Below are 57,671 nucleotides of genomic sequence, written 5' to 3' on the forward strand. Positions count from 1 at the left end.
GCGCCTCGTGCGCCTCCCACCCCACTCCGCCGTCCCACACCCCCTATATGTCCTACAACCCCCCGGCCGCCGCCGCTTCTCCTAACCTCCCGCCCCCCCGACTCGATACATGCCGGGGCCGGCGCCCATAACGGCAGCCGGCGCCTACATCACAGCGGCAACAAGTGATGCTTGCGTGGATACCGGATGACCTGCTTGTCACGCAGCAGATTCAGCGCGCGCCGAAGCTCCAGGCGGGTGGCCGACGGTTCGATCACGGTGTCGATGTAGCCGCGCTCGGCCGCGATCCATGGAGTCGCGATGGTCGCGTTGTAGAAGTCGATCATCTGCTGGCGGATCGTGGCGCGCTGGTCCTCGGGGGTGGCGTCGAGGACCTTGCGCTGGGTCAGGCCGACGGCGCTTTCGGCGCCCATGACGGCGATGCGGGCGGTGGGCCAGGCCAGGTAGATGTCGCAGCCGAGGGCCTTGGCGCCCATCACTGCCCACCCGCCGCCGTATGCCTTGCGGACCACGACCGTCACCTTGGGGACGGTCGCCTCCACGTAGGCGAACAGGAATCGGCCGCCGCGCTTGATGACGCCCGCTTTCTCCTGTTCAACGCCGGGCAGGAAGCCGGGGGTGTCGACGACGAGCACCAGCGGGATCTCGAAGGCGTTGCAGATGTGGATGAAGTGCGAGGCCTTGTCGCTGGCCTTAGCGTCGAGGGCACCTGCAAGGACGGTCGGCTGGTTGGCGACCACACCCACCGGCTTGCCGTCGACGCGGGCGAAACCAGTGATCAGATTCTTGGTGGCCGCGGCGCCGATCTCGTGGAACTCGCCGTCGTCGAAGATCCGCAACAGCACGTCGTGCATGTCGTAGACCGCGTTGTCCGAGTCGGGGACGAGCGTGTTCAGCATCAAGTCGGACTCGGTGAGCTCCGGCTCCAGGCCCGGATTCACGATCGGCGGTTGCTCGACGGCACTCGACGGCAGGTAGCTGAGGTAGTTGCGGACCCACTCGAAGGCGGCGGGCTCGTCCTTGGCGACGTGGTGGATATTGCCGTAGGCGGCCTGGTTGTAGGCGCCGCCCAGCTCCTCCATGTCCACTTTCTCGCCGATGGCGTCCTCGATGATCTTGGGGCCGGTGACGAACATGTGCGCGCTCTCGGTGGCGACCACGACATCGGTGCAAATCGGCTGGTACACCGCACCGGCCGCGCAGTTGCCCAGAATGAGCGACACCATCGGCACCGAACCCGACAGCGGTTCCATCTTGGTCGCCAACTCGCCGTACCAGCGCAGCGAGGTGACGGCCTCCTGGACGCGCGCGCCACCGGAGTCGTTGATACCGACCAGCGGGCAGCCCATCTTCCCCGCCAGCTCCATGATCGCGGCGACCTTGCGGCCGAACATCTCGCCGATGGTGCCGCCGTACACCGTCTGATCATGGGAGAACACGGCAACGGGCCTGCCGTCGACCAAACCGCGCCCGGTGACCACACCGTCGCCGTAGAGTGCGTCCTTGTCATTGGGGTTGCGCACCAGCGCGCCGACCTCGATGAAGGTGCCCGGGTCCAGCAGCATGTCGATGCGGTCGCGGGCGGACGGGATGCCCTTACGTGCGCGTTTGGCGGCCCCCGCCTCTCCGGCCGGCTCCTGCGCGATCTCGAGCTTCTTGCGCAGATCGGCGAGCTTGTCGGCGGTAGTACTCATCGATTACATCCAGATTTTGTCCGCAGGAACACCGCACCGTGATCGGGGGCGGTAGATACCGTACCTGGACGGCACCACCGGTAGCTGTGTCCGGTCCTGGGAGGTCCCTGCGAATAAATTCTGCGCGTCGGTATGCGGCGGGCGGTGCACCGACCACCCGCCGCCGATTGGCCGAACAGGTCAGGATCCGGTCAGGGCGACGAAATCCGCAGGTAGCTCGTGATCCTCGAGGACGCGCATCTCGAGGGGGCCGCCGGAGTAGGAGTCCTCGCCGATGATCATCAGGTCCTCGTCGAAGGACCAGAAGATCACGTTGCGCATTCTGATCAGGTAGTTCTTGTCGGCTTCGGCCATGCCGCCTGCCAGTGGGTGCTGCACCATGAGTGCGCCCGGCTGGATCATGGTGAGCCTGCCTTCGATCACGATGCACTGGTCGTCGACCACCATGCGTTCGCAGAAGAACTCCAGGACGTGACCGTTGTTCTCGACCAGATTGCGGTAGTACTCGCTGACGCCCTCGCGGGTCTTGGGGCCGACATCGCCGCCGATCTCCCAGAAGTGGTAGTTGGCGGCATCTCCGAGCGTGCCGACCAGCGTTTCGAGGTCGCCGTCACGCTCGGCGGCCGCGTGCACCCGCATCCGCTCCAGCATCGTGCGCTGCCGCGGTTGTTCGGTGGTGGCCAGACGTTCGGTGATGAAGTCGACGAGGTGACTGCGGTTGAGCTCGATCATGGGGGTTCCTTTCGATTGGTGTGTTCTGCTCAGGGCAACAGGGATCGGCGGCCGTGCTCGGTGAAGGACGCCTCGCGGGCCGTGCGTTCCTCGTCGGTCAGCGGGTGGTAGGTGTCCTGGTTCCGGAGGAAGACGGGATCAGTGCAGCGCCAGGCCTCGCGGCGTAGGACCTGCTTGTCGACCTTCCCGGTTCCGGTCTGGGGCAGATCGCCGACGATGCGCACCAGGTCCGGACGCCACTTCGTGCCGAGGTCGGGCCGGCTGTCGAGGAACGTCGCGAATGCGGCGGTGTCGAAGGATCGGCCGGGGATCAAGAGCAGAGCGGCCATGACCTGGTCGCCGGTGCGGGGGTCGGGGACGCCGTACACGACCGCGGTGGCTACATCGGGGTGGCGGGCGAGGATTCGTTCGATCGGCGCCGTCGCGAAGTTTTCGCTGTCGACCCGGATCCAGTCCGAGGTGCGGCCGGCGAACCAGAAGTTGCCGTCGGTATCGCGGTAGGCGAGATCGCCGGTCCAATAGTCTCCGTCGTGCAGCTTGCTCGCCGTGGCCTCGGGATTGTTGTAGTAGCCCTCGAATCTCGCCGCGCCCCCGCGCACGACTATCTCGCCGATGGCTTCGGCGGCGTTGAGGAGGCGGCCATCCGCGGCGAATTCGGCGTCCGGGCAGTGATTCCCGCCGGTATCCACGATCTCGAGGCCCATATGTTCCGCAGGCCGCCCGAGTGCGCCCTCGGGGGTGTCGTCGCCGCGGACGATGGCGCAGACGCCTTCCGAGGATCCGTACGACTCCACGATGCGGCAGCCGAACCGACGCTGGAACTCCCGCCGGTCGCGGGTGGACGCCTCGGTGCCGAACCCGAGTCGCAGCCGCGTGGTCGCCTCCTCCGGAACTTCCGGCTGGGCGAGTACGTAGGACAGCGCTCGGCCGACGTAGTTGAAGAACGTGGCGTCGAAGCGCCGGACATCGGGCAGGAAACCGGAGGCGGAGAAGCGCGCTCGCATGGCGTAGGTCCCGCCGACAGCGAGGATCGGTGCCCATGCCGACATCAGCGCGTTGCCATGGAACAGCGGCATCGCGTTGTAAGCGACGTCGTCACGGCCGAGGCCATGGGTGTTGAGCTGAGCGATAACGGCAAGCCGGAAGGACGAGCAGACGACGGCCTTGGGGGCTCCGGTCGAGCCGGAGGTGAACAACAGCAGCAGGGTGTGCTCCGGGCCGGGCGGCGGCGCAGGAAGCTCGCGGGCCTCTCGTGCGGCGCGCTCCAGCGCGGAGCGGTACGTGGGCTCCTCGACATCGAGAATGTCGATTCCCGGCAGCTCGAGATTCTCCAGCAACGGGCGATGACCTGCGGCGACGATGAGCGTTTGGATATCGGTGCCGGTGATGTCTCCCGCCAGCTCGGCGCCACGCCGGGTCGGGTTGACGCCGACGATCGTGGCTCCGGCGAGCGCGGCGCCCGCGACCAGTAGGAGATATTCGGGGTCGTTGTCCATCAGCACGCCGACATGCCAAGGCCCGGGGCGTCGTAACGCCGTGAGCGCCGCGGCCCGCTCTCGAGCCTCGTGGACGAAGTCGCGCCAGGACATCTGCTGGTCGCCGAAGAGCAGCGCGGGGTGGTCGTCCTCGGCTCGGGCATCGAGGAGTTCGGCGATCGAGGTACAGGCGAAGTCGGGCATCACGGCGTCTCCAGGTGATCCGCATTACGTTTCGTTGTGCAACAGAATGTAATGTGTCGACTGTGTTGGCGTAGGCCTTTCGCCGGATTCGTCGGGCTCCAGCGATAATGGGCCGGTTGTGGTGGCGAGGGGACGTGTTCTCGTGGAGGAGGTGACCCGCGGTGTCCGTTGACGAGATGCCTGTGGCCGGTCGTCCGCGTGACACGCGGATCGACGACGCGGTGCTGGCCGCGACCCGGGAACTGGTGGCCGAAGTCGGCTATGCCGACCTCACCTTCCGGGCCATCGCCGACCGGGCGGGAACGTCGGTCCCCGCGATCCGCCGGCGCTGGGAATCCAAGGCGCACCTCGTCCACGAGGCGGTCTTCCCCGCCGATATCGCCGCCGAGCCGACCGAGGACGCCAGCTTGCGCGGCGTGCTTCGCGCGGTGGTCCAGCGATGTGTCGAGGTGGTCGGTTCACCGGCCGGGCGGCGCGCGACACCCGGCCTGATCAGTGAAATGGTGGCCGATCCGGCGCTGGAGGAAGAACTTTCCGCACGTCTGCGCGCCACCGTCTGGGATCACCTCGCCGCATTGTTCGCCGGTGCGGTCGAGCGCGGCGAGGTGCGGGCCGACCTCGACATCTCCCTGTGCGTGGAAACCGTCTTCGGCACCACCCTCGTCGCGGTGGTGCTACGCGGCGCGGCTGCCATCGATGACGCATGGATCGACCAGTTCGTGAGCACGCTCGTCGATGGATTGGCACGCCACGCCTGACAATTTCGCGGTTCGCCGCGGCCACAGACTGTGCGCAACGCTCGCATCTTCCGGATCGACATCCCCGACGAGGTCGAACGCCTCGACGTGGTCGGCCACCTCACGACCTGCGCGACCGATTCGAGCGATCTACCCTGTCGAGCACTGATCTGTCGGTGCCGACGAGAGGGAGTCGAGAATGTTCGATCGCGACCGCACCGTTGTCCTGGCCCTGCATTGGCAGGTGAACGTGATCCGGCCCGAGGGTTTCTTCGGGCAGATGCTGGCCGAGCCGGTGGCGGCCAGTGGGGTCGTCGGCCGGGCTGTCGAGTTTCACGGTGCTGCTCGGGCGGCCGGGATACCGGTGGTGTTCACGAGGTTCACCATTCCGGTGGGCGAAGGCCTACTGGTTCGCAATACCGGGTTCATGCGGGCGGTGGGGGAGTCGCAGGAGGCGTTTCGGCCGGAATCGGTGGGAGCTCAGCTGATACCGGAGATGGTCGGGCAGGCAAGTGAGGTGTTCGACAACCAGAAGTTGTCGGGGCTGGCGGGATCCGGTCTCGCCGAGTGGTTGCGGGCGCAGGGGATCGACACGGTGTTGCTGACGGGGGTTGCCACCAACCTGACGGTCGAGCAGACGGCGCGGCATGGCACCGATCTCGGGTTCACCGTTCATCCGATCGCCGACTGTGCCGCGACGGCCGACCCGGCGGCGCACGCCGCCTCGATCGACAACCTGGAGCTGGTTACCGGTGGTTGTCTTTCCGCACAGCAGGCGCTCGACCTCTTCGGCTAGGTGCCGAACGACGGTCGGATCCACCTCGCCGAAGGGTTAACTGCTCGTATGCTCGCTGTGCCGGAGTCGGCAGTGGGGCGGAGAGGACGGATGCGGTGGCCGATCGCGAGGAACTGACCTGGGAGCTGTTCGGATCGGCGAGCCGGGAGCTGGCCACTGCGATCGCAGGGGATGGCTACGAACCCGATCTGATCTTGTCGATCGCGCGCGGTGGGCTGTTCGTGGCAGGTGCGCTCGGGTACGCGCTGGATGTGAAGAACCTGCATGTCATGAACGTCGAGTTCTATACCGGCGTCGATCAGCGACTCGATCTGCCGGTCATGTTGCCGCCGGTTCCGCAGGCCGTCGACCTCACCGGCGCGACCGTGCTGGTCGCCGACGACGTGGCCGATACGGGCGCAACCCTCAAACTGGTCCGCGATTTCTGCGCTGACCATGTGGCAGAGGTTCGATGTGCGGTCGTCTATCAGAAACCGCATTCGGAGGTGGACTGCGAATATGTGTGGCGGCGCACCGATAGGTGGATCAACTTTCCTTGGTCGAGCCGGCCGCCGGTAGTTGATCGAAAAGTGACGGTCGCCGAAGCCTGACCAACCGGTGGGCGGTTCGACTACCATTGCTTTCATTGCTACGAAGGGTCCGGAAACAACCGGATGGACCCTATATGGCTTTTCCGGACCCGATGACTTTTTCGGGCTCGTTGATCTCATCTCATCTGTTCGCGTGAGGCTTTTCCACCCTAACGGTGCTGTGCTGAATATTGTGGCAACCCGGTGACGGGCTGACCATGGCCAAGATTGCTGACAGTAAGGGAAAAGTCATGACTAGCACCAAGGTTCGCTCTGCAATAGCAGCAGCGGCGTGCGCGCCGTTGATCGCGATGGGCGCCGGCGTAGCCACAGCGGCACCGGCCGCAGAGCCTGCTCCCGCACCAGTTGCACCGGTTCCGGCCGATGTCCAGCCGGCCGTGCTGTCACCGTTCCTCACGATTCCTGGCGCGTTCCTCGCCTGCGGGATTGTGCTGATCACGGTGCCGATCCTCTTCCCGGTGTGTGTCGTCTGATCCGACCGATGCCAGGACCGAGGGGAAACGAGGGCACTCTCGTACTCCGGTTCGAGAGTGCCCCCTGATCCCCGGCCGACCACTTTGGAGAGTCATGTTGGGCAGAATCCTTCTCGTGCTCGCGGCCACTGTTCTCGGCCTGGCAGGCACGACCATCGGGAGTGCGCAGGCAGCGCCCTCGGTAGTACTCGGCGGTGGTTCGGGCATCGTCTTCGATGACGGCGCGACGTGCACGCTTGCCACCATCGGCTGGGACGAAACCGGCCAGATGGTCGGCTTCACCGCAGGTCATTGCAACCAGCCCGGCGCGGGCGTTTCGTCCGAAGCCGCTCCCGACGCGGGCACGGTCGGGACGATGGCCTACGTCAACAAAGAACTCGACTACGCCGTGATCCGCTTCGATGCGAACAAGGTGATTCCGGTGAACCGTGTCGGTTCGACCACGATCACCGGCATCGGTGTACCAGCGCAGTTCCCCGCGATCGCCTGCAAGGAAGGCCGCACGACCGGTCAGACGTGCGGATTGGTGTACGGCGACGTGTTCTCGACCGCGACGTGGACGCTCACCCAGATCTGCGTGCTCGTCGGTGACTCCGGCGGACCCGTAGTCGTCGGTACGACCCTGGTGGCCCTGGTCAACGGATATATCTCGGTTCCGTGCATCGGCCCGCACGTGGGCGTCAACTTCAGCAGGATTCTCGACGACGTCGCCATACGCGGCGGCGCGGGAGTCGGATTCCGGCCGGTCTGATACGGCCACACAATCTCTCGCACAACCCTGAAACTACTGCGCGGCAATAGCGCTCGACAGCAACAGGCGCACCAACTCCGCCTGCCGATGTGTACCGGTCTTGACGAAGATGTGCTGCAGATGCGTTCGCGCGGTGAACAACGACACCGACAGCTGATCGGCGACCGCCGGTAGTCCGTCACCACGCATGACACCCATGGCGACCAGTGTTTCGGCGTCGGTCAGGCCATAGAGGTCGTGCAGCGTCGTCGGTTGCGGCACAGGATCGTGATCGGGATCGGTGACCAGCAGCAGGACGGCTCGATGCCGCGGCGGGCCGTCGCCGGCCAGATCGTCGAGGGGGGTCACCCGCACGACGAGAGGCCGCTTGCCCGAAGGGCGCGTGATCGCGACGCCGCCGCTGGACCGTTCTGGTCCGGCGGCCTCACGAATGAGTCGGCTGAACCGGGCCTGGATCGTCGATGGGGTGGCGCGCAACCGGCCGGAGCTGTCGGCGGCCAGCCCGTCGCCGTGGACGGTGATGTCCACGGCCATGGAATTGGCGAAGATGACCGCGGCGTCCGAGGTCACGATCATGATTCCGTATTGCGCCTTTTCCAGCGTTGCGAGTGCGAACGCCCGCTCACGGGTCAGCTCGACCAGCCTCGACTGCGTGCGCAGGGCCTGTCCGAGGTGCGGCACCAACACATGCAGCAGTGCCCTTCCCGCCGAATGACGTGAGACGTCGACCTGCTCCGGCATGGTCAAGCTGATCCACGATGACGGCACGTCGGGACTCAGCCGCGCGATGAAACTGTTGGCCAAACCGTTCGGGCTCTCGTGGTCCGCGCCGTTTCCGCCGACCGGCAGGTCGAAGAGTTCGTCGCTCGTGGCGGTGGCGCCGGCGGGAAGGTGCTGGATGCGATCGGCGGCACGCATGATCTGTCGGTAGACGTCCTCCCCGATCTCCGCCCCCGAGGCCTTGACCACGAATTGGTGGGTGACAGGCTCGGCGATGACGAGGACACCGCGGACTGCGCCGAACGCGGCCGCGATATCGGCGATCACACTGTCCCATCGCTCCGTACTCGCACCGGCGTCGTAGATTCCGGCGATCAAGTCCGAGAACCGCTGGAGTGTGATCGACATCGTGGCTCCTCCTCGACCGGAGAAAGCATTCACGGTGGCGGTCATGCGGCACTCGCCACCTAAGTGGCTTTCCAACCGTGGAATTGTAGTCGATCGTCATGTGCGGCGATATTTTTGTCAGTCATAGCCGAAACAGCCCCGAGTCACATCGATGGCACCGCGAGCGGCGGCACCGCGCCGTGCCGTCACGGCTCGAAATCTATCAACTCGCAGGGTGGTTCGGGGAGGATGGACCGGGTATTCGCATATTGTGCCGATAAAGGGTGAAATGCCGACTTGCGGTATGGAAAAGGCTTACAAGATTAACTCCCGCACCGAATCGGACATTCGACGTAAATTGCAAAGATTGCTCATAAGTCATTGAAGACGTTTTCTGTCCGTGAAATGCGAAAACATGGATTCGATGCTAATCCGGCTAACTCTGATTGGCATTCGTGCGGAAGTGCGGCGACTTCGCCCCGGCGTTCGGCCGACCGCCGGCGCTCCGATGACGACCACGACCCAGCTGGGTCTGCTGCCGGATCCTGCGGCGGCCTGACACCGGCTGCTACGGCGGTGGCCCGCAGGATATCCGCGGGTCACCGGCGCATTGTTCGATCCGCTGCACCGATCCCCGACACGCCAGCGGCGCGTTGGCGACATCTCGACCGGCAGAGACGGCGTAAATTGGTTATCTTCGGTAACTTCCAGTCGATTCGGTGGGAGGTATGCGAGTGGCCGGGGTGGCGCGATCCGGGAACGAACGATTGATCGGTGGATGGCTGCGGCGGGCTCTGTCGCTCGTCGTGGCGGTAGTACTGATGTCGGCCGTCGCGGCCGTGGCCGGTGCCGCACCCATGCGTGCGCCGGTACGGGCACCAGCGGGTGGGTTCGAAGAGCTGTTCGTGCCGTCGAGTATGGGCCCGATCAAGGTCCAGGTGCAGTGGGCGGCTCGCGGCGGAAGCGCGGCGCTGTACGTGCTGGACGGGCTGCGGGCGCCGCACGATCACAGCCAGTGGACCAGCGATACCGACGCGCTACGCCAATTCGCGGGCGATAACGTCACGTTGGTGTTCCCGGTCGGCGGCCGGTCGAGCTTCTACACCGACTGGTACCGGCCCAGCCACACCAACGGTCAGCAGATCACCTACAAGTGGGAGACCTTCCTGACTCGGGAACTGCCCGCATTCCTTGCCGGGTACGGGGTCTCTCGCACCAACAATGCCGTCGTCGGCGCCTCCATGGGCGGTAACGCCGCGCTCATCCTGGCCGCCTACCACCGCGATCAGTTCAGGTTCGCCGGATCGTTCTCCGGATTCGTGAACCCCACCTTCCCGATGTGGAGCCAAGCGATGCGCGCCGCGATGTGGGATGAGGGCCAGTTCAACCCGGACGACATGTGGGGCCCGCCCGGAGACCCGGCCTGGGCCCGCAACGACGCTACGGTGCAAGCCGAACGGCTGCGCGGACTGCCGATCTACGTCACCTCGGGCAACGGCGTGCCCGGCCCACTCGACCTGCCCAACGGGGTGGGCAACACGGTGAACGCGATGGGGTTGGAGGTGCTCACGATGATCGCCGCGAATATCTTCCGTGATCGCGTCACTGCGCTCGGCATCCCGGCGCGTGTCGATATCGGCAACGGCACCCACACCTGGCCCTACTGGCAGCAGGCCCTCGCCAATGCCCGCCCGATGATCCTCGACGCACTCGGAGCGCGCTGAGCGGACCGGGTCTGTTCAGGTTTTCACGCGGGTGAGCCATGCGATGAGGTCCGCCTCGACCTCGTCGCGGCTGATCCAGTCGGCGGTGGTACGAGTGGGCTGGAACCGCTTGTTGAAGAAGGTCAGCAGATCGTCCTCGGCGGCGATGCGGACGAACAACTCGTCGACCGCAGTGGTTCCGCACAGCACGGCCTCGTCGACGAGTTCGCCGTGGTCGAGCAGGTACTGCTGGACCGCGAACGAGCCGAGACTGTGACCGAACAGGACTACCGGTAGTCCTGGATGCCGTCGCCGCAACAACGTCGTCAGGGTGGCCATGTCCTGCACCAGCAGGTTCCATCCATCGGGCCCGAGATCGCCCGGCTCACCGGTCATGCTGTGCCCGTGCCCGCGGTGGTCGTTGGCGTACACGGCGTAGCCGAGTCCGGCGAGACGTTCGGCCAAGTGGTCGTAGCGCGCCGCGTACTCGCCCATGCCGTGGGCGATCTGGACGACGCCACGCGTCACGGTGGCAAGCGGCAGCCAGTCGCGCACGTGGATGGTCGTGCCGTCGCTGCTGAGGAAGCTGGACATGGGCAGGCTCCTGTGGATCCGAGGGTTGCCGAGATCGTCGCACCGATGGGCACGGCGAGCCCATGGGTGCGCGGACAACATCGCTCACCTCGCATTGTTCCCTGGGACAATCGCACCTCGGTAAGCTGCGCTGATGCGGCGAACCGAGCCTCCGACGGCGATCATCGAGGTGGCCGATGTGCTGCTCGACCGCATCGATGACCTCGGGCTGCGGCTCGCGCAACGCTTCATCGTCGAACTCGACACCTACCGTGATACCGATCAGGTGCCCTTCGACACCATCCGCAGTTCCTGCACCAGCAATCTGATGCTGATGGTGCGGCACTTCACCTCCACCGCACCGGTGGATCCCGCACCGCCCAAGCAGACCGGACGACTGCGAGCACGGCAGGGTGTGCCGCTGGCCGAAACCCTGCATGCCTTCCGGATCGGGTTCGAATTCCTGTGGTCGGAGCTGGTGGAGGAGGCGCGGCGCCATCCCGCGGTCACCGACGCCCTGCTGGTGGATCTGGGCGCCGAGGTGTGGGCGTTGGCCGGTGAGTACTCGGTTGCCGTGGCCACCGCCTACCGGGAGATGAGTTCAGAGTTGATGCTCCAGCGTGAGCACGAACGTTCCATGCTGGTCGAAGCGTTGTTCACCGGTGTGATCGCCGATCCGGCGACGCTCGGCGAAGCGACTCGCATCCTCGGACTGCCGCGCACGGGACGGTACGTGGTGGTGGCCGCCGCCGCGCCGACCGCGGGCCGAGAGGCGCTGCCGGGCATCGAAAGCGCGCTGCGCGCCGCCGGAATCACCTCCGCCTGGCGGCTGCTGCCGGATCAGCAGATCGGGGTGCTCTCGTTACCGGACGACCGGGAAGCGGCTGCGCTGACGACCCTTCGCCGGCACCGCGCATGTGCCGGCGTGAGCCCGCCCTACGACGCTCTCACCGAAACACCGCAGGCACTGCACTTCGCTCGCCTCGCCTTGGCGGGGCTTGGTACGCGCGCCCGCGGTGTCGCGCGGTTCGACGACAACCCGTTCGGGATGCTCGTCGCGGCGGCCCCGCTGGAGGCCGAACGCATGGTTCAGATCCGCCTGGGCCCGATATTGGCGCTGCCACACGACGAACGCGAAAGACTGCTGGAGACACTCGAAACATGGTTCAACGCAGTCGGTTCCGCCTCCGCCACCGGGGAACTTCTGTTTCTGCACGCGAACACTGTGCGATACCGGCTGCGCAGGATCGAGGACCTGCTCGGACGACTGCTGACCGACCCGTCCACGATCCGCGATGTGGGTGCGGCGCTGGAGGCCCGTTCGGTACTGGCGAATTCGTCTCAGCACAAGACCTGAGCATTGGGGTGCCCAGTGGAGTGGGCGGGGTGGAGACGCGGCTCATACAGTCGAAAAGTCGACGACGAGAATGAAGGCAGTACAGAGAGGTTCGGTGCACTGATGGGTGACTTTTTCGAGCGAATCGTCGATGTCGAGGTGTCGGCCCAGGACGCGGAAGCGACTGCCACGCGGATGCTGGACTGGATGTTCTCGCGTGAATTGCTGTCGCGGGAGATGTCCGGCGACGCCATGTACAGCCTAGGTGTCGACGAAGGCTATCTGCCCGGCCCGCAGTGGCATCAGATCGCCCAGGAGTGGGGCGGCGACTGGATATCAGGGCCCGTCGCCGTCACCATCGGCCGCGAAGATCATTTCGGCGGACAAGGCGTCGGCGAACCGGAATGGCTCAGTTGCCCGAGTTGCGACACCACGACCGTGATCATCGATTACCCGCAGCAGTGGGTGGCCGATCGCGAGGTCTGGCGCCCCTTCGAGGCGGCGGTCGGCGAGTGGAAGGAAGGCGGCGCGGGGATCGCCACCTGCCGTCACTGCGGAACCGGGAATCCCGTCACCGATTGGCTGTGGCCATTGGGATCCGCACTCGGCGCACTGGCTTTCGACTTCTGGGGCTGGCCACCACTGACCGATGAATTCATCGCTGAGTTCGCCGCGCACCTCGGCCACCGCATCGATCACCACGGGGGAAAGTTCTGACGGCGCTGGAACATCCGGTGGTGTGTGCGGTTGCTGTCCGACCGTAGGAATATTGTCTGAGCATGGGTCGATTCGGTGGGTTTCCGTTCGCCGGTCTGGATTTCTACGAGGATCTCGAGGCGGACAACTCGAAGGCATTCTGGGCTGCGCACAAGCAGGTCTACGACGAGGCGGTGCGCGCGCCGATGGTGGCGCTTATCGAGGAGTTGGAGGGCGATTTCGGGACGGCGAAACTCTTTCGCCCCTACCGTGACGTGCGGTTTTCCAAGGACAAGTCGCCGTACAAGACCCATCAGGGTGTTGTGATCGGCGCGGCCCCCGGGGTGGGGTGGTATGTGCAGATCGGTGCGGCCGGGCTGTTCGTGGCCGGTGGGTTCTACGGCGGATCACCGGACCAGCTGGCCCGGCTGCGCGCCACCATCGACGACGAGGTGCGCGGGGAGGAACTGGCCGCAATCCTCGGCGAACTCACCGGCCACGGATACGAGATCGGCGGGGACCGATTGAAGACCAAGCCGAAGGGCTACGACGCCGACCATCCCCGCATCGAATTACTACGCCACAAATCCCTGACCACCCACCGCGATTTCGGTGCACCCGATTGGCTACCGACGCCACAGGCCGCCATCGAGATCCGCGCGGCCTGGGAGGTGCAGCGACCGCTGGTCGAATGGCTTGCCGCGGTGGTGGGGTAGCGGTCGAGACACATGATCGACCGAGCGAGGAAACCCCGCCCGAGGGGACAGGCGGGGTTTCTCGGTGCGCCCGCGCGGATGCCTGGCCATGCCGGTGGCCGGGGCATCGCGACGTCAGCGGACGGTTTTTCAGCCGAGGCCGAGGTGTGATCAGCCGAGACTGAAGGGCTGGCCCCACAGGCGCAGTTCGGAACGCCCGTGCTTGGTGGTGACCTCGACGCCGACGAAGGCGCGGGCCTGGGCGTAACCGGCGCAGCCGTTGAGGCCGAGTGTCGAATCGGCCCAGGTCACCGAGGCCTGCTGCTCGCGGAAGCTGTAGCCGCGCAGGTAGCTCTTCTCGCCGTAGGCATCGGGGCCTTCGAGGTCGAGCAGCCAGAACGTCGACGCCTGGCCGGGGCCGAGGGTCAGGTTGCCGCCGGAGGTGACCCCGCCGCTGCCCTTACCCTCCCAGGTGGTGGCGGCGTTGGCGCCGCCGGTTCCGGTGCCGCCACTGATATCGACCTGGCAGCCGACCACGTAGCCGGGGTAGACCTTGGAGTACTCGTGCTTGCCGTGGATCTGCACCTCGGCGCGCCCGGACGCCCAGACATTGCGGTGCAGCGGAGTCGAACCCATCGACGGGCTGATGTTGACCGACTCGTTGGTCAGCCGGATCGTGACGGTGGTGCCGTCGGGCAGGGTCTGGGTGATCTCACCGCCGGGCAGCGGAATGAAGGTGTCGGCGTTGGCGGCGCCGGTGGAGAACAGGCCGAGTGCGATGGTTGCGGTCGCCGCGGCGCAGGCGAGGCGCGCTGCGGCCTTCTTGAAGCTGGTCATGACAGTAGTGCCTTTCAGGGCTTTAAGCTGTTGTGCGAGAATGGGTTCGACGAATACGCGGAGAGTCAGCCGATGCTGAACGGCTGCCCGTAGAGGGTGGTCTTCGAGTAGTTCGTTCCGATGATCTCGACGACGGTGTAGGCGCGCGCCTGTGCGTAACCGCCGCAGCCCTGGATCTGTAGTTCGACGTCCTTGTAGCTGACGTGGTATGTGCCCTTGTCGACGATGTCGAAGCCCTCGACGCCGACGAACTTCACCTCGCCGGGACCGATCTTCACGCCGATATTGCCGCTGGCATTCACGCCGGTAGTGGTGATGCCGCCGGAGACGCCCGCGGAGATCGCGTTATCGGCGATGCTGACCTGGCAGCCGACGATGTAGCCGGTGTTGATGCGCGAGGCGCCGTGGGTGGAGGAGTTGTTCGTGCCCTCGGCCCCGCTGCCGCCGACGAACGGCTTCGGGTTGCCCTTGGGGGTCGCGGCGACATCGGCGATCACGGTACCGCTGACCCACGCCACCCGGCCCGCGCCGTTGGCCGCCATCGAGGGCGAGATGAGTGCGCTTTCCGCGACGCGCTTGATCGTGACGTCCGGCCCGGCCTTTTCGCCGTCGGGGAGCGGTACGAAGGTGTCTGCCGTTGCCGTGCCGCCCGCGATACCGAGAGCGGCTGTGGCCAGCGCGGTGGCAGCAAGGATTTTTCGCATCGTTGGGGTTCCTCATCAGCAGGGGGTGAGTCGAACGCGCTCTTGGGGAACTTCCGGCGACCGAGAGCGTGACTCGAATTCGGACAGTGCGAAGACCTATCACGCAACGAAAAGACCCGGCATCTCGTACGGTGTACAAATGAGGGAAGGGTCACAGTTGGGTGATGAATCCTCGTGGTGTGCAGCGATGTTCGCTAAGGATGGAGAGTCGGTCCGGGATCTGAGCCCATGGCGACGCCGCGTCCGTGACGGATCTCGGCGGCGTTTCGGCTGGTGAATCAACGTCGGCTGGAACGGATTACGGTGCTGGATTCACGTTCCAGCGATCTCGCCGCTAAGTTTTTCCTGGACAGCGGGATCCGGTGATCGCCGCAGGGGCGGGTGTGCGGCCAGGGCGGTTCGTGGCCCCGGTGTGGCGGCTCGATGTGCCATCGGCTGCACACCAAGATCGGACAAAACAAGCCTTGGTAGGTTAGGCTAACCTTAGCAACTATCTAGTTACGTTACCTGAATAATGCCCGACCTGCTGGAACCCGCTGGAGACAACACTCGATGGACCCTGCCCTACCCGCACCGGATCGCCGTGCCCGTCACGGAGATGGTCGATGAGCCATCTATCGGTCAGTACCCAGAAGTCGGAGCGCTCCTGGCACCGGCCGGGTTGGCTGCTCGCGGCCGCCGCGCTGGTGGCTCTCTGTCTGATCAGCCTGCTGGTGGGCGCCAAATCGATTCCAGTACAGGATGTGTGGTCCGCGCTGTGGGGTGACGAGAGATCTCCCGATCACCTCATCGTCATCGACTATCGGCTGCCGCGCACCCTGCTGGGGCTGCTGGCGGGGATCGCGCTCGGTGTCGCCGGATGTCTGATGCAGGGGCTGACCCGCAATCCGCTGGCCGATCCAGGCCTGCTCGGCATCAATGCGGGCGCGGCCTTCGCCATCGCGATGGCGGTGGCGTTCCTCGGCGTCGGCGAGATCACCGCCTATGTCTGGTTCGGCTTCGCCGGTGCGGCCGTCGTATCGCTGGTGGTGTACCGATTGGGCACTGCGGGCAGGCAGGGCGCCGATCCGGTGCGGCTGACGCTGGCCGGAGTCGCGGTCACCGCCGTCCTGACGGGTATCACCAAGGGCCTGATGCTGTTGAACGCGAGTGCTTTCGACCAGATGCGTGACTGGGATGCGGGATCGCTGACCGGGCGCGGGTTCGACGTGATCGCAGGCGCGGCGCCGTTCATCGTGATCGGCGTGATCGCCGCGGTACTGGCCGCCAGGTCGTTGAACGCGGTCGCGCTCGGCGACGATCTGGCCCGCGCCCTCGGCGTGCGAGTCGGGCGCACCCGACTGCTCGCGGTCGTGGCATTGACCCTGCTGTGCGGTACGGCCACCGCGGCGGTCGGCCCGATCACCTTCGTCGGTTTGGCGGTGCCGCATGTGGCGCGCTGGATCGTCGGGCCGGATCAGCGCTGGATCGTCGCGTACTCGATGCTGTTGGCGCCGATGCTGCTGCTCGGCGCCGATGTGCTCGGCCGGTTGGTGCTGTGGCCGGCTGAGGTGCCTGCCGGATTGGTCGCGGCCTTCCTCGGCGCGCCCGCACTGATCTTGCTGGCGCGTCGGGCTCGGGTGGGTGCGGCATGACGGCGCGGATCGATTTCGGTCGCAAGACGGTTCAGGTCCGTTCGCGGCTCACCGGGTTCACCGGCCTACTGGGCCTGCGCACGGTGGTCGTGTGTGTGGCGCTGCTGGTGGTCGCGTTGCTCGTGGCGGTGCTGGCTCTGGGGACCGGTGACGCGCCGATCCCAACGGACCGGGTGCTGCGGGCGATCTTCATCGGCGACCAGCGCTTCGATCGGCTGGTCGTGTGGGAGTGGCGTTTCCCGCGAGTGCTGCTGGCGCTCGTGCTGGGTGCGGCGCTCGGGGTCAGCGGTGCGATTCTGCAGTCGGTGACCCGGAACCCGCTGGGTAGCCCGGATATCGTCGGTTTCGGCACTGGTGCCTACACCGGTGCGCTGATCGTCATGCTCGTGTTCGGTGGCGGGGAGTTCCAGACCGCGGCCGGCGCGCTGGTCGGCGGGCTGGCCTCGGCGGTGGCCATTCAAATGCTGGCCCTGCGTCACGATGTGAGTGGCTTCCGGCTGATTCTGGTCGGTATCGGTATCAGCGCCATGCTGGCCTCGGTCAATGCCTGGCTCATCCTGCGCGCCGATCTGCTGTCGGCGATGGGGGCCGCCGCCTGGGGGATGGGTTCGCTGAGCGGACTCACCTGGGCGCAGGTCACGCCGGCGATCGTGCTGCTGACGGCCTTGAGCCTGACCATGATTCCGCTGGCCTCGCGACTGCGCATGCTCGAACTCGGCGATGATCTGGCCAGTTCGTTCGGCATCCAGGTGCGCCGCACCCGGCTGCTGCTGATTTTTCTCAGCGTGGCGTTGACCGCGGTGGCCACGGCCGTGACCGGCCCGATCGCGTTCATCGCGCTGGCGGCGCCGCAGCTGGGGCGGCGACTGGCCCGCACACCGTCGACCGCGCTGCTCCCCGCGGCCGCGATGGGCGCGTTGCTGCTGGTGACCTCGGATTGGCTGGCGCAGCGACTGTTCGCGCCGACCACCCTGCCGGTGGGTGTGGTCACCGTCTCCATCGGCGGGTTATATCTGGCGTACGTGCTGGTCGCCGAGGCGAGAAGGAGCTAGAGGTAGCGACGATGAACGACACTCAGGACCAGGCGAACTCACCGGCGAATCCGGCACGGTTGCGGGCGGATCGGCTGCGGCTCGGCTATCGGGGCCGCACGATCAGCGATCAGCTGTCCGCCGATATCCCCGACGGATCGTTCACGGTGATCATCGGCCCGAACGCGTGCGGGAAGTCCACACTGCTGCGCGCACTCGCGCGGTTGCTGACGCCGGAGTCGGGAACGGTGCTGTTGGACGGCAAAGCGATCAGCAGCTATCCGGCCAAAGAGGTGGCCCGCCGGATCGGGCTGCTTCCGCAGACTTCGACGGCCCCCGACGGTATCCGGGTCGCCGATCTCGTGGCGCGCGGCCGCTATCCGCATCAGTCGCTGCTGCGGCAGTGGTCGCAGGCCGACGCCGATGCGGTCGCCACCGCCATGGCGGCCACCGGCGTGACCGAATTGTCGGCGCGCTCGGTGGACGAACTGTCGGGCGGACAGCGCCAGCGGGTGTGGATCGCCATGGTGCTGGCCCAGGACACGCCGGTGATCCTGCTCGACGAGCCGACCACCTATCTCGATATCGCGCATCAGATTCAGCTGCTGGATCTGTGCCGTGCTCTGAACAGGGAATCCGGGCGCACCGTTGTCGCGGTTCTGCACGACCTCAATCACGCGTTCCGGTACGCCGACCACCTGATCGCGATGCGGGACGGGCAGATCAGTGCCGCGGGCGCACCGAGCGAGATCGTCACAGCGGAGCTGGTGCGCGAGGTGTTCGACCTGGGGTGCCGCGTGATCGAGGATCCCGAAACCGGAGCGCCGCTGGTCATTCCGCTGGCGGAGAACGCTGTCACGGTGCGCTGACCCGTAGGAAATCGTAGCTTCCCAACAGAAAGTAAAGTTAGGCTAACCTATCTACCGACTGTGCCGCCTGCTTGCCGGAACTCGTGGGTGCGCTCGAAAAACATTGAGGGTGAAGGGAGTCGCCGATGGGCGGGGAGGATGGAGCGGCCATGTTGGCGCTGACCGGACCGCAGCTGGGAATCTGGAACGCCCAGCGTTTCGATCCGGAATCCGGGCGCTACCTGGTCGGCGAGGTCCTCGAAATCACGGGTGACGAGCCGATCGATGTCGAGCTGCTCGCGGAATCGATCCGGCGCACTGTCGCCGAGGCCGAGAACATGCGGTTGCGGTTTCGGGAAACCCCCGACGGTCCAAGGCAATTCGTGACCGACGAGGCCGCCGCGCTTCGCCCGACGATCGATCTGCGCGCCGTCGCCGACCCGCTGGGTCTGGCGCACGAAGCTGTCGCGCTGGAACGTCACCGCGCCGCCGAGTACTGCCGCGGCATGGTCGAGCGCCAGCTCTACACCTACACCCTGATCCGTGTCACCGACTGCCAGGTGTGGTGCGTGCAGCTCTACCACCACCTCATCGTCGACGGCTACAGTGCGGCGCTGCTCTCCCGCCGAGTGGCCGCCCACTACACCGCGCTGCGGCGTGGAAAAGACACGGCCAAGCCGGTATTCGGCACCATCGCCGCCCTGGTCGCGGAGGAACGCGCCTACCGGGACAGCGAGGAATTCGCCGTGGACCGGCAGTTCTGGCGCGATCAGCTGACGCCGTGGCCCGATCTCGATGGTCGCGGCCGCCACGTCGGCGGCGCGGTCGAACGCACTCTGCGCGCGGAGGCCGTGCTGTCCGCGCAGGCCCTCGCCACGCTGCGCGAATCCGCCGAAAGTTACGGCATCACTTGGGCCGATGCGCTGGTTGCGTGCTATGCGGCGTTTCTGAACCGGCAGCTCGGGACCTCCGATGTGGTGCTGTCGATGCTGCTGATGGGCCGCGTCGGCCGTGCCGCGTTGACGACACCGGCGATGGCGGTCAATGTGCTGCCGTTGCGGCTGCGGGTGCGTTCCGATGACCGGCTCGGCGAGCTCGGGCCGCGGGTCGCGGAGTCGTTGCGCGAGGTGCGCGCGCATCAGCGCTACAGCGGCGACGATCTGGCCAGGGACTTTCACGGTTTCGGTGCGGGCGAGCTGCTGCACGGGGTCGGTATCAACCTCAAGGTGTTCGACTTCGCGCTGGATTTCGACGGTGCGAAGGGTGTGCTGCGCAATGTGGCCGGTGGGCCGCCGGAAGATCTCGGGTTGACGGCGACGCCGCTGCCCGATGGCGCAGTCCTGCTCGGGTTCGAATCCGACGCACGAACCAATGATCCGCAGACTGTGCGCGGTCGTGTTGACGGATTGGTGCGGGTGATCGAGGCGTTCATCGGCAGCGAGAAGCCGCCGGTCGGCGCGCTGGAGCTGATCGATTGCGCCGAACGTGCGGAGCTGCTCGCGACGCGATCGGGACCAGCCTTGCCGTCACGTGTCGAAACGGTGCCGGAGTCGCTGGATCGGTTGGTCACGCAACGACCGGAATGCAAGGTGCTCTCTGTCGACGGAAATGAATGGACGGCAGCGGAATTCGCCGCGCAGGTCAACCGCCTCGCACGATACCTGCGCGGCAGGGGCGTCGGGCCCGACTCGGTCGTCGGTATCGCACTGCCGCGGACCGCGGAGTTCGTGGTGTCGATGTTCGCGGTCTGGCGGGCGGGCGGTGTGTCTGTGCCGCTCGACCCCGAACATCCGGTGACACGCCTGCGGGCGACCATCGAAGACGCGGCACCGGTGCTGGTGCTCGGTGCCGGTGACCTTGCCACCGAACTCGGCGCGCAGGTCATCGCGCTCGACGACCCGGCGATACGAGCCGACATCGACGCCTTCGATTCGGCGCCGCTCACCGTCGCCCCCCGCCTCGACCAGGGGGCATACCTGATATATACCTCCGGCTCCACCGGGCGACCCAAGGGTGTGCTGGTCGAGCACGGCGCACTCGCCCACCTGCTGGCAGGTCATCGCACCGGAATGTTCGCCGCGCCGAACCTGGTGGACCGGGCGCTGCGGATAGCGCACACCACCTCCTTCGCCTTCGATGCGTCCCTGGATCCGCTGCTGTGGCTGCTCGACGGTCACTGTGTGCACCTGTACGACAGCGCGATCCGGCGTGATCCGGCAGCGTTGGTGTCGGCTTTCACCCGCGACGGCATCGATATCGTCGACGGCACCCCGACGCTGGTCGCGGCGCTGCTGGAGCACGGGTTGGCCGAGCTGACGCCGAAGCTGCTCGCGCTCGGCGGCGATGCCTGCCCGCCCGAGCTGTGGCGAGAACTGCAACGCGCGAACATCCCCGCAATCAACCTGTACGGACCGACGGAAGCCACCGTCGACGCCATCGCAGCCCCCGTGCGTGAGCAGAACCCGCATATCGGCTCGCCGCTGCCGGGTATCCGGGCGTATCTGCTGGACAACGGTTTACAGGCGGTTCCCGACAACCAGATCGGCGAGCTCTACCTGGCCGGACCGCAGCTGGCGCGAGGCTATCGCGGGCAGTCCGGGATCACCGCACATCGTTTCCTCGCCGACCCGTACGGGCCGCCGGGTGCGCGCATGTACCGCACCGGTGACCGCGCGCGGTGGGTGCCCGGCCGCGGATACGAGTATGCGGGCCGCGTCGACGCCCAAGTGAAGATCCGTGGTCACCGGGTGGAGCTGGGTGAGGTGGAGGCCGCACTGGGCGGACTGCCGCAGGTGCGGGCCTCGGCGGCCGATATCCGGATCATCGCCGACCGGCCGACGCTCATCGGCTACGTCGTGGCCCCCGAATCATCCAGTGGTGCAGTTGATTCGATCGAGTTGCGTAATCGGCTCGCCGATCTGGTGCCAGACCACCTGGTGCCTTCGCGGATCGTCGCGCTCACCGAGTTGCCGAGCACCGTGAACGGCAAGCTGGATCGCGCGGCGCTGCCCGATCCGTCCTCCGATGTGGGTGGACGCGCGCCGTCGACCGACGCCGAACACGCGCTCTGCGAGGTTGTTTCGGTGGCGCTCGGCCACGAGGACGTCAGCGTGGACGACGACTTCTTCGGCGTCGGCGGCGACAGTATCACCGCCATCACGGTCAGCACCCGGCTGCGTGAACGCGGGCTGGTGCTCACGCCACAGGATCTGTTGACCCGCCGTGGGTTCGGTGAGCTGGCCGCGGTCGCTGAGCAGGTCACGGTGGGTGAACCCGAGCGTTCACCGACCTCACGACACGCGCTGGTTGAGCTTGGGCAGCCCGAACTCGATGAATTGACCGCGCGCTACGGTCCGATCCGAGATGTGCTGCCGCTGTCACCCCTGCAGGAAGGCCTGCTGTTCCACGCTCTGCGTGACGGCGCCGATGACGTCTACACGATGACCGCGCGGTTCGACCTGGCCGGTCCGGTCGATCCTGGTGAGCTGGCCGTCGCGGTGCGGGCGATGGTGCACAGGCATCCGAATCTGGGTGCGGCGTTCTGCTACGAGCAGTTCGATCATCCCGTTCAGGTGGTGCCACGATCGCCCCGCGTGGACTGGCGGGTCGAGGATCTGCGAAACCATCCGGACAACGATCGCGCCGCCGCGGAGCTGGAACGCACCGCCGGTTCGCAGCCGTTCGACATCAGTGATCCGCCACTGCTGCGCATTCTGCTGGTCCGGCTCACCGACACCGCCACGCGATTGATCCTCACCGCGCACCATCTGCTCGCGGATGGATGGTCGATTCCGATCATGCTCCGTGAGACGCTCGCGCTGTATCACGGTGAAAAGCCCGCGCGGCCTGGCTATTACGGGGACTATCTGGCCTGGTTGGTGGATCGGGACGCCGGTGTCGCGCTGGACCGCTGGCGCGCGTACCTGGCGGGAGTTCCTTCACCGACGCTGGTCGGACGGGCGTATACCGCTGGTCCGACGCCGGAATCGGCACAACGCCATCCGGCGACGAGCACCGCCCGGCGCGCCCCTGCGGTGGGCCTGCGCGTTCCGTTGGCGGACGACATAGCGGTGGCGCTGGAAGCACTCGGCCGTGAGCACGGCGTGACCATGAATACTCTGCTCCAGGGTGCGTGGTCGGTGGTCCTTGCTGAACATCTCGGTCACACCGACGTGGTGTTCGGCACGGTGGTCTCCGGACGTCCGGCCGAACTCGCAGGGGTGGAGAGCACGGTCGGTCTGTTCAGCAATACCGTGCCGGCCCGCATGAGCATCGATACAACGCGGCCATTGCTCGAACAGTTGCCCGAATTCCAGCGCAGCACCCTAGAGCTCCGCGAGGTCGGCTACCTCGGCCTGGCGACGGTGGAGCGGGCCGCTGGCCACGGGCGGTTGTTCGACACCTTGGTCGTCTTCGAGAACTTTCCGAAGACAGGTCTGCGGCAGCCTGATTCGCATCAGCTGCGCGTGACCGATGTCGCCGTCCACAGCCTCACCCACTATCCCGTTACGGTGACGGCCTTGCCCGGCGACCGGTTCCGGCTGATGCTGCACCACGATCCGGCGACGGTCTCTGCGGCGCGGGCCACGCACATGGCGCGGCGCTTGGGTGCGGTGCTAGCGGGACTTGTGGACGACCCGGACGCAGCGATCGTCCACGCGGCGACCCAGCTGCGTGATGCCGCTACCGCCCAAAGGGTGGCCGAGGTGTGTGACGGCGTCGATGCCCGAGCAGCACCACAAGCGGGGGAGAGCGCTGCCGGCCCGCAGATCAGCGGCGGTAATGGGGTTGTCCACCACACGACCACCGGAACAACGCTCGCAGACTGGCGGGTACCCGGCATCGATCCGGGCGGCCCGGCCATCACATTCGAGGGCGTAACCCTGACCTACGCCGACTTCGAGGCCCGCGCCAATCGCCTGGCCCGCTGGCTGATCACCTTCGGCATCGACACCGAGACGGTGGTCGCGGTCGCCATGGCGCGTGACCTGGATTCGGTGGTCGCCGCCCATGCCATCTGCCGCGCCGGTGGCGTATATCTGCCGATCGACGTCACGCAGCCCCGGCAGCGGGTGGATCGGATTCTCGAAACTGCCGCGCCAGCATTGGTTCTCAGCGCTTCGTCGGTGGGTTTCACTACCGGCCACGCGGTAGTGGTCGCCGTCGACGAGCTCGATACCTGTGCGTTCGCCGACGCTCCCGTCACCGATGACGACCGCCGCTCGCCGCTGCGACCGGACAATTCCGCCTACCTGCTGTTCACCTCTGGATCCACCGGCGTGCCGAAGGGCGTGGCGGTCACCCATGCCGCGATCGTCAACACCTTCGATTGGTTGCGGCGGCATCAGGGTGTCGGGGCGAACGACACCGTCCTGTACCGGACACCGCCCACCTTCGACGCCTCCCTGCTGGAACTGTTCCTGCCGCTGCTGGTGGGTGCGCGGATCGTGCTCACCCGCCCGGACGGGCACCGCGACCCGTATTACCAGGGGCAGCTCATGCGGGACGAGCGGGTGAGCGTCCTGCAGATGACGACCTCGATGCTCACCGTGCTCGCCGAGGAAGCCGATCTGTCCGGCTACACCGACCTGCGGTGCGTGGTGACGGGCGGCGAGGCGCTACCCCCGGCCACCGCGCAACGCATGCGCGCGCTCACCGGTACCCAGGTGCACAACCTGTACGGCCCCACCGAGGCCGCGGTTTGCATCACCTTCCACGAAACCACCGATGCCGATACGGCCTCGGTGCCCATCGGCCGACCGGCCGAGGGAGCGGATGTGCGCGTCCTCGACGACCACCTGCGGCCCGTGCCCGTTGGCACGGTCGGTGAGCTCTACCTGACGGGAATCCAGCTGGCACGCGGCTACTTTGCGCGCCCCGAACTGACTGCGGCGGCGTTCGTCGCCGACCCAGACGGCGCCGGTGCCCGCATGTACCGCACCGGTGACCTGGTGAAGTGGAATGCCGGCGGCGAACTCGACTATGTGGGCCGCGCCGACAGCCAAGTGAAACTGCGCGGCCAGCGGATCGAACTCGGCGAGATCGAATCGGCCTTGCTCGCCTGCGACGGCGTCGCCCAGGCCGCGGTCCTGCTGCGCGAAGACCGCCCCGGCGACCAACGTCTGGTCGGCTATCTGATCGCCAAGGGCGGGACAGCAATCGACACCGACGTGGTGCAGTCGCAAGTGCGAACAGCCGTGCCCACGTACATGGTTCCCGCCGCGTTCGTGGTTCTCGATGAAATCCCGCGCACCGCCAGCGAGAAGATCGACCGCAAGGCGTTGCCCGCGCCCGACGACCGGCAGAGTTCGGACCGGTCGGCCACGGATGCGGTGTCGTGGCGAGGCAGGCAGACCCACGACGATCGACGGGTCGACGGTCTGGACGGGGCCGACGCCGACACCGGGGCAGGATATTTCGCGCCGGGGGAGTCGGCCGAGCGAGCCGTATCCGATGATTTGGCCGACATCGCCGAACTGTCGTTGTCGAGCGTCCGACGCCAGAAACCCCGCATTTCACCGAGTGCCGGACACATAGGTTCGGTTGGTCGGCCTCTGCATGACGCGGCAATGAACCAGGGCGCGGCAGAGCTGCGCGGCCTACCCGAGTCCGTGCCCGAGCCGCAGCTGCTCACCACGGTTCTCGATGCCATGGCCGCAGTGCTGTCCACCCCGGACATCCGCCCCGACGACGACTTCTTCGCCGCAGGCGGGCATTCGCTCACCGCCGTGCGGCTGACCGGGCGGTTACGACGAGCAGGCCTCACGCTGGTCCTGGACGACGTATTCGCCGCACCGACCGCGCGGGCGCTCGCGACGAAGATCACTGAGGCCGCATCGTCGACCGAGGCCGTAACCGCATCGGCAGACGAGCCCGAGGGCGGACTCGCTATGCTGGGCCGCCGCCTCGATCACGTGCTCGACCTCCGCTCGACCGGATCGGCCGAACCGGTGTTCTGCGTGCATCCCGTCGGCGGCACCGCGTGGCAGTTCGGGCCGCTGGCCCGGTTGCTGCGGGCGGACCGGCCGCTGATCGGTCTCCAGGCGCCACCCCTGAGCGGCCACGACACCGGTGCACAGACCATCGATGACCTGGCCGCGCACTATCTGGACACGATCCGCCGTATCCAGCCGCACGGCCCGTACCGGCTGCTCGGCTATTCGCTGGGCGGCAATATCGTGCACGCCATCGCAGCGGCTGTGGAGGCGGCAGGGGAGAGCGTCGCCTACGTCGGCCTCATCGACTCACACCCGCTGGCCAACCTGACCGAGCAGGCCACCCGCTCACTCGCCGACCCCGCCGAGCTCGACCGGCTGCTGCCCGAATTGCCCGAGGACGCACCCGAACTCGCACACGCGATCCGCTCGGCCGCCACCGCGCTGCTCGAGCTGGTCACCGCATCGACCGCCCCGCGCTACAGCGGACCGATAGCGCTCTACGCCGCCGATCCCGGCACTGACTCGTCGCGCACCGACGCCCAGCTGGCCGGATGGCGTGCCGCCGGCGCGGCGCTCACGGTCCGGCGACTGCCTTACTCGCACTTCGACATCGTCTCGCCGCACGGCTGGACCGAGGTCGCCGCCCTGCTCGACGCCGATCCGGCAATGAGCCACTGAACTTCCACACCACGAGAAAGAAGAGAGCAACACATCCATGTTCATCACCAGATCGACGACTCGGCTACGCACCGCGGTCGCCCTGCTGATCCTTGCGCTGACCGCGCTCGTCGCCGGCTGTGGCGCCGACTCCGAGGCCATCGAGGCGGGCGGAACCCGCCAGGTGCAGACCGAGCGCGGACCCGTCGACGTCCCCGCTGATCCGCAGCGCATCGTCGTTCTCAACGGCGCCCTCACCGGATACCTCTACGACCTCGGGGCGCCCGTCGCCGCCGCCGACCCGCGGCTGCTCGGCGTCAATACCCGCACCGGCGGGTTCCCCGACGGCTGGGCCGCGGACGCCGAGGAGCAGGGCACCGTCGAACTTCCGATCGGCGACAACATCAACCTGGAGTTCATCGCCAATCAGCGCCCCGACCTGATCATCGGTGGCGGACAGGGCTTCCCGGCGCAGCAGTCCATCAACGCCTACGACCAGCTCTCGGCCATCGCGCCCACCGTGCTGGTGCCGTCGAGCGTCACCGACTGGGCGGACCAGTTGCGGGTGGTCGCCGATGCGGTCGGCCGTCCCGACAAGGTCGATGGGCTGATCACCGCGTACCAGGACAAGGTCGCCAAGGTCAAGGAGTCGGTGAAGGCACCCGCGGGCGCCGTCGCGTTCGTACAGTCGGTCAAGAGCAACGAGCCGACGCTGTTCCTGCCGTCGGCCGCGCTGCCGCAGCTGCTCGCCGAGGTGGGCTTCACCATCGACGACAAGGTGTCGGAGAAGGCGGGCAACCCGGCCAAGCCGGAGGCCGCAGACTGGTTCCACTTCAGTCCCGAGCTGCTGAGCACTGTCGTCGACGCGCCGGTCGTGTTCGTCGTCTCGCTGGCCGGTGGCCGCGATGCGACCCAGCTCGCCGAGGATCCGCTGTACGCGCAGCTGCCCGCGTTCACCTCGGGCAACGTCTTCGAGCTGCCCGCGACCAGCGCCCGTCCCGATTACCGCAGTGTCATGGCCACCCTCGACCTGATCGCGGAGCGCTTCAAGTGACAGCAGTCTCCGGCCTGCTGATCGACATCTCGCCGCTGCGGACGAGCCGGCCGTTCCGGGCCGCGTTCGCCGCACGGCTGGTGTCGGTGCTCGGTATCGGACTGCTGATGGTGGCCCTGCCCGTGCAGGTCTATCAGCTCTCCGGTTCCACCTTGCACGTCGCCGGAGTCACCACCGTCACGGCGATCGCACTGTTCACCGGCAGCCTCGCCGGTGGTGTGATCGCCGACCGGTTCGATCGCCGCACGGTGATCCAATGGTCGCGGACCGCCGCGGGAGTGGGTTTCTTGGCGCTGGGCGCCAATGCGCTGCTGCCGGATCCGCAGCTGGTGATCATCTACGCCGCCGCCGCCCTGGACGGGGCGGCGGGCGGTGTCAGCGGCACCGCCATGATGGCGCTGGTTCCGGTGCTCGTCGGCCGGGAAAAGGTGGCCGCAGCGGGTGCGCTGACCGCGCTCACCTCCGACCTCGGCACCATGATCACCCCGGCGTTCGCGGGCATTCTCATCGCGCAAACCGGTGTCGCCCCGGCGTTCTTCATCGCCGCGGGCGCCACCGCCGCGACCGTCGGGCTGATCCGCGCGATCGGCCCGGCGCCGCCGCCCACGCGTGATACCGAACATCCGCTGCGTGAGCTCGCCACCGGGATTCGTTTCGCGATGGACCACAAGGTGATCCGCGCGGCTCTGCTGACCGGTCTGATCGCGATGTTGGTCAGCGGTCCGCTGGTGTTGCTGCCCGCGTTCGCCGATGTCGAACTGGGCGCGGGGCCGACCACACTGGGTCTGCTCTACGCCGCACCCGGTGCCGGCGCGGTGATCGGGTCGCTGACCAGCGGCTGGATCGGGCGCAGCCGCAACCCCGGACGTGACCTGCTGGTCTCGCTGGCGATCATGCCGCTCGGCGTCATCGCGGCCGGACTGTCACCACATGCGGCGGGCGTGTTCCTCGGCTTGGCCGGTTTCGGTGTGGCGAGGGCGGTGAACATGGTGCTGCGCTACACCGTGCTGCAGCAGCATGCGCCCGATGAGCTGCGCGGCCGGATCTCCGGTCTGCTCATGGTGCAGGCCGTCACCGGTACCGCCATCGGTTCGATGGTCGCGGGCGTGGTCGGCCAATTGTTCGCTCCCGCCACGGCGCTGGTGATCTACGGAACCTCGGTGCTGGTACTCACCGCACTCACCGCCGCGCTGTCGGGATCGTTGTACGAGAAGAAGGAGCAGTAATGGTGGATCGCGCCGCCTATGCCGAACGCATCACCGAGGTGCTGGCGGGGACGCATGGGGACAAGGTGGGCTATCCCATCGGGCTCTGCGAGGTGGAGGTGCTGCGCTCCGAAAAAGTGGGCGCGGGACTGCTTCGCATCACCTTCGGCGGCACCGACCTCGCCGGATTCCACAGCTACGTGCCGGATGAGCATGTGCGGCTGGTGTTCCCTGGCGATGACGGCGTGCTGCGGTTGCCGCGACGCGACGGACTGTCGCTGGAATGGGGCAACCCGCGTCCGGTATCGCGGGAGTACACGGTGCGCCGCTACGACGCCGAAACACTCGAGCTGGACATCGAATTCGCCATCCATCCCGGCGGCCTCGCCTCCGACTGGGCCCTTGCCGCGACCCCCGGCACCCGCATCCACATCGCGGGCCCGCCCGGTGGTGTGGTGGTGCCGAGCACCTACGACAAGTACCTGCTCGCCGGTGACATCACGGCGCTGCCCGCGATCGCGCGCTGGCTGGAGTGGTTGCCCCGCACCGCCTCCGGCTGGGTATTCGTCGAGGTCACCGGCCCGGAGGAAGAGATCGCGCTGGACGCGCCCGCCGGTGTCGAGGTGCGCTGGGTGCATCGCGGCGACGTCGCACCCGGCCACAGCGACGCGTTCGAACAGGCCGTGCGCACCGTGACCGTGCCCTCCGGAGAACGGGTGTATGTGTGGCTGGCCGCCGAAGCCGGTGTGCTGCGCCCGCTGCGGCGCTGGGTGCGCACCGAACTGGGCGTCGAGCCGAAGGACTATCTGATCGCCGGCTACTGGAAGCGCGGCGTGGCCGATTTCGACCGAGAGGAATGAGTTCCATGAGCGACGAAAAGACCATCCCCGCCGATCGGCATTTCATCGTCGACGACATCGCCGCCGCACTCGGCGTGCCTGCCGCGGAGCTGACGATCGACACCAATCTGCTGGATGCGGGCCTGGATTCGGTCCGGATCATGTCCCTGGTGGAGAAGTGGCGCGCCGCCGGACATGAGCAGATCGACTTCGCGTCCCTCGCCTCCGATCCGGTCCTCGGTTCCTGGCTGGACGCGCTGTCGTGACCGGTGGCGCGGCGAGGACCGCGCCACCGGCCCGCTCACTTCGCTTGCGCGCCCTCGGCGAGCAGCTGACGCAGTTCGCGCCTGCTGGTCTTGCCGACACCGGTTTCCGGGAAATGCTCGACGATCACCACCGCGTCGGGCATTTTCCACGCCGCCACACCGCGCTCACGCACGAACGAGCGCACCGTGGTCAGCGTCGGCCGGTCCGCGTCCTCGACCGGCTGCACGAAGGCGCAGATCCGTTGTCCGAGTACCGGGTCCGGGGTGCCGATGATCACCGCATCGCGCACGGCGGGGTGTTCGAGCAGATGGGCCTCGAGCTCTTCGGCAGATACCTTCTCCCCGCCGCGGTTGACCCAGTCGCCCGCCCGGCCCTTGACGACGATATTGCCGTCGGGACGCACGCTGACCATGTCGCCGGTGCGGTACCAGCCGTCGGCGGTGAAGCTGCGGGCATTGGCGTCGGGATTGTCGTAGTAGCCGCGAATCGTATACGGGCCCTCGGTGATCAGGTTGCCGTCGGCGCCCGTCGGCACCGGGTTGCCGTCGTCGTCGACCACCGCGATCCGGTCGTGCGGCGACATCGGGCGGCCCTGAGTGGAGACGACGACGTCGATGGGGTCGTCCAAGCGGGTGTAGCAGACCAGGCCCTCGGCCATGCCGAATACCTGCTGGAGGGTCACGCCGAGCGCCGGACCGATCCGGCGGGCCAGCTCATCCTGGCAGCGCGCACCACCCACCTGCACGACCCGCAGACTCGACAGATCGGCGGTGGTACCGGCTTCGGCGCGCTCGACCCAGAGCCGAGCCAGCGGCGGGACCAGTCCGGTGATCGTGACACCGAATCGTTCGATCGCGGCGAAAGCCGTGGCCGGGGTGGGATCGGGAGTCATGGCGACCGTGCCGCCCGCCCACAACGCGCCGAGAATGCCGGGGGAGCTCATCGGAAAGTTGTGCGCCACCGGCAACGTCGCGAGATAGACGGTGTCGCTGTCGAGTTCGCAGATCTCGGCGCTGCGGCGAACGCTGTAGAGGTAGTCGTCGTGGGTGCGGGGGATGAGCTTCGGTATACCCGTGCTGCCGCCGGACAATTGCAGGAAGGCGACGTCCGCGGCGTCGAGCGTCGGCAGTTGGGCGGGCTCGTCCCGGAATTCGGCGAGATCGCGGGTGCGCCCGGGCAGCACATCGCCCGCGCCGCTGACGATCAGCACATGCTCGATCGTGTCGACCTGGTCGCGGATCGAATCCGCCAGGGCCGCATGGTCGAAACGCTGATGCTGTGCGCAGGTGATCATCGCCTTCGCCGCGGCCGCCGTCGCGATGGGCACCAGTTCGGCCTGACGGTGGGCGGGCAGGCAGAACACCGGCAGCGCGCCAAGCCGAAACAGCGCGAAGATCACCTCAACGAACTCGGCGCGGTTGGGCAGCTGTACGAGTACCCGGTCCCGGCAACCGATTCCGAGCCGCGACAAGCCCGTGGCCAATCCGCGGGAGCGGTGATCGAGCTCTGCGTATGTCCAACGGTGTGTGTCGTCCACGACGGCAAGCGCCTCGGGCGTCGCGGCCGCGCGCGCGGACAGCACATCGCCGAATGTCTCTCCGGTCCACAGCTTGTGCTCGCGGTACCGGTTCGCATCGGCTTCCGGCCAGGGTGTGAATCCGGCCAGATCAGTCGAAGCCATTGTGGGCCACCTCTTTTCAGCGAATCGGATCGTTCGGCGCTCCACTCGAATGTCACATCTCGAGGGGAAGCGCCCCACATTCTTATCAGGTTAGGCTAACCTCATGTTTATGAACGTTTCGGGACAGCGCGTGGTCGTCGTCACCGGGGCCGCCGCCGGAATCGGTGCGGCAGTGGCGGCCGAACTCGCGCCGGGGGCACGGGCGCTCGCGCTCTGGGACCGTGATCCGCGCGTCCACCGGGTCGCTGCCGAAATCGCCGCACAGTCACCGTGTTCGGTAGCGGCGGCAGAAGTCGATGTGACCGATGCGAAGTCCGTCGCCGCCGCATTCGACGGGCTCGTCGCCGAGCACGGCGTACCCGATGTGGTCGCGCACGCCGCCGGTGTCATGCGCGAGGGCAGCGCGCTGGAAGTGTCCGCCGATCAGTGGGACGAGAGCCTGGCGGTCAACGCGACCGGAACCATGCACGTCACCCAGTGCGCGGCCCGTGAGATGGTCGCGGCCGGACGCGGGGCGATCGTGGTGGTGTCCTCCAACGCCGCGAGCACCCCACGCGTCGGTATGGCCGCCTACTGCGCGGCCAAAGCCGCGGCCACCGCCTTCACCCGCGCGCTCGCCTTACAGGTCGCGCCACACGGTGTCCGGGTGAATCTCGTGTCCCCTGGGTCCACCGACACCGCGATGCTGCGCGGCATGTACGCCGACGACGCCGGGCCCCTCGACGACGCCGCCCGCACCGCGGTGCTCGACGGCGACGCGCACGCCTATCGCCTCGGCATCCCGTTGCGCCGCATCGCCACCGCCGCCGATATCGCAGCGGCGGTCCGCTTCCTCGCCTCCGAGGACGCCCGCCACATCACCATGCACGACCTGCGGGTGGACGGCGGCGCAACGCTCGATATGTGAAACCGGGGGCCTATTCGCCCTGCTGGCCTTATCGGCCGTCACCACCGATACGACGAACCGGAGAGATGTCATGCCCATACCCCCGATCGCGCCCTACGACCTACCCACCCTCGCGGAGGTCGCACCGAACGAGGTGGCCTGGACCGTCGATCCGGAGCGCAGCGCACTGCTGATCCACGATATGCAGCAGTATTTCCTGTCTGCCTACGACGTCGATCAGGAACCCGCCCGCACCCTGCTGTCGAATATCGTCCGGCTTCGCGACCGCTGCCACGAGCTCGACATCCCGGTCATCTACACCATGCAGCCGGGCAGCCAGCATCCCTCGCGGCGCGGCATCCTCGCCGATTTCTGGGGCACCGGCATGTCGCAGGGACCCGATACCGAGGTCGTCGCCGAATTGCGTCCCGATACCCGCGATATCCAGGTCACCAAATGGCGATATTCGGCGTTCCAGCGCACCGACCTACGCGAGCTACTCGGCTACTACAACCGCGATCAACTCATGATCACCGGCGTCTACACCCATATGGGCTGCATGCTCAGTGCCGCGGAGGCGTTCATGAGCGATGTGCGTCCGTTCCTCGCTCTCGACGCCACCGCCGATTTCAGCCGGGAGGAACACCTCATGGCGTTGAACTACACCGCGCGCCGCTGCGGTGCGGTGCTCACGACCGCCGATCTGCTCGCGCAGCTCAGCGAGGTACCCGCGCGGGCCGGCTGAGCGAGCCCGCCGCTCGTGTCCGGCCGGTAGGATCGGACCCACATGGCCCGTCTCGGCCGCCTACCCGTCGGCCGGCTCAGCCACGGGAGAGTGGGTGATGAGCACACGCGAGATCCCCAGCTGGCGGCGGTTGCCTCGCAGCATTCGGCTGCTGGTGATCACCGTGGCGATGCTCGTCGTGTTGCTGCTGGTGGTGCCCCGGCTGATCGGGGTCTACATCGGCTGGTTGTGGTTCGGTGAAGTCGGCTATCGCGATGTCTGGCGCACCGTCTTGGTCACCCGCCTGACGTTGTTCGTCGTGGTCGGCGTGTTCGTCGGCGGCGCCGTGTTCGCGGCGATGTGGTTCGCGTACCGATATCGGCCGCTGCTGCTCGTCGACAAAGGGCCCGAGGACTACCTGCTGCCCTATCGCAGCGTGGTGCTGCACCGGGCGCGGTGGTTCGGGCTCGGCATCGCCGCGGCGCTGGGGCTCATCTGCGGCTTGATCGGGCAGTCACGATGGATGACAGTGCAGCTGTTCCTGCACGGCGGAGCCTTCGGTATCGACGATCCCGAATTCGGGCACGACATCGGGTTCTTCGTCTTCGATCTGCCGTTCTATCGGCTCGTGGTGAGCTGGTTGTTCGCCACCGTCGTGCTCGGCTTCCTGGCCTGCCTCGCGGCGCACTACCTGTTCGGGGGCCTGCGGCTGACCGGAAAGGATCCGGGGCTGACCAGGGCCGCGCGGGTCCAGCTCGCCGTGCTGGTCGGTGCGTTCATCCTGTTGAAGGCCATCGCGTACTGGCTCGACCGCTACGCGTTGCTGTCGAGCCACAGCCGCGAACCCACGTTCGCCGGTGCGGGGTACACCGATATCAACGCGGTCCTACCGGCCCGGCTGATCATGTTCGCGATCGCCCTCATCTGTGCGGCCGCAGTGTTCTCCGCGGTGGTGGTGCGTGACCTGCGCATCCCGGCGATGGCCGCCGCGCTGTTGGTGCTGTCCTCGATTCTGGTCGGCGGGGTGTGGCCGCTGGCGGTCGAGCAGCTCTCGGTCCGGCCCAATGCCGCCGACAAGGAACGCACCTATATCGAACGCAATATCGCGGCGACACGCCAGGCATACGGGATCGGCGCAGACCGGGTCGAATATCAGCCGTATCCGGGGATCGGCACCAAGGCGCCCCCGGAGGTCCCGGCGGACGCGACCACGATCGCCAATATGCGCCTGCTCGACCCGAACGTGCTCTCCCGCACCTTCACCCAGCAACAGCAGCTGAAGAACTTCTACAGCTTCCCCGACACACTGGACCTGGACCGCTACCGCATCGATGGACAGCTGCGCGACTACGTGGTCGCGGCCAGGGAACTGACCCCGACCGCGCTCAGCGCCAACCAGCGGCACTGGGTCAACCGGCACACCGTCTACACCCACGGCAACGGTTTCGTCGCCGCGCCTGCCAATCGGGTCAATGCCGCGGTGCGTGATGCGGCCGGCGACGCGGAGAGCAGCAACAGCGGATACCCGATCTACACCGTGAGCGATATCGCCAGCGCGGCGTCCGGGCATCAGGTGATCCCGGTCGACCAGCCGAGGATCTATTTCGGCGAAGTGATCGCCCAGGCCGACCCGGACTATTCCATCGTCGGCGGCGGCACCGAACCCCGCGAATACGACACCGACAGCACCAAATACACCTACGACGGCGCGGGCGGCGTCCCGATCGGGAACTGGCTCACCCGCCTGGCCTTCGCCGTGAACTACGCCGAACGCAACATCATCTTCTCCGATGCCATAGACGCCGATTCGAAGATCATCTTCAACCGCGATCCACGACATCGCGTGGAACTCGTCGCGCCCTGGCTGACCACCGACAACGACCCCTACCCTGCGGTGGTCGACGGCCGGATCGTGTGGATCGTGGACGCGTACACCACGATCGACGGCTACCCGTACGCCAAGCGCAGCTCGCTCGAGGCCCTCGCTCCCGGTAACGAGATCGAAGGCGGGCCCTTCGAAGAGCTGTCCTACGTGCGCAATTCGATCAAGGCCACCGTCGACGCCTACGACGGCACGGTGACCCTCTATCAGGTCGACCAGAACGATCCGGTGCTGGACGCGTGGATGAACGTTTTCCCTGGAACGGTCGAGCCCCCGGAGGCGATCAGCGCGGAACTGCGCGCGCACTTCCGGTATCCGGAAGATCTGTTCTCCATCCAGCGCGAGATGCTGGCCAAGTATCATGTGGACGAGCCGCGAGAGTTCTTCACCACCAACGCGTTCTGGTCGGTACCAAGCGATCCGACCGTGGAGACCAACCCGCACCAGCACCCGTTCTATGTGCTGCAAGGGGATCCGGAGACCGCCGATCCGTCGTTCCGGTTGGCCAGTGCCATGGTCGGGTTCAACCGAGAGTTCCTGTCCGCATACATCTCTGTCGACTGCGATCCGGAGAACTACGGCAGATTCACCGTCTTGCAGCTGCCCACCGACACCCTCACCCAGGGGCCGCAGCAGATCCAGAACTCGATGATCTCCGATACCAGAGTGGCCTCCGAGCGCACCTTGCTCGAACGTTCCAACCGCATCCAGTACGGCAATCTGCTCACTCTGCCGATCGCCGAAGGTGGTGTGTTGTATGTCGAACCGCTGTTCACCGAACGGATTTCGACCGCAGCGAACGGATCGACCTTCCCGCAGTTGGCGCGGGTGCTTGTCAGTTACCGCGACCCGGGGACCGGCGGCGTCCGGGTCGGCTACGCCCCGACCCTCGCCGAGGCGCTCGACCAGGTATTCGGGCCCGAGACCGGAAACCTCGCCACCGCGCCGGGTGGCGGGCCCGCGGCACCGCCACCGCCGGGTCGGCCTCGACCAGCACCCCCGGCCGGACCGGGTCCGACCCAGGCCCCGCCGCCGGTGGACGAGGCGACGATCGCCGAACTCAACGCCCAGATCGACGCCATCCGCGCCGCCCTCGACCGGATTCAGCAGCAGGTGAACGGCCTCCAACGTCCCGGCGGCTGAGCCGGACGCTATCGTCGGCGGTATGCCGCCGCTCATCGCCCCACCGCATCAGTTCGACGCCGCCACCACGGTGAAGCCGGGCGAATCCGGAGTACTGCTCGGCCGGACCAGCGCCGACTACGCCAATATGGTCGGCCCGTTCGGCGGGGTCACCGCGGCGACGCTGCTGCGCTCGGCGCTGGAGCATCCGGACCGTCTCGGCGACCCGGTCTCGCTCACCGTGAACTTCGCCGGGCCGATCGCCGACGGCGAATTCGAGGTGAGTGCCGATCCGGTGCGCACCAACCGCAGCACCCAGCATTGGACGATCGCGCTCGAACAGGGCGAGGAGACGACCACCACGGCCACGGCGGTCTTCGGTGTCCGGCGGCCGGGCTGGACCGATACCGAACTGACGATGCCGGACGTGCCGCCCGTCGAATCCGTCGCCGCCCAGCAGTTCCCGGACGGTATCGCCTGGTTCCGCAACTACGACATGCGGTTCGTCGAAGGCGGCCCGGAACCGATCGTCGCCGGACAGCCCGGCGGCTCACAGACCACCCTCTGGGTGCGCGACCAGCCGCAGCGGCCGCTGGACTTCCCCGCCCTCACCGCGCTCGCCGACGTCTTCATGCCCCGCGTGATGCTGCGCCTCGGCCGGCTGGTGCCCGCGGGCACCGTCTCGCTGACGGTCTACTACCACGCCGACGCCGCCGCCCTCGCCGCACAGGGCGACCGTCCGCTGCTCGCCACGGCCAACGCACAGCACTTCGGCGGCGGGTATTTCGACCAGACCGGACAGCTGTGGAGCGCCGACGGAACGCTGCTCGTCACCACCCATCAGATGGTGTATTTCAAGGCCGACGCGATCTGAGAATTGCCCGCTCGAGGGCTTGACTGGCGCCGAATCCGGAGGACACTGGTTATATACCGGAACACCGAAGAGTGTGACGTGTTCGAAGAAGACGTTCAGAGAACAGTGGTTGCACAAATCAAGATCCGGCTAGGCCCCCGGCAAGCCAGTCGAGTAACCGGAGCCATCAGCGACGACTGAGGTTCATGGATTCGATGGAGACTACCGGGGACTGTTCTGTTCAGGGGGAAGTCTCGATCAGTGCAGGGCCGCAACCAGCGCCGCGAGCACCTCATCGGCCGCGCGGCGCCCCGAGCGGATGGCGCCGTCCATGTACCCGTTCCAGATCTGCGCGGTCTCCGCACCAGCCCAGTGGATTCGATCGACCGGTGCCGACAGCGCCGCCCCGTAGTTGGTCCAGGCACCGGCGCCGAGCCGGCCGCCGTAGCAGCCGCGCGTGAATTCCTCGGCGTTCCAGTCCTGTTCCAGGACGTCGAACGGGTCGGCCGCCTTCGGGCCGAAGTACTTCACCAGTGTGTTCACCACCAGCTCCCGGCGTTGCTCCGACGTCATCGCATCGGCCCGGCGCGCGTGGGCACCCTCGAGGAAACCGACCAGCACGCCGCACGACCCGTCGGGCGGCGAATTGTCCAGGACCGGGCTGAAACCGTCATCGAGGCTGAGGACGAAACCGCTGAGGCCCTCCTCGCGCCAGAACGGCGTGTCGTAGCCGACCTGGAACTTGATCACCGAACCCGCAGGCATCTGCTGGGTCAGTCCGTCACGCAGCGCAGGCAGCGCTGGGACATAGCGCAGCCGACCAGCCAGTGTCGGAGGCACGGCAACGATCACTCGCTGTGCCATGACGCTGCCGCCCTCGTATTCGACGGTCACTCGATCCGCGTCCTGGCGGATCGTCCGGACCACGGCACCCAGCAGGACGGCCTCGCCCAGTGCGCCGGCCATCCGCTCCGAGATCTGGTGCGTGCCACCGACCACTCGAGTTTCCTGCGCCCCGCCGGTGGTGGCGATCAGGGTTTGCAGGCTGGTCCCGGACTTGATGTAGAACAGGAAATGCAGCAGGGACAGCTCGGGCGCCTCAGCTGAGAAGAGCGCGGGCACCAGTACGGCGAACAGTTGCCGCGCGACGGTGTCGTCGGTGTTCGCGACCAGCCAGGCGTCGAGTGTCTGACGGTCCAAGTCCTCGGCATTCTCGGACTCCCACGGTGTGGCGGTGGTGACCGTCGCCGCCAGGGTTTCCAATTGCATCCACAGCCTGCCGACTTCCATCGCCGAATCCGCGGGGAGTCCGAAGGTTTCGTCGGCGTACCGCACGACCCGACCCTGCGCGACGGTCAGGTTGTCACCCTCGTCGTAGCTGGGAAACGTCTGTAGCCCGAGTTCGTCGATCAGCTCGCGAACCACGCCCTGGGTGGGGCCGATCCATTGGCCGCCCATTTCCACCGGTACGCCGTTGCTGAGGAAGCCACCGTGGTTGCGGCCGCCGACGCGGTCGCGCGCTTCGAGTACCAGCACGCTCCGTCCGGCCATGGCCAGCATGCGGGCCGCGCTCAGACCGGCGAGCCCGGCCCCCACTACGACGACGTCGACATTCTGCATCGCCACTCCTCCATGAGTAAGTCGGTCGCATGACTGATATGACGGAGATTACTGCCCCCACACCTGCGGCACAACCCTCAGTGGGGTATTAATTCATACAGGTGACTGAATTCGGGTACGAGGATCGTCAGTCCCGTGCCGGGGAAGCGGAACGGATGCCGGCGAGGGCGATCATCATCTCGATCGCGGCCTCCAGGTTTTCCCGCGATCGACTGTCATTGGGGTCGCACACATGCTGGAGAACGAGCCCGTCCACACAGGCCAGCAGGACCCGCGCGAGGCGGCCGAAGGGCGCCGCGCAGGTCTCGCCGGCGTCATGCGCGGCCCGCTGGCACCATTCGGCGACAATGGCGGCGTAGCGCTCGTACTGCCAGCGCGCAAGACTCTCCTGACCTGGCGTGCGTAAGGCGTAGGTGACGAGTTCGTACTGCATGACCTGCAAGTTCGTTCGCTCTGTCACCAGATGCGACCAGAAGCTGTGCGCACCCTGGCGGATCGCATGCTCGAGCCCCTGCCCCAGCTCCACCGAATCTTCGAGCACGGCCGCGATCTCGTCGACCACGTCCTCGATCACCGCCCGCAACAGCTGCTCTTTCGAGGGAAATACGTACTGCATCGTGCCGAGCGGAACCCCGGCCTCGGCGGCGACGGCGCGCAACGATGTCCCCGCCACGCCGCCGCGGGCGAACGCGACGCGGGCGGCCGCCACCAGTTGGCCGCGGCGCACCGACGCTTCGATGTACGGCATGACAGCCCTCCTCGGTCAGTTGACCGAAATTCTGCCATGCATGCCGCGCCGACCACGATCGACAATGCCTCGAAATCAGTCGCACGACCGACACGTTGCCGAATTCGCGATATGCCTTCGGCAGACCTGGTAAAGGTAAGTTCCGTGCGCCGCACGCTGCTCGGGGGGCTCGAGGTCGGCCTGACCGCGGTGGGTCTGGCCTGGTTGCTGGCGTCCATCGGTTCCCAGGCCGGTGTCGAACTGCTGGTGCTCTGGAACGGGCTGGCGATCGTCTACATGGTGACGGGCTGGCTGTTGCTGCGCCGCGACCTACCCGCGGCACGGTCCGACGAGCTGGTCGGCCCCCGCTGGTACACGACCGTGCTGGCACTGGTGGCCAGTGCCTCCGGCCTGACGGCGGGGTTCGTCATGGTCGCGGGCACCAACGCGGGCGACGAACTCGCGCAGGGAATATCGGCGGCCACCGTCCTGATCTCGTGGTTGCTGCTGCATACCGCGTTCGCACAGATCTACACCCACGCCTTCTTCGCCGACGGCGGTCTGCGCTTTCCGGACTGCGCCACGCCGGGGCTGTCGGAGTTCGTGTACTTCTCCTTCGTGATCGGCACGTCGTTCGCGGTGTCCGATGTGTCGGTCGTGAGTACGGCGATGCGCCGACGGGTGACCGCGCACAGTGTTCTCAGCTTCTTTTTCAACGCGGCCGTGGTTGCCATCGCGATCGACTGGCTGAAGAGCTGATCGCACTCGTCGCCGCGTGCCGCGCGAAATCACCCACTGCATGGCGGCGCATCCTGCGAAAACGCGGACAAGCAGCACGACCCGCCGACGCCCGGCAGTGCATCGGCGGGGTGATCGCTGGTCGCGGTGATTCGGCTGCCGCACAAGCGCACAACCGGGTGCGCAGATGCGTGCCGGTCCCCTCAACTACCGGCGCGTATTTCCGCATCCCGGATCCCGCATGACCTGACGGTGGGGTTCGCGTTGGACGGACGCGGACCCCCTTCGCGGTCAGTGCGCCGCCGTGAATCCTGCGTGGAGGTCGGTGAGGATGTCGTGGATGCCTTCGATGCCGACGGCGAGGCGGATGAGGCCGGGGGTGACGCCGGCGGCGAGCTGCTCGTCTGGTGTGAGTTGGGAGTGGGTGGTGGAGGCGGGGTGGATGACGAGGGAGCGGACGTCGCCGATGTTGGCGACGTGGGAGTGCAGGGTGAGGGCGTCGACGAATTTCTTGCCTGCGTCGATGCCGCCGCGTAGTTCGAAGGACACGATGGCGCCGACGCCTTTGGGGGCGAGTTGTGTGCCGCGTTGGTACCAGGGGGAGGTGGGTAGTCCGGCGTAGGCGACGGATTCGACGTCGGGGTGCCCGGTGAGGTATTCGGCGACGGTGAGGGCGTTGGTGACGTGGCGTTCGATGCGCAGGCTGAGGGTTTCGATGCCTTGGGCGATGAGGAAGGCGTTGAAGGGTGAGACTGCGGAGCCGAGGTCGCGTAGTAGTTGGACGCGGGCTTTCAGGGCGTAGGCGGGTGCGCCGAGGTCGGCGAAGACGGCGCCGTGGTAGCTGGGGTCGGGGGTGGTGAACCCGGGGAACCGTGACTGTCCGTTGGCGTCGGTGATGGTCCAGTCGAAGGTGCCGCCGTCGATGATGACGCCGGCCACGGCGGCACCGTGGCCGCCGAGGTATTTGGTGGCGGAGTGGACGACGATGTCGGCGCCGTGGGTCAGGGGCTGGATCAGGTAGGGGGTGGCGACGGTGTTGTCCACGATCAACGGCACACCCGCCGCATGCGCGACCTGTGCGATCCCCGGAATGTCGAAGATGTGGTTTTGCGGATTCGATACCGTCTCGCCGTAGAACGCCTTGGTATTCGGGCGCACCGCGGCCTTCCACTGCTCCAGATCATCCGGATCGTCCACGAACGACACCTCGATACCGAGCTTCGGCAGCGAGTAGTGGAAGAGGTTGTAGGTGCGCCGTACAACCGCGGGCTCGACACGATGTGATCACCGGCCCCGGCGATATTCAGGATCGCGAACGTCTCCGCAGCCTGCCCGGAGGCCACCAACAGCGCCGCAACGCCCCCCTCCAACGCCGCGATCCGCTGCTCCACCGAATCCTGGGTGGGGTTCATGATGCGGGTGTAGATGTTGCCGGGCTCCGCGAGCCCGAACAGTGCCGCCGCGTGGTCGGTATCGCGGAAGGCATAGGAGGTGGTCTGGTAGATCGGCAACGCGCGGGCGCCGGTGCTCTCGCAGGGCGCCTGACCGGCATGGATCTGCTTGGTCTCGAAACTCCACTCGGCAGTCGGGTCGGCCGGCGGGACGGATTCGGTCATCGGGGCGATGCTCCTCTGGTTGCGGTTGCCGATCAGGCGGAAAGCTGGTTATCCGGTGGTCACCGCGCATCACGCTAGGAATGCCTGGCCTTGTTGGCGAGGGTTGCGTTCACCCTGAGCCCAACAATGGCCAGGCGCCGCAGATCCACCCCAGGGCACGCAAGAGTGTTAAGGTCCCCGGGGAGTTCGGACCGGAGGGGTTGTCATCACCGCATTCTTGATCGTCGTGCTGATCGTTGTCATCGTCCTTGCGTGCGTCTCGTTCTACATGGTGTACAAGCTCACCAAGGAAAAGCGCGCACAGGCGCAGGCACAGCCGTCCGCGCCGGTGGATCCGTTCGCCGACAAGGACGCCGACGTCCTGCGCGGCGATCCGCGCGCGCTGAAGGCCGGTGACATCGTCGATATCTTCGGCCAGAGCTACACCGTTCGCGGCACCCTTCGCCTCAAAGAAGGCGGTTACCAGTGGGCCGAACACCTCCTCGATACCGGCAACGATGTGCAGCACTGGCTGTCGGTGGAGGAAGACCCCGACCTGGAGCTGGTGCTGTGGACCGAAACCGCGGGCCTGCCGGCACCTGGACCGGCCGAACTCGAGCACGAGGGCAAGCGATTCCGTCTGGAGGAGACCGGGAACGCGCGATTCGCCAGTGAAGCCACCACCGGCCTCGCAGCGAGCGGCATGCTGACTTATCACGACTATGTCGCCGACGACGGCACCAAACTGTCGTTCGAGGAGTTCGGCGACGCCGGACGCAAAGAGGGCACTCTCGGTCAGGTGCTCAACCGCAGCGCGGTCATGATCTACCCGCAGCAGCCGTCGTGAGCGAGCGCAGCGAGCGAACCATCAACACAGCGTCCACGGGAACGACGCAGCCGAGCGCCGGCGAGGCGGAGTCGTGAGCCGTGCTGCTTGGCTGGTCACCGGCATCATCTCGGTGATCGTGGCTTTCGCGCTTGCGGTCGCCATCATCGTCCGCGTCGGTGACAGCGACGACCCACGCGACTACATCGCCGACCACTACTCCCGCGCCGCCTCACTCGACGAGCCGAACAACGGCCTGGCCTACACCGCCGCCGCGGCGGCGCCGGTGGTCGCGAACGAGATCGCCGGTGCGGTACGGCCGCTGGACAAGCGCAGCACCGAGGACAAGATCTTCCTGCAGTACCGCGACGACATCGTCGCGGTCACCCCGTATCAGGGCGGAGCCAAGATCCTGGTCGACGACTACCGCACCGGACACCGCAGGCACGGCCACTACATCAGTACCTACGGCTGGGCCAGCAGCGGCGGCGGCGGATCCGGTGGCGGTTTCCGCGGCGGCGGCAGCGGCGACGGCAAGTAGCCCGCGCATCACGACCGAGTCTTCAACTCGCCTCAGGAGGAAAACATGCTGGAAGATCTCCCCGCGGACGCAGGCGCCGCGCTCGCGTACTGCGGGGTCGGGATCGCGCTGATGGCGCTCGGTTTCGTCATGGTCGATATCCTGACGCCCGGCAACCTGCGCAGGCAGATCTGGATCGAACGCAACCGCAACGCGGCCCTGCTGGTGTCGGCGAATCTGCTCGGCGTCGGGATGATCGTGGCCACTGCCATCTGGACCTCGCAGGGCGCGATCGGCACGGCACTGGCCTCCAGCGCGCTGTACGGCGTGATCGGGCTTGCCGCGATGGCCCTGGCGTTCCTGCTGCTGGATCTGGTCACCCCGGGTGAGTTCCGCGGCGTGGTCGCCGAGAAGGAGCTGCATCCCGGCGTGTGGGTCAGCGCGGCGCTGCACATCGCCGTCGCCGCCGTGGTGGCGGCCGGCCTGACGTAGTGCCCACAGCGGCGCAGACCGAGGACCCGACCGATACCGGCATCGCCGATACCGGTGGCGAGCTCGGCTCCGGCGACGGGCCGCGGCGCCGGTTCGCCCGGATCGCGCTGCTCGTCACCGTATTCATCTGCGCGGCGTGCGGACTGGTGTATGAGCTGTCGCTGGTCACCCTCGGTAGTTATCTGATCGGCGACACCGCCGCGCAGGCCTCGATCACCCTCAGTGTGATGGTGTGCGCGATGGGTTTGGGTGCGCTGGCGGCGAAACCGCTGCGTCATCTGGCGGCCGCCGCGTTCGTCGCGGTCGAGCTGGCGCTGGCCACCGTCGGTGGACTGTCGGTGCTCGCGCTGTATGCCGCCTACGCCTGGCTCGACCTCTACACCGCGGCGCTGGTGTTGATCTCGATCGTCATCGGCGCACTGATCGGCGCGGAAATCCCGTTGCTGATGGAGTTGCTGCAGCGGATCCGCAGGCAGGCCGCGGGCAGCGCGGTGGCCGATCTGTTCGCCGCCGACTATGTCGGCGCGCTGCTGGGTGGTCTGGCGTTTCCGTTCCTGCTGCTGCCGATGTTCGGCCAGATCCGCGGCAGCCTCATCGTCGGCGTGGTCAACGCGCTGGCCGGGCTGGCCTTGATCTTCGTGTGGTTCCGTGACGATCTGCGGCGGACCACCCGGTGGCTACTGGGTTCGCTCACGGTGCTGGTGGCGGCGGTGCTGGTGGGCAGCTACCTCTATGCCGACCGTTTCGAGGCGACGGCGCAGCAGGCGTTGTTCGCGCATCCGATCGTGTGGCGCGAGCAGACCCCGTATCAGCAGATCGTGCTCACGGAATCGCTGTCACCGTTCGGCACCACCGACACCCGGTTGTTCCTCAACGGCGATCTGCAATTCTCCTCGGTCGACGAATACCGCTATCACGAGGCGCTGGTCCATCCGGCGCTGGCCGGTGCGCGCGGCAATGTGCTGGTGCTCGGTGGCGGCGACGGTCTGGCGGTGCGCGAGATCCTGAAGTATCCCGACGTGGCCGCGGTGACGCTGGTGGAACTGGATCCGGAGATGATCCGGCTGGCCCGCACCGACCCGCGGATCACCGCGTTGAACCAGCATTCCTTCGACGATCCCAGGGTGCGGGTGATCACCGCCGACGCCTTCTCCTGGCTGCGCGAGGCGCCGGGGCAGTTCGACGCCGTGCTCATCGACCTGCCCGACCCGGACCAGACCTCCATCGCCAAGCTGTACTCCACCGAGTTCTACTCATTGGCCGCGGGTGCGATGGCCCCGGGCGCCACCATGGTGGTGCAGGCGGGCTCGCCGTTCTTCGCGCCGCGCTCGTTCTGGTGCATCGACGCCACCGTGCGCGCAGCCGGACTGCGCACCCTGCCCTATCACGTCGACGTGCCGAGCTTCGGCGACTGGGGTTTCGTGCTGGCCACCCGCGATACCGAACCGCACCTGGAACTCGACCCGCCCGCCCCGCTGCGCTCGATCGACCGCTCGAGCCTGGCCGCGGCCACGGTGTTCGCCCCCGATCGTCGCGATACCGGCGAAAAGGCGTCCACACTGATGCATCCGCGGATCCTGGACCTCGAGCGCGGGGAATGGCAGTGAGCCCGATTCCCACTCACGGCGTGTAGTTCTCGATCAACCGACGTCGGCACGGTACAACGGAAGAGTGAAGGCATCGAAGCTCTTGGCTGTCCTCGGCTGTGCTGTCGCCGCTTCTGTTGTGCTCGTTTCGCCTGCGACGGCGGCCCCATCCGGTAGCCACGTGGTGGCCGAATCCCCGATCGGACATCGTATTTCACAAATCGAGGTGTACTCACCGTCGATGGATCGGGTGGTGACCAACCGGGTGATCCGCGCGGCAGGAGCGGGTGCGCCGACGCTGTATCTATTGACCGGCGCAGGTGGTGGCCTGGACGGCATCTCCTGGTGGGACGATACCGACGTCGCCCAGTTCTTCGCTGGTAAGAACGTCAACGTGGTGATGCCGGTAGGCGGGGCCTTCAGCCTCTACACCGACTGGATGGCCGACGATCCGGCCATGGGCCGGATCAAATGGCAGACCTACCTGACGCGCGAGCTTCCCGGCATCATGGACGCTCGGCTGAGCGCCAGCGGCCGCAACGCCATCGCCGGGGTGTCGATGAGCGCCGCCTCCGCGATCGACCTCGCTATTCAGGGCGGACCCCTCTACAGCGCGGTCGCCGCCTACAGCGGCTGCCCGTGGGCGACCGATCCGGTCGGTGTATCACTCGCGTCGGCACAGGTCATGCGCGGCGGCGGGAATCCGGGCAATGTGTGGGGCATGCCGGGCGGCGAGGGATGGCGCGCGCACGACGCGTTCATCAACGCGCACCGGCTGGCGGGTAAGTCGATCTATTTATCGGCGGCCTCCGGCATTCCGGGCGTGATCGATCAGGGCGGGCCACCGATGCCGCCGGTCGAGGCCATCGCCAGCGCCTGCACCGGCGCCTTCGCAGGCAGGCTCGCCTCCCTCGGCATCCCCGCAACTCACATCAACCGCGCCGTCGGCTCGCACACCTGGGGCCAGTTCGAAGCCGACCTGCACGATTCCTGGCCGCAACTGGCTCGCGCGATCGGGGCTTGAGGACCGGCCTCGCGACGAGCGGTCGGTTCGGCCACCTACCCGTGCGCACCCCCGCGCACACGCAGTACTACCTGGTAGCAAAGACGGTCCTGGTTCGGTGCGAGGTGGGAGGTCGTGGTGCGCAGAGCTTCACTGCTGGTCGGTGCGTTGATATCGGCGCTGGTGAGTGGATGCGGTGACGGTGGGACGGCGGCCTCGGTGACGAGTGCGGCCGAAGCGGTTCGGCCGGAGCCGATTCGGATCAGCTATGGCGAGACCGACGACAACTTCGGTGACCTCTATCTGCCCGCCGGGAACGCCGTACGCCTCCCGGTCGTCGTGCTGGTGCACGGCGGGGGCTGGGAGCAGGTGCACGACCTGAGTTACGTAGCGGTACTGGCCGAGGATCTGGCCGAGCACGGGGTGGCGGTCTGGAATGTGGAGTATCGGCGGGTCGGCGGGGTGGGTGGCTGGCCGACGACGCTGGCCGATGTGGATGATGCGACCGAATCGCTGGCGACGGTGGTGCAGGAACGTGTGGGTGGGCGGCTCGACCTGCGGCGGGTGCATGTGGCAGGCCATTCGGCGGGCGGGCATCTCGCGGCCTGGCTGGCCGGGCGGCACACCATCGACGGCACCGAAGCACCCGGCGCGGACCCGCACGTGCGACTGTCGAGCGCGACGATCATGGCCGGCGTGCTGGATCTGCGGCTGGCCGCGATCAACGGTCACGACCGGTTCGTGCGCGATCTGCTCGGCGGGCTGCCGGATCAGCAGCCCGACCGCTACCAGATCGCCTCACCCATCGAGCATCTGCCGGTCGGGCTGCCCGTCACGGTGGTGCACGGCGACCACGACGGCACCGTCTCACCCGATCAGAGCCGCAACTACGCCGCGGCCGCGCAGTCGGCGGGCGATCCGGTCACGCTGCGTCTGATTCCAGGTGTCGGCCATGCCGACTTCGGCGATGTGCACTCACCGGCGTGGGTCGCCGCCAAAACCGCCATCCTGGACCGGATCCGCACTTGATCATCAGGTGCGTGATCGGTCTCGGCGCCTGCGGCCACCTCGACCAGCCGGGCCGTCTGCACCCGAGCCGACATGTTCAGGACCCATTGCTCGGCGGCCGGAGCAGCGGGCACCGCTACCATTCCCGCGTGAGCGGATACGAGCACCTCGACACCTCGACGCTGCCGCCACGGCAGCGCGACATCCTTGCCACCATCCAGCGCTGGGTCGTCGAACACGGCTATCCGCCCAGCACCCGCCAGCTCGGGGACGCGGTGGGATTGCGGTCGGCCTCCTCGGTGTCGCGGCATCTGAAGGCCCTGGAGGAGAAGGGCTTTCTCCGTCGCGGCGATGCGGTGGCGCGGCCGATCGATGTGCGGCTGTTCCTGCGTGACACCGAGCAGCGGGTATCGGCAGAAGACACCGTTGCCGTGCCGGTTGTCGGTGATATCGCGGCGGGCGCGCCGATCCTCGCCGAGGAACACACCGACGACATGCTCACCCTGTCGCGTGAACTCGTCGGGCGCGGAACGGTGTTCGGCTTGCGGGTGCGCGGTGACTCGATGATCGACGCCGCCATCTGTGACGGCGACATCGTTGTCGTGCGCCAACAGCAGGAGGCGCACTCCGGTGACATCGTCGCGGCGATGATCGACGACGAGGCCACCGTGAAGGTGTACCGGCGCCGCAACGGACACGTCTACCTGGAACCGCGCAATCCCGCCTACGACGTCATCGACGGCGACCGCGCGGTCGTGCTCGGCAAGGTGGTGTCGGTGATGCGGCGCGTCTGAACCGCTCAGCGCACGGTGATCGTGCGACTGTGCCAGCCTGTCGCGCCATCCGGGAAAGGCGGTGTGCGCTGGTCGGTCTGGCGGTAGCCGGTGCGGTCGGTCGCGCGCACGCGCAGGGTATGGTCGCCCGGTGCGGCCTGCCACGGCCAGAACCATTGCCGCCAGGTGTCGGTCGAGTATTCGGTGGCGAGAGTGGCGGGCTGCCAGGGCTGGTCGTCGACCTGCACTTCGACCAGATCGATACCGGCATGCTGGGCCCAGGCCACACCCGCCACCACGATCTGTCCGGCGGGGAGGGTGGCGCGGTGGCGCGGCACATCAATGCGTGACGCGGTCTTCACCGGCGCACGCTCGGCCCAACCGCGACGCGTCCAATAGGCCTGCGCCGCATCGAATCGGGTGACTTCGAGTTCGACCACCCATTTCGTCGCCGAGACGTAGCCGTACAACCCGGGCACGACCAGCCGTGCCGGATAGCCGTGCGCCACCGGCAGCGGTGCCCCGTTCATCCCGACCGCGAGCAGCGCGTCGCGGCCGTCGGTGAGCGCCCCCAGGGGTGTGCTTGCGGTGAAGCCGTCGGTGCTGCGGGAAAGCACCATATCCGCACCGGACGCCGGGCCTGCTTCGGCGAGTAGTTCGGCCAGCGGGTATCCGGTCCACAGCGCATTACCCGCGAGATCGCCGCCGACCTCATTGGACACGCAGGTCAGGGTGATCATCCTGGCGATTGCCGACCGGCGCCGCAGATCGGTGAAGGTGTACTCGATCGGTCTCGCAACCATGCCGTGGATGCGCAGCCGCCAATCGTCGCTGGTGAGGGCGGGCAGGCGCAATGCGGTGTCGACGCGGTAGAAGGTGGTGTTGGAGGTGACGAAGTCGGTGATGCCGCCGATCGGCAGCTGGGTGCCCTCGGGCACCGCGGGAGCGGGCGTGGCGGGGGAGGGCACCGTGAATCCCGCCCGGTCCGCGGCGACGTCACGCAGACGGTCGCCGATCCAGTGACCGAGTGCGGCCGAGCCTGCCGCGACGGCGCCCGCGGTCGCGGCCAGTCGTAGGAACCGCCTGCGTGAGAGCTCGGTGTCGTCCTGCACACCGGGCGCTCGATTCAGCAGTAGGCGTAGCGCGCAGATCCCCGCAACCACGCCGATGAGGGTGGGTAGCGCCCAGCCGATCGTGGCGTCCGGTCGACGCACCGCCGCCCACATGACCGCCAGTCCGGCGACCGCGAGTAGCACGCTGCCGTACCGGTGGCGTCGGTCCAGCAGCCCGGCGACGGCCGCGGCGACCGTCATCACCACCGTCATCGCGAGGAACAGCACCACCTTGTCGCCACTGCCGAACTCCCGGATCGCCCATTCCTGCACAGCGTGGGGTGTGGTGTCCACGACGGTCGCGCCGATCACATAGACCGGCGATGCGTCCGGGGCGAAGAAGGCGGCAACCAGATGTCCGACGCCGAGAACGATCGCGCCCGCCAGGATCCCCGCCACCGCCGCGGCGACCGGGCTCGGTGTCCGAACCGCCGAACTCGGCTCGGGTTCGAGTGCGGCCGAATGGATTCGATTGTTCATGGCGCCCTCGGTACGGCTCGGGGTGGGCGATGGATCTGGTCCCTCGGACAGTACTCCCGTGCCGAACCGCATGGCAGTGGCAGCGGAAGCCGCGCCGATACCCGCCAGCAGCGAATTTGTAGCAAACATTTCTGGTCGTTACTCGCGGGTGGCTTTAAGGCAAAGGTTAGGCTAACCTCTTGGCTTTGGTCCGCTAGATGCAAGGTAGAGCACGATGAGATCGTCCGGCGAAGTCGGTGAGTCCCTGCCGTTGACGTCGGCGCAGCGCGAAGTGTGGTTTGCCCAGCAGCTGCTGGGTGATGTGCCGCTGACCACCACCCAGTACATCGACGTCGTCGGCCCGCTGGACCGGATCGCCTATCAGGACGCGGCGCGGATCGCGGCCAGGGAGATGGGTGCCTATCTGCGGTTCGAGGTCGAGTTCGACGGCCAGGTGCGCCAGTGGATCGACTACGACCAGGACGACGAGATCGGCTACCTCGACCTGCGCTCCGAACGCGATCCGGAGTCGGCCGCCCGCGACTGGATGCGCGCGGACCAATGCACCCCGTTCGACCTGCGCAACGACCCGCCGCTGCGGTCGACGATCCTGCATATCGGGCCCGACCGCCACTTCCTCTACAGCCGCGCGCACCACATCGCCCTCGACGGCTACGGCGCCATGCGGCTGCAACAGCGCCACGCCGAGCTGTACGCGGCGATGGTGCGTGGCCAGGAACTGCCCGCAGGGACCAAGCAGTCACCGGCCACACTCGTCGATGCCGATATCGCCTATCGGCAATCGACGCGCTACGAGACCGACCGCAGCTACTGGGCGGACAAGGTCGACGGCCTGCCCGAGCCGGTGACACTCGCGACCCGCCCAGGCGCCCCGGCCGCCCAGGCCATCGTCATCGGTGACGTGCTCGAGCCCCAGCTGCACGCGGCGCTCGAACGAGCTGCCGACGGCGCGGGCACCGCGGGTGTGCTGGTCGCCGCGCTGGCCGGCTACCTCGCCCGGATGACCGGGCTGCCCGAGGTGACGTTGAGTCTCCCGGTCACCGCCCGTACCACCGCTGTGCTGCGGCGCGGCGGCGGCATGGTGACCAATGTGGTGCCGCTACGGGTGGCCACCGGACCCGCGGCCACCTCCGAAGAGCTCGTCGCCGCGGCTCGGCGCGAGCTGAGCGGGGCGCTGCGCCATCAGCGTTTCCGCGGCGAGGATGTGGCCCGGATCGCCGATCGGGGACCGGACGAGCGTGGTTTCGGCCCGGCGGTCAACATCATGAACTTCCGTGCGGGCGTCGATCTCGGCGCAGCCACCGGCACCCTGCATCTACTGTCCACCGGCCCGGTGGCCGATCTCGCGCTCAATATCTACCCGGCCGCCGATACAGGTCTGCGGATCGAATTCGAGGGCAACCCGAACCGGTACACCCGCGACGAGCTGATCGCCCACCACGGGCGCTTCGTGCGGTTCCTCGCCGACATCGTGACCATGCCCGCCGACACCGTCGTGCACTCGCTCGAGGTACTGCGGCCGGCCGAACGTGAGCAGCTCGTGCCCTGGCAGGGGACCGATGCGGTGCCCACCGTGCCGTTGGCCGAGCTGATCGCTGCCGCCGTGGCGCGCAACCCGCAAGGGACGGCGGTCGTGCATGGGGACCGGCGCTGGACGTACGCGGAGTTCGACGCCTGGACCGATCGGCTTGCGCGCGCGCTGATCGCGGCGGGCGCCGGACCGGAGACCCTGGTCGCCATGGTGCTCGAGCGCTCCGCCGAATCAGTGGCCGCGGTGTGGGCGATCAGCAAGGCGGGGGCCGCGTTCGTGCCGATCGATCCCGGCTATCCGCCCGAGCGCATCGCGCACATCCTCGGCGACAGCGGCGCGGATCTCGGTGTCAGCACCGCACCGTTCCGTGCCGAGCTTCCCGATTCCGCGACCTGGCTACTGCTCGACGATCCCGCCACCATCGCTGGTCATGCCGCCGGACCGATCACCGACGCCGACCGCCGCGCGCGGCTCGACCCGGCGCACCCGGCCTACCTCATCTACACCTCCGGCTCGACCGGCCTGCCCAAGGGCGTCCTGGTCACCCATGGCGGCCTGGCGAATCTGGCCGCCGAACGCCGGGACCGCTACGACCTGCATCCGCAGGCGCGCACCCTGCACCACGCCTCGCCCGGCTTCGATATGGCGGTCGGCGAGCAGCTGTGCGCGTTGGCCGGTGCGGCCACGCTCATCGTCGCGCCACGCTATGTGGTGGCCGGTGCGGATCTGGCCGAGCTCATGCGCCGGGAAGCGGTGACCAACGCGATCATCACGCCGGCCGTGCTTGCCACCCTGGATCCGGCGGCGCTGCCGTCGCTGCGGGTGCTCGGTGTCGGCGGGGAGGCCATCCGATCGGATCTGGTCGACGCCTGGGCGCCCGGACGGCTGATGCGCAACGGCTACGGCCCCACCGAGGCCACCGATATCGCCACCATCGGCGAACTGGTCGCGGGCAATCCGGTCACCATCGGTGCCCCGCTGCGCGGCTTCCGCGCGGTGGTGCTCGACGCGCTGCTGCGCCCGGTGCCGCCGGGGACGCCCGGGGAGCTGTACATCGGCGGTCCTGCGCTGGCGCGGGGCTACCACGGCAAACACGGGCTGACCGCGACCCGTTTCGTCGCCGACCCGTACCGGCCCGGTGATCGGCTGTACCGGACCGGCGACCTGGTGACCATCACCGACGGGCCAGAATCGGCGCTGATCTACCACGGCCGCACCGACTTTCAGATCAAGGTGCGCGGACATCGGATCGAACCGGGGGAGATCGAGACCGTCCTGACCACGCGTCCGGAGATCGCCCGTGCGGCGGTCACCGTGCACACCGATCCACGCACCGGCGCGCATCTGGTGGCGTACCTGGTCCCCACGCCTGGCGCGCACATCGATATCGAGGCGATGCGCGCCGAACTCGCCGACGCGCTGCCCGCCTACCTCCGACCAGCCGCCTACGTGGTGCTCGATGCGCTGCCGCTGACACCGAACGGCAAGCTCGACACCCGCAAGCTACCGGCACCGGTCTTCGGCCGCACCGGATTCCGTGCGCCTGCCACTCCCGCCGAACGCCAGGTGGCCGCGGTGTTCGCCGCGGTGCTCGGCGTCGAATCGGTCGGTGCCGGCGATGATTTCTTCGCCCTCGGCGGAACATCGCTGACGGCGACTCAGGTCGCCGCGCGGCTCGGCACCGGAGTGCGCACCGTCTTCGATACACCGACCGTCGCGAGCCTGGCCATTCGCATCGACACCCGCCCCGGCGAATCACTCGCCCCGACCGCTGGTCCGCGCCCGGAACGCATTCCGCCCGCACCAGCCCAGCTGCGCCTCTGGCTGCTCAACCAGCTGATGCCGGAATCGGCGGCCTACCATCTGCCGGTCGCGCTCACGCTGACCGGTCCGCTGGATTCCGTGGTGCTCGAGGCCGCAGTCACTGCGGTGCTCGACCGGCACGAGGTGCTGCGCACCGTCTACCCGGAGACGCCGACCGGGCCGTACCAGCGGATTCTGACCACTGCCAGGGCTGCCGAGCTGATCGATCTCGCGCCGATCGACATCGACCGCGTGCACCTCGACCAGCAACTGTCCGAGATCACGAGCGCGCCCTTCGACGTCACCCGCGACCTCCCGGTGCGGGTGCGGTTGCTGCGGCTCGGCGCCACCGAGCACGTACTGGTGCTCGTCGCCCATCACATCGCCGCCGACGGCTGGTCGTTCGGCCCGCTGATCGCGGACCTGACCACCGCCTATGCCGCGCATGCCGCCGCCGTCCGGCCCGCGTGGACTCCGCTGCCGGTGCAGTACGCCGATTACACGCTGTGGCAGCAGAATCGGCTCGGCAGCATCTCCGACCAGGGCTCGGTGGCCGCGCGCCAGCTTGCGCACTGGACCCGCACCCTCGCGGGGACCCCCGGGCAGCTGGCATTGCCCGCCGATCGTGCCGGCGCGAGCGAAGGCCCCGGCGCCACCGTCGATGTCGAGATCGACCAGCAGACTGCCGCCGCGCTGACCGAGCTGGCGTCCCGCAACGATGCCACCGTCTTCATGGCCGCCTACGCCGCCTACATCACGCTGCTGCACGAACTGTGCGGCAGCAGCGATATCTCCGTCGGCACCCCGGTGGCCGGTCGTGGCCATCCCGCGCTCGATCACCTGGTCGGCATGTTCGTCAACACCCTGCCGGTGCGCGTGCGGGTCGAGCCGGGCGAACCGTTCGCCGCGCTGCTCGCTCGCGTGCGGAACGCGACGCTGGACGCCTTCGACAACGCCGACGTCCCGTTCCACCAGATCGTCGAGGCAGTGAATCCGCCACGCGTCGAGGGCCGTTCACCGCTGTTCCAGACGGTGTTCTCCTTCGAGAATCTGCCCGCGCTGCCGTCGCTGGAACTGGATGGGCTCCGTGTCGCGGCACTGGACCTTCCACGCGAGAGCACCCATTTCGAGCTCGCGCTAACACTGCGGCAGCGTCCTGGAGGCGATGGTCTCGCAGCCGAATTCCGTTATGCGACCGAGCGATATAACCGAGAGACGGTTGTCGACATCGCGCGGCGCTTCCAGGAGGTCGTGGCGCGGATCGTCGGTGATCCGGTGAGTCCCGTCGGCGATCGGAAGTACAAGGGGCCTGTTGGCGAACGGCCTATGCCTGTGGCCGTACCTGCCGGTCTCCAAGCCGCAGCGGCACATGAGGTCGAGGGCGGCTCTGCTCCTGCACGCGGGTTCGCGACAGCGGAGCGTGGTACTGCTGCCGGCATCGGCTCTGCACGCGATCTTTCAGTGGAAACACCCGCCGCGCGCACCCGCGGCGTCGATGGTCTCCCCACCACCGAACGCGAAATCGCCGTAGCCGCAGTCTTCGCCGACGTGCTCGGTGCCGACACGATCGGCCTCGACGACACCTTCTTCGATCTCGGAGGCACCTCGCTGCTGGTGTTCACGCTGCGCACCCGGCTGGCCGAGGATCTCGGCATCGATGTCGATCCGCGCACCGTCTTCGAGCAGCCGACGGTACGCGCGATCGCGGCACTCGAACCGGCCGCCGAACGAGATGATCGCTGGGTCGCAGGCCTGATCTCCGATGCACGACTCGACCCCGCGATCGAGATCGCCGACCTGGCGCCACCGGTGGACACCGGCGACGTCCTGCTCACCGGCGCCACCGGCTTCCTCGGCGTGCATCTGCTGCGCGAGCTGCTCGACCGCACCGATTCCCGCATCTGGTGCCTGGTGCGCAGCCGTGACCGCGCGGACGGCCTGCGCCGCATCACCGCCGCGCTCGCGCGCTACCAACTGCCCAACCACGACCTGGCCGACCGGGTGGTGGCGGTGCCCGGCGATCTGGAGCAGCCGCGACTCGGCTTGAGTGAGGCCGACTTCGCCGATCTGGCCGCTCGGATCAGCGTCATCCATCACAACGGTGCGCGGGTCAATCACTTGGAGTCCTATGCCGATCTGCGCGCGGCCAATGTCGGCGGCACCACCGAGGTGCTGCGGCTGGCGACGACCGTCCGGATCAAACCGGTACATTTCGTCTCCACCCTCAATGCCGTGCTCGGCACCGAGACCAGCGGAGTAGTGCTGGAGGACAGTGATATTCCGGCCGCCGAGGTCACCAGGCACGGCTACGTGGCCGCCAAATGGGTGGCCGAGCAGCTGGTGCTCGAGGCGGGTGAACGCGGTGTTCCCGTCGCGGTATACCGACCCGGGCTCATCTGCGGTTCCGTCGATACCGGTGTGATGAGCGCCGACGACTCGATGTGGACCATGGTGCGCGCCGCCGCGCTGCTCGGCGTCACGCCGGAGCTCGGCGTTACCGCTGTCTCGCTCGCCCCGGTCGACTACGTGGCCCGCGCGCTGGTCGCCATCGCCAACACCGGCCTGCCCGACGCCGGCCGCTATCACCTGGTCAACACCACCCCGACCCGGGTCGCGGACATCCTGGCCGGGCTGGTGCGGATGGGTTATCGCCTCGACACCGTCGACCTGGACGAGGCGAAGCAGCGCCTGACCGAACAGGCCGTCGACCACGATGACCTGATGCGCGCGACCCTGCTGATCGGCAACTACGCCGACCTGGGCGATCCAGGTGTCGCGGACGTGATCCTCGACGACAGCAACGCCGGCCGCGCGCTCGGTCCTGCGGGGATTGTCTGCCCACCGATCACCCCCGAGGTCATCGACCGCTACCTGACAGCATTCCGCGTCGATGGTGTGCTGCCGGAGCCCCGGGACGCCGAACGCGCCACGATGTAGGAACCTATGCGCGTGTGGCTGCGCACCTTCCACCGATCGAGCCCGGCCATACCCGGGTCAGGTCGGTCTCGGTTTTCGTCTCAGGTCGTGCCACCCAGCTTCGCGCTGCCGGTGCCTCGGACGACCGGTGGTGTGCCAGCGCGCCCTTGGTGAGCCCTGCGGCGCGGGCTGGCGGAGGCGTGCATGCGTCCGCACCGCTCAGACGGTTCGATCGGCCGAGACCGATTCGGCCTCGGAGTCCGCCGCCGACGATTCCTCCGCCCGCGTCCGCGCGAACACCACGGTCGCCACGCCCGCCGGAATATTCATCAGGAATCCGTACACGGCGGCTGGGACGGCCATCGTGTCGTTGTTCAGCACCGTGGCGGCGACCGCAATCGCCAACGCCGCATTGTGGACACCGATTTCCATGCTCGAGGCAATGGCGTCCCCGTGGCGCACACCGAACAGCCGCGGCACGCCGTAACCGATGCCCAGCCCGATCGTGCACAGCAGCAGCGCGATCGCGCCGAGCTCGCCGACATGGTCGGTGAAGGCGTCGAATTCGGAGAACAGCGCGGCGCAGACCACCAGGACCAGCACCACGCCGGAACCGATCTTCACCGTGCGTTGCATTCGTAGCGCCCAGTCGGTCCACCGGCCACGCACCCACATGCCGAGCGCGACGGGTATCAGCACAATGGCGAATACCTGCAAGAATTTGGCCGGTTGCAGTCCGAGGCCCGCGCCGTCGTCGAGAAAGACCGAATACGACAGGCCGACGATGACCGGAAGCGTGAACACCGCGAGGACCGAATTGATCGCGGTGAGCGTCACATTCAACGCCACATTGCCGCCCGCGATATGACTGAACAGATTTGCCGACGAACCACCGGGTGAGGCGGCCAACAGCATCATGCCAACGGCGAGTGCGCCATCGAGCCCGAAGGCCTTCACCAGGCCGAAGCAGATGATCGGCATCACCACCAGCTGGCAGGTCAATGCGACCAGCGCCGCCTTCGGATACTTCAGCACCCTGGCGAAATCTTCGACGGTCAGCGTCAATCCGAGGCCGAACATGACGATGCCGAGTGCGACCGGTAGCGCGACCGCGAAAACAGTTGAGCCCATGCGCATCCTTCCGACCGCCGACCGTTTCGGCCGCCCGCCGATCGTGTCATATCGCGATGACCGATGCCGAACGGCGGCCACCGCCGCCACGGGTGAAAGCCGGTGACCCACCCCAAGTCACGTGAGTGTGACTGGTATCACTTTCGGTGCCGGATGCGCAGGTCGGCGCGGCGGTTCGCGCAGTGGCGTCGGGTAGCGGAATGTTTACTACCGAGCAGAAGCGGGTAACGAAGTTCTTCGTGTCGAGCCCTCGGCCACAGCTGTGGCAGACGGGCTGAACGAATCAGTGCCGATCGAGCCAGCAGGGGTGGTTCGGCGGCCGGAGAGGACGTGCTCGTGACGGACCCAACACCGGAAGCCGGGCGAATCAAGAGATCGGTCGCCGCGTCGGCGATGGGCAATGCCACCGAGTGGTTCGACTACGGCGTCTACGCCGCGACGGCCACCTACCTCACCGACGCCTTCTTCCCTGGCGAGCTCGGGACGCTGGGCACCATGCTCGGCTTCGCCGTCTCCTTCGTGCTGCGCCCACTCGGCGGCATGGTGTGGGGGCCGCTCGGCGACCGCGTCGGGCGCAAGGCCGTCCTCGCGACGACCATTCTGCTGATGGCCGCCGCGACCGGCCTGATCGGTGTGTTGCCAACGCATGGCCAGGTCGGTGTGCTCGCACCGATCCTGCTGATCCTGCTGCGCGTGATCCAGGGCTTCTCCACCGGCGGCGAATACGGGGGCGCCGCGACCTACCTGGCCGAATGCGCCAACGACAAAAAGCGCGGCTTCCTCGGCAGCTTCCTGGAGTTCGGCACTCTCGGTGGATTCGTCGGCGGGTCGGCGGTCGTGCTGGCCTGCCAGCTCGTTATCGGTTCCGACGCCATGCACGACTGGGGCTGGCGCATCCCGTTCCTGCTGGCCGTGCCGCTGGGCCTGATCGGCTGGTACCTGCGTGCCCGGCTCGACGAATCCCCGGTCTTCACCGAGGTCTCGGAGAACCCGCACCCACCGACCGGCCTGCGCGAGCTGGTCAGCTCCTACCGGCGTGAACTGCTCACTCTCGCCGGGCTGGTCGTCGCGTTGAACGTGGTCAAC

At 67.4% G+C, this 57,671-nt stretch carries 43 protein-coding genes and 1 pseudogene (1 of these 44 cut by a window edge); 31 read left to right on the forward strand and 13 right to left on the reverse strand.

All coding sequences use genetic code 11. The annotated features are described in order from the left end of the window. Positions 1-149: 149 nt before the first annotated feature. The 3 genes from ACFXNW_RS11130 to ACFXNW_RS11140 form a co-directional block, all read right to left on the reverse strand. Positions 150-1,694: an acyl-CoA carboxylase subunit beta gene (locus ACFXNW_RS11130; protein ID WP_379417514.1), complete on the reverse strand. Its 1,545-nt coding sequence runs from the start codon at positions 1,692-1,694 to the stop codon at positions 150-152. 180 nt (positions 1,695-1,874) lie between these two features. After that, a complete protein-coding gene (locus ACFXNW_RS11135; RefSeq protein ID WP_379417515.1) occupies positions 1,875-2,426 on the reverse strand; it encodes a hypothetical protein in 552 nt (183 codons plus the stop codon). Positions 2,427-2,455: 29 nt separating this feature from the next. Next, positions 2,456-4,105, reverse strand: a complete 1,650-nt coding sequence (locus tag ACFXNW_RS11140) for an AMP-binding protein (protein WP_379417516.1) — start codon at positions 4,103-4,105, stop codon at positions 2,456-2,458. A gap of 161 nt (positions 4,106-4,266) precedes the next feature. Between ACFXNW_RS11140 and ACFXNW_RS11145 the strand changes: the two genes are divergently transcribed. From ACFXNW_RS11145 to ACFXNW_RS11165, 5 genes are all read left to right on the forward strand, one after another. After that, positions 4,267-4,863 (forward strand): TetR/AcrR family transcriptional regulator, encoded by a 597-nt coding sequence (locus tag ACFXNW_RS11145; RefSeq protein ID WP_379417517.1) that lies wholly within the window; start codon positions 4,267-4,269, stop codon positions 4,861-4,863. 178 nt (positions 4,864-5,041) lie between these two features. Beyond that, a complete protein-coding gene (locus ACFXNW_RS11150; protein ID WP_379417518.1) occupies positions 5,042-5,638 on the forward strand; it encodes a cysteine hydrolase in 597 nt (198 codons plus the stop codon). Between the two features lie 95 nt (positions 5,639-5,733). Continuing rightward, positions 5,734-6,228: a phosphoribosyltransferase gene (locus tag ACFXNW_RS11155; protein WP_379417519.1), complete on the forward strand. Its 495-nt coding sequence runs from the start codon at positions 5,734-5,736 to the stop codon at positions 6,226-6,228. Between the two features lie 230 nt (positions 6,229-6,458). After that, positions 6,459-6,701 (forward strand): hypothetical protein, encoded by a 243-nt coding sequence (locus ACFXNW_RS11160; RefSeq protein ID WP_379417520.1) that lies wholly within the window; start codon positions 6,459-6,461, stop codon positions 6,699-6,701. 94 nt (positions 6,702-6,795) lie between these two features. Beyond that, a complete protein-coding gene (locus ACFXNW_RS11165; RefSeq protein ID WP_379417521.1) occupies positions 6,796-7,452 on the forward strand; it encodes a serine protease in 657 nt (218 codons plus the stop codon). A gap of 33 nt (positions 7,453-7,485) precedes the next feature. On the opposite strand, the gene ACFXNW_RS11170 is transcribed toward ACFXNW_RS11165, so the two are convergent. Continuing rightward, positions 7,486-8,580: a helix-turn-helix transcriptional regulator gene (locus ACFXNW_RS11170; RefSeq protein ID WP_379417522.1), complete on the reverse strand. Its 1,095-nt coding sequence runs from the start codon at positions 8,578-8,580 to the stop codon at positions 7,486-7,488. 707 nt (positions 8,581-9,287) lie between these two features. On the opposite strand from ACFXNW_RS11170, the gene ACFXNW_RS11175 reads away from it, so the two are divergent. Beyond that, complete coding sequence (locus ACFXNW_RS11175; RefSeq protein WP_379418097.1) at positions 9,288-10,283, forward strand: alpha/beta hydrolase; 996 nt, start codon at positions 9,288-9,290, stop codon at positions 10,281-10,283. 15 nt (positions 10,284-10,298) lie between these two features. On the opposite strand, the gene ACFXNW_RS11180 is transcribed toward ACFXNW_RS11175, so the two are convergent. Then, positions 10,299-10,856: an alpha/beta fold hydrolase gene (locus ACFXNW_RS11180; RefSeq protein WP_379417523.1), complete on the reverse strand. Its 558-nt coding sequence runs from the start codon at positions 10,854-10,856 to the stop codon at positions 10,299-10,301. Positions 10,857-10,989: 133 nt separating this feature from the next. Here ACFXNW_RS11180 and ACFXNW_RS11185 point away from each other — a divergent pair, with 133 nt between their 5' ends. The 3 genes from ACFXNW_RS11185 to ACFXNW_RS11195 all read left to right on the forward strand — a co-directional run bounded on the left by ACFXNW_RS11185 (position 10,990) and on the right by ACFXNW_RS11195 (position 13,583). After that, positions 10,990-12,192, forward strand: a complete 1,203-nt coding sequence (locus tag ACFXNW_RS11185) for a PucR family transcriptional regulator (RefSeq protein ID WP_379417524.1) — start codon at positions 10,990-10,992, stop codon at positions 12,190-12,192. Between the two features lie 15 nt (positions 12,193-12,207). Next, a complete protein-coding gene (locus tag ACFXNW_RS11190; protein ID WP_379417525.1) occupies positions 12,208-12,888 on the forward strand; it encodes a hypothetical protein in 681 nt (226 codons plus the stop codon). Between the two features lie 62 nt (positions 12,889-12,950). After that, on the forward strand, positions 12,951-13,583 hold the full coding sequence (locus ACFXNW_RS11195; protein WP_379417526.1) for a DUF2461 domain-containing protein: 633 nt from the start codon (positions 12,951-12,953) through the stop codon (positions 13,581-13,583). A 150-nt stretch (positions 13,584-13,733) separates the two neighbouring features. Here ACFXNW_RS11195 and ACFXNW_RS11200 read toward each other — a convergent pair whose 3' ends face one another. Then, positions 13,734-14,399, reverse strand: coding sequence for an MspA family porin (locus ACFXNW_RS11200; RefSeq protein WP_379417527.1), 666 nt, complete (start codon positions 14,397-14,399; stop codon positions 13,734-13,736). A gap of 65 nt (positions 14,400-14,464) precedes the next feature. Beyond that, complete coding sequence (locus ACFXNW_RS11205) at positions 14,465-15,103, reverse strand: MspA family porin (RefSeq protein ID WP_379417528.1); 639 nt, start codon at positions 15,101-15,103, stop codon at positions 14,465-14,467. A gap of 605 nt (positions 15,104-15,708) precedes the next feature. Here ACFXNW_RS11205 and ACFXNW_RS11210 point away from each other — a divergent pair. The 8 genes from ACFXNW_RS11210 (at position 15,709) to ACFXNW_RS11245 (ending at position 29,575) form a co-directional block, all read left to right on the forward strand. After that, positions 15,709-16,737, forward strand: coding sequence for an iron chelate uptake ABC transporter family permease subunit (locus ACFXNW_RS11210; RefSeq protein WP_379417529.1), 1,029 nt, complete (start codon positions 15,709-15,711; stop codon positions 16,735-16,737). Next, on the forward strand, positions 16,734-17,789 hold the full coding sequence (locus tag ACFXNW_RS11215; RefSeq protein ID WP_379417530.1) for a FecCD family ABC transporter permease: 1,056 nt from the start codon (positions 16,734-16,736) through the stop codon (positions 17,787-17,789). The genes ACFXNW_RS11210 and ACFXNW_RS11215 overlap by 4 nt, the downstream gene beginning before the upstream one ends. An 11-nt stretch (positions 17,790-17,800) precedes the next feature. Then, the gene (locus ACFXNW_RS11220; protein ID WP_379417531.1) at positions 17,801-18,637 is read left to right on the forward strand and encodes an ABC transporter ATP-binding protein; all 837 of its coding nucleotides are present in this window, start codon (positions 17,801-17,803) and stop codon (positions 18,635-18,637) included. A gap of 125 nt (positions 18,638-18,762) precedes the next feature. Continuing rightward, positions 18,763-26,232 carry an amino acid adenylation domain-containing protein gene (locus tag ACFXNW_RS11225; RefSeq protein ID WP_379417532.1) on the forward strand — a complete coding sequence of 2,490 codons (7,470 nt, stop codon included), beginning with the start codon at positions 18,763-18,765 and terminating at the stop codon, positions 26,230-26,232. 37 nt (positions 26,233-26,269) lie between these two features. Further along, entirely contained in the window at positions 26,270-27,265 is a 996-nt protein-coding gene (locus tag ACFXNW_RS11230) for an ABC transporter substrate-binding protein (protein WP_379417533.1), read from the forward strand. Continuing rightward, positions 27,262-28,491, forward strand: coding sequence for an enterobactin transporter EntS (entS, locus tag ACFXNW_RS11235; protein ID WP_379417534.1), 1,230 nt, complete (start codon positions 27,262-27,264; stop codon positions 28,489-28,491). Before ACFXNW_RS11230 ends, entS begins: the two co-directional genes overlap by 4 nt. Beyond that, the gene (locus tag ACFXNW_RS11240; protein ID WP_379417535.1) at positions 28,491-29,330 is read left to right on the forward strand and encodes a siderophore-interacting protein; all 840 of its coding nucleotides are present in this window, start codon (positions 28,491-28,493) and stop codon (positions 29,328-29,330) included. Before entS ends, ACFXNW_RS11240 begins: the two co-directional genes overlap by 1 nt. A 5-nt stretch (positions 29,331-29,335) precedes the next feature. Beyond that, positions 29,336-29,575, forward strand: coding sequence for a phosphopantetheine-binding protein (locus tag ACFXNW_RS11245; RefSeq protein WP_379417536.1), 240 nt, complete (start codon positions 29,336-29,338; stop codon positions 29,573-29,575). Between the two features lie 35 nt (positions 29,576-29,610). Here ACFXNW_RS11245 and ACFXNW_RS11250 read toward each other — a convergent pair whose 3' ends face one another. Continuing rightward, entirely contained in the window at positions 29,611-31,257 is a 1,647-nt protein-coding gene (locus ACFXNW_RS11250) for a (2,3-dihydroxybenzoyl)adenylate synthase (RefSeq protein ID WP_379417537.1), read from the reverse strand. A 103-nt stretch (positions 31,258-31,360) separates the two neighbouring features. Here ACFXNW_RS11250 and ACFXNW_RS11255 point away from each other — a divergent pair, with 103 nt between their 5' ends. The 4 genes from ACFXNW_RS11255 to ACFXNW_RS11270 all read left to right on the forward strand — a co-directional run bounded on the left by ACFXNW_RS11255 (position 31,361) and on the right by ACFXNW_RS11270 (position 36,745). After that, complete coding sequence (locus tag ACFXNW_RS11255; RefSeq protein ID WP_379417538.1) at positions 31,361-32,164, forward strand: SDR family oxidoreductase; 804 nt, start codon at positions 31,361-31,363, stop codon at positions 32,162-32,164. Between the two features lie 70 nt (positions 32,165-32,234). Beyond that, positions 32,235-32,888, forward strand: coding sequence for an isochorismatase family protein (locus ACFXNW_RS11260; RefSeq protein ID WP_379417539.1), 654 nt, complete (start codon positions 32,235-32,237; stop codon positions 32,886-32,888). 97 nt (positions 32,889-32,985) lie between these two features. Next, positions 32,986-35,892: a UPF0182 family protein gene (locus ACFXNW_RS11265; RefSeq protein ID WP_379417540.1), complete on the forward strand. Its 2,907-nt coding sequence runs from the start codon at positions 32,986-32,988 to the stop codon at positions 35,890-35,892. 22 nt (positions 35,893-35,914) lie between these two features. Continuing rightward, the gene (locus ACFXNW_RS11270) at positions 35,915-36,745 is read left to right on the forward strand and encodes an acyl-CoA thioesterase (protein ID WP_379417541.1); all 831 of its coding nucleotides are present in this window, start codon (positions 35,915-35,917) and stop codon (positions 36,743-36,745) included. Between the two features lie 237 nt (positions 36,746-36,982). On the opposite strand, the gene ACFXNW_RS11275 is transcribed toward ACFXNW_RS11270, so the two are convergent. Then, positions 36,983-38,344 carry a flavin monoamine oxidase family protein gene (locus tag ACFXNW_RS11275; protein ID WP_379417542.1) on the reverse strand — a complete coding sequence of 454 codons (1,362 nt, stop codon included), beginning with the start codon at positions 38,342-38,344 and terminating at the stop codon, positions 36,983-36,985. 127 nt (positions 38,345-38,471) lie between these two features. After that, the gene (locus tag ACFXNW_RS11280) at positions 38,472-39,092 is read right to left on the reverse strand and encodes a TetR/AcrR family transcriptional regulator (protein ID WP_379417543.1); all 621 of its coding nucleotides are present in this window, start codon (positions 39,090-39,092) and stop codon (positions 38,472-38,474) included. Positions 39,093-39,236: 144 nt separating this feature from the next. Between ACFXNW_RS11280 and ACFXNW_RS11285 the strand changes: the two genes are divergently transcribed. Beyond that, entirely contained in the window at positions 39,237-39,830 is a 594-nt protein-coding gene (locus ACFXNW_RS11285; protein ID WP_379417544.1) for a DUF1345 domain-containing protein, read from the forward strand. A gap of 270 nt (positions 39,831-40,100) precedes the next feature. Here the strand turns inward: ACFXNW_RS11285 and ACFXNW_RS11290 are convergent. Next, positions 40,101-41,425, reverse strand: a pseudogene (locus ACFXNW_RS11290) (bifunctional o-acetylhomoserine/o-acetylserine sulfhydrylase). Positions 41,426-41,651: 226 nt separating this feature from the next. Between ACFXNW_RS11290 and ACFXNW_RS11295 the strand changes: the two are divergent. From ACFXNW_RS11295 to lexA, 7 genes are all read left to right on the forward strand, one after another. Then, positions 41,652-42,251 (forward strand): DUF4178 domain-containing protein, encoded by a 600-nt coding sequence (locus tag ACFXNW_RS11295; protein ID WP_379417545.1) that lies wholly within the window; start codon positions 41,652-41,654, stop codon positions 42,249-42,251. Between the two features lie 73 nt (positions 42,252-42,324). Continuing rightward, on the forward strand, positions 42,325-42,771 hold the full coding sequence (locus ACFXNW_RS11300; RefSeq protein ID WP_379417546.1) for a DUF4247 domain-containing protein: 447 nt from the start codon (positions 42,325-42,327) through the stop codon (positions 42,769-42,771). A 45-nt stretch (positions 42,772-42,816) separates the two neighbouring features. Beyond that, positions 42,817-43,242 (forward strand): DUF350 domain-containing protein, encoded by a 426-nt coding sequence (locus ACFXNW_RS11305; protein ID WP_379417547.1) that lies wholly within the window; start codon positions 42,817-42,819, stop codon positions 43,240-43,242. Further along, positions 43,242-44,849: a polyamine aminopropyltransferase gene (locus ACFXNW_RS11310; RefSeq protein WP_379417548.1), complete on the forward strand. Its 1,608-nt coding sequence runs from the start codon at positions 43,242-43,244 to the stop codon at positions 44,847-44,849. Before ACFXNW_RS11305 ends, ACFXNW_RS11310 begins: the two co-directional genes overlap by 1 nt. 64 nt (positions 44,850-44,913) lie before the next feature. Beyond that, positions 44,914-45,852: an alpha/beta hydrolase gene (locus ACFXNW_RS11315; RefSeq protein WP_379417549.1), complete on the forward strand. Its 939-nt coding sequence runs from the start codon at positions 44,914-44,916 to the stop codon at positions 45,850-45,852. 117 nt (positions 45,853-45,969) lie between these two features. After that, positions 45,970-46,860, forward strand: coding sequence for an alpha/beta hydrolase family protein (locus ACFXNW_RS11320; RefSeq protein WP_379418098.1), 891 nt, complete (start codon positions 45,970-45,972; stop codon positions 46,858-46,860). An 86-nt stretch (positions 46,861-46,946) separates the two neighbouring features. Next, positions 46,947-47,633: a transcriptional repressor LexA gene (lexA, locus tag ACFXNW_RS11325; RefSeq protein WP_379418099.1), complete on the forward strand. Its 687-nt coding sequence runs from the start codon at positions 46,947-46,949 to the stop codon at positions 47,631-47,633. Between the two features lie 5 nt (positions 47,634-47,638). Here lexA and ACFXNW_RS11330 read toward each other — a convergent pair whose 3' ends face one another. Further along, positions 47,639-49,204: a molybdopterin-dependent oxidoreductase gene (locus ACFXNW_RS11330; RefSeq protein ID WP_379417550.1), complete on the reverse strand. Its 1,566-nt coding sequence runs from the start codon at positions 49,202-49,204 to the stop codon at positions 47,639-47,641. A gap of 214 nt (positions 49,205-49,418) precedes the next feature. Between ACFXNW_RS11330 and ACFXNW_RS11335 the strand changes: the two genes are divergently transcribed. Then, positions 49,419-55,475 (forward strand): amino acid adenylation domain-containing protein, encoded by a 6,057-nt coding sequence (locus ACFXNW_RS11335; protein WP_379417551.1) that lies wholly within the window; start codon positions 49,419-49,421, stop codon positions 55,473-55,475. A gap of 198 nt (positions 55,476-55,673) precedes the next feature. On the opposite strand, the gene ACFXNW_RS11340 is transcribed toward ACFXNW_RS11335, so the two are convergent. After that, the gene (locus ACFXNW_RS11340; RefSeq protein WP_379417552.1) at positions 55,674-56,585 is read right to left on the reverse strand and encodes a bile acid:sodium symporter family protein; all 912 of its coding nucleotides are present in this window, start codon (positions 56,583-56,585) and stop codon (positions 55,674-55,676) included. 393 nt (positions 56,586-56,978) lie between these two features. On the opposite strand from ACFXNW_RS11340, the gene ACFXNW_RS11345 reads away from it, so the two are divergent. Beyond that, on the forward strand, positions 56,979-57,671 hold the 5' portion of the coding sequence (locus tag ACFXNW_RS11345) for an MFS transporter (RefSeq protein ID WP_379418100.1). 582 nt of this gene lie beyond the right edge of the window; 693 of the gene's 1,275 nt are visible here — the first part of the coding sequence; it begins with the start codon at positions 56,979-56,981; its stop codon lies beyond the right edge, outside the window.

The sequence above is a fragment of the Nocardia sp. NPDC059180 genome (assembly GCF_042754945.1).
In the GTDB taxonomy this organism is placed as follows: domain Bacteria; phylum Actinomycetota; class Actinomycetes; order Mycobacteriales; family Mycobacteriaceae; genus Nocardia.

Excerpts from the sequence above, each read along its gene's own strand:
- ACFXNW_RS11275 (WP_379417542.1), bottom strand. The coding sequence starts at position 38,344 with ATGCAGAATGTCGACGTCGTCGTAGTGGGGGCCGGGCTCGCCGGTCTG.
- ACFXNW_RS11330 (WP_379417550.1), bottom strand. The coding sequence starts at position 49,204 with ATGAACAATCGAATCCATTCGGCCGCACTCGAACCCGAGCCGAGTTCG.
- ACFXNW_RS11260 (WP_379417539.1), top strand. The coding sequence starts at position 32,235 with ATGCCCATACCCCCGATCGCGCCCTACGACCTACCCACCCTCGCGGAG.
- ACFXNW_RS11245 (WP_379417536.1), top strand. The coding sequence starts at position 29,336 with ATGAGCGACGAAAAGACCATCCCCGCCGATCGGCATTTCATCGTCGAC.
- ACFXNW_RS11280 (WP_379417543.1), bottom strand. The coding sequence starts at position 39,092 with ATGCCGTACATCGAAGCGTCGGTGCGCCGCGGCCAACTGGTGGCGGCC.
- ACFXNW_RS11270 (WP_379417541.1), top strand. The coding sequence starts at position 35,915 with ATGCCGCCGCTCATCGCCCCACCGCATCAGTTCGACGCCGCCACCACG.
- ACFXNW_RS11195 (WP_379417526.1), top strand. The coding sequence starts at position 12,951 with ATGGGTCGATTCGGTGGGTTTCCGTTCGCCGGTCTGGATTTCTACGAG.
- ACFXNW_RS11220 (WP_379417531.1), top strand. The coding sequence starts at position 17,801 with ATGAACGACACTCAGGACCAGGCGAACTCACCGGCGAATCCGGCACGG.
- ACFXNW_RS11255 (WP_379417538.1), top strand. The coding sequence starts at position 31,361 with ATGTTTATGAACGTTTCGGGACAGCGCGTGGTCGTCGTCACCGGGGCC.
- ACFXNW_RS11210 (WP_379417529.1), top strand. The coding sequence starts at position 15,709 with ATGAGCCATCTATCGGTCAGTACCCAGAAGTCGGAGCGCTCCTGGCAC.
- ACFXNW_RS11335 (WP_379417551.1), top strand. The coding sequence starts at position 49,419 with ATGAGATCGTCCGGCGAAGTCGGTGAGTCCCTGCCGTTGACGTCGGCG.
- ACFXNW_RS11150 (WP_379417518.1), top strand. The coding sequence starts at position 5,042 with ATGTTCGATCGCGACCGCACCGTTGTCCTGGCCCTGCATTGGCAGGTG.
- ACFXNW_RS11305 (WP_379417547.1), top strand. The coding sequence starts at position 42,817 with ATGCTGGAAGATCTCCCCGCGGACGCAGGCGCCGCGCTCGCGTACTGC.
- ACFXNW_RS11185 (WP_379417524.1), top strand. The coding sequence starts at position 10,990 with ATGCGGCGAACCGAGCCTCCGACGGCGATCATCGAGGTGGCCGATGTG.
- ACFXNW_RS11240 (WP_379417535.1), top strand. The coding sequence starts at position 28,491 with ATGGTGGATCGCGCCGCCTATGCCGAACGCATCACCGAGGTGCTGGCG.
- ACFXNW_RS11175 (WP_379418097.1), top strand. The coding sequence starts at position 9,288 with ATGCGAGTGGCCGGGGTGGCGCGATCCGGGAACGAACGATTGATCGGT.
- ACFXNW_RS11170 (WP_379417522.1), bottom strand. The coding sequence starts at position 8,580 with ATGTCGATCACACTCCAGCGGTTCTCGGACTTGATCGCCGGAATCTAC.
- ACFXNW_RS11250 (WP_379417537.1), bottom strand. The coding sequence starts at position 31,257 with ATGGCTTCGACTGATCTGGCCGGATTCACACCCTGGCCGGAAGCCGAT.
- ACFXNW_RS11215 (WP_379417530.1), top strand. The coding sequence starts at position 16,734 with ATGACGGCGCGGATCGATTTCGGTCGCAAGACGGTTCAGGTCCGTTCG.
- ACFXNW_RS11165 (WP_379417521.1), top strand. The coding sequence starts at position 6,796 with ATGTTGGGCAGAATCCTTCTCGTGCTCGCGGCCACTGTTCTCGGCCTG.
- ACFXNW_RS11265 (WP_379417540.1), top strand. The coding sequence starts at position 32,986 with ATGAGCACACGCGAGATCCCCAGCTGGCGGCGGTTGCCTCGCAGCATT.
- ACFXNW_RS11160 (WP_379417520.1), top strand. The coding sequence starts at position 6,459 with ATGACTAGCACCAAGGTTCGCTCTGCAATAGCAGCAGCGGCGTGCGCG.
- ACFXNW_RS11135 (WP_379417515.1), bottom strand. The coding sequence starts at position 2,426 with ATGATCGAGCTCAACCGCAGTCACCTCGTCGACTTCATCACCGAACGT.
- ACFXNW_RS11180 (WP_379417523.1), bottom strand. The coding sequence starts at position 10,856 with ATGTCCAGCTTCCTCAGCAGCGACGGCACGACCATCCACGTGCGCGAC.
- ACFXNW_RS11340 (WP_379417552.1), bottom strand. The coding sequence starts at position 56,585 with ATGGGCTCAACTGTTTTCGCGGTCGCGCTACCGGTCGCACTCGGCATC.
- ACFXNW_RS11200 (WP_379417527.1), bottom strand. The coding sequence starts at position 14,399 with ATGACCAGCTTCAAGAAGGCCGCAGCGCGCCTCGCCTGCGCCGCGGCG.
- ACFXNW_RS11140 (WP_379417516.1), bottom strand. The coding sequence starts at position 4,105 with ATGCCCGACTTCGCCTGTACCTCGATCGCCGAACTCCTCGATGCCCGA.
- ACFXNW_RS11130 (WP_379417514.1), bottom strand. The coding sequence starts at position 1,694 with ATGAGTACTACCGCCGACAAGCTCGCCGATCTGCGCAAGAAGCTCGAG.
- ACFXNW_RS11205 (WP_379417528.1), bottom strand. The coding sequence starts at position 15,103 with ATGCGAAAAATCCTTGCTGCCACCGCGCTGGCCACAGCCGCTCTCGGT.
- ACFXNW_RS11225 (WP_379417532.1), top strand. The coding sequence starts at position 18,763 with ATGGGCGGGGAGGATGGAGCGGCCATGTTGGCGCTGACCGGACCGCAG.
- ACFXNW_RS11230 (WP_379417533.1), top strand. The coding sequence starts at position 26,270 with ATGTTCATCACCAGATCGACGACTCGGCTACGCACCGCGGTCGCCCTG.